This window comes from Delftia sp. WSY_7, from assembly GCF_043104845.1.
Classification (GTDB): domain Bacteria; phylum Pseudomonadota; class Gammaproteobacteria; order Burkholderiales; family Burkholderiaceae_C; genus Comamonas; species Comamonas tsuruhatensis.
The window spans coordinates 1,008,234-1,060,867 of the sequence record NZ_JBICLB010000034.1 but is presented as its reverse complement, the minus strand read 5'-3'; the positions used below and the strand labels follow the sequence as shown (position 1 = coordinate 1,060,867).

Sequence of the window (52,634 nt, the reverse complement as noted above, 5' to 3'; positions counted from 1 at the left end):
CACCGACCTGATCAACCCCTACTCGGCGCTGTCCGGCGCCAAGCCCGTGCTCAAGAGCTCGGAGCATTTCTTCTTCAAGCTGTCAGACCCGCGCTGTGTGGAGTTCCTGACCGAGTGGACCCAGGACGGCCAGCATGTGCAGCCCGAGGTGGCCAACAAGATCAAGGAATGGTTCGGCGTGCGCACCAACCCGGACGGCACGACCAGCGAGGGCCTGGGCGACTGGGACATCTCGCGCGACGCGCCCTACTTCGGCATCGAGATCCCCGATGCGCCGGGCAAGTACTTCTACGTCTGGCTGGACGCGCCCGTGGGCTACCTGGCCTCGCTCAAGAACCTGCTGGACCGCCGTGGCGAGGACTACGAGGCCTACATGGCCGACCCCGCGCTGGAGCAGTACCACTTCATCGGCAAGGACATCATCACCTTCCACACGCTGTTCTGGCCCGCCATGCTGAAGTTCAGCGGCCGCAAGACGCCTACCAAGATCTGCGTGCACGGCTTCATGACCGTGAACAACGGCGAGAAGATGAGCAAGAGCCGCGGCACCGGCCTGGACCCGCTCAAGTACCTGGGCCTGCAGATGAACCCCGAGTGGCTGCGCTACTACCTGGGCGCCAAGCTCAACGGCAAGAATGAAGACATCGACTTCAACCCCGATGACTTCATGGCCCGCGTCAATTCCGACCTGATCGGCAAGTACGTGAACATCGCCTCGCGCGCGGCCGGCTTCATCGCCAAGCGCTTCGACGGCAAGCTGGGCACGGTCAGCGAAGACGGCCAGGCCCTGCTGGCCCAGCTGCGTGGCCAGAGCGACGCCGTCGTCCAGGCCTTCGAGAACCGCGACACGGCCCGCGCCGTGCGCGAAATCATGCAGCTGTGCGACCGCGTCAACGAATACGTGGATGCCAACAAGCCCTGGGAGCTGGCCAAGCAGGAAGGCATGGACGCCCGCCTGCAGGACGTGTGCACCACCTGCATCGAGGCCTTCCGCCTGCTGACCATCTACCTGAAGCCCATCCTGCCGGCCGTGGCCGAACAGGTGGAAGGCTTCCTCAACGTGGCGCCGCTGCAGTTCGCCGACGCACAGAACCTGCTGGGCGCCGGCCATGCCATCGGCCTGTACAAACACCTGATGCAGCGCGTGGACGTCAAGCAGCTGGAGGCCCTGTTCGAGGCCCCCGAGCCCGTGGTCGAGAAGGTCCTGCCCGGCGGCGAGGAGATTGCCGAAACCATCAGCATCGACGACTTCGCCAAGGTGGACCTGCGCATCGCCAAGATCGTGGAATGCAAGCCCGTGGAAGGCTCGACCAAGCTGCTGCAGCTCACGCTGGACGTGGGCGAAGGCAAGACACGCAACGTGTTCTCCGGCATCTCCAGCATGTACCAGCCCGAGCAGCTGCAGGGCAAGCTCACCGTGATGGTGGCCAACCTGGCACCGCGCAAGATGAAGTTCGGCATCTCCGAAGGCATGGTGCTGGCAGCCAGCCACGCCGATGAGAAGGCCAACCCCGGCATCTACGTGCTGGAGCCCTTCCCCGGTGCCACACCCGGCATGCGCATCCACTGAAGCAAGGCATCCATGTCCCGCAAGCCCTCACGGTCCCCGGCCCTGGGGGCTTTTCTTTGCCTGTGCGCCAGCGCCCTGCTGTCCGGCTGCACCGTGGTGGCCGTGACCGCCACGGCGGTCAGCGTCACGGCCTCGGCCGTGGGGCTGGCTGCGGATGCGGCCGTGGGCACGGTCAAGATCGTCGGCAAGGGAGTGGGCAAGGCCGTCGATGCCATGAGCGATGACGGGGCAGCCGCAGACAACAGCGGCATCACGGTCCGCTACCGCACGCCCGATGGGCAGCCCCTGACGCCCTGAGGCTACTGCCCGGCGTAGCGCCCGGGCCGGTGGCTCACGGCCAGGAACACGCCCATGACCACGGCCGCCAGCACCGACCAGGCCACGCGCTCGAAGGGCACGACCCACAGCGCCAGCAGCACCACGCAGCAGTCGATGGCCATCTGCACCTTGCCGGCGCGGATGCCGTAGCGGTCCTGCAGGTAGAGCGAGGCGATGGTGGCGCCGCCCAGGCTGGAACGGTGGCGCGCCAGGAACAGCAGGCCCGAGCCCATGAGCAGGCCGCCCGCAATGGCGGCAAAGGCCGGGTGCAGGTAGTCGATGTGGATGAGGCGCGGCCCCATTTCGGTGATCAGCGACAGCGCGCCCACGCAGATGAAGGTCTTGACCGTGAAGGTGCGGCCCACGCGCGTCCAGGCAAACCAGTAGAACGGGATGTTGATCGCGAAGAAGATGAGGCCGAACGGCCAGCCCGTGGCGTAGTGCAGCACGAAGGCCAGGCCCGCCGTGCTGCCCGTCAAAAGCCCCGCCTGGGCGAACATCATCATGGCGATGCCCACGAACAGGGTTCCGGTGAAGAGGGCCTGGACATCCTCGAAGAGGCCATGGCGCAGCGAAGCGGTGGCCGAAACAGGCGCAGCGGGCGCGGCAGCGGGTAGGGAGGGCGTGGACATTGTCGGGGTGGTGACAGATCTATCGTCGCAAAGGCCCCGGTTCGGGGCCTTCACCGTACCCATGGGTGTCATAGGTACAAACCCGGATTCTAGAGACTGTTGCCCCGGCGCGCTGTGGCGTGCAGGGTACAGCGCGCCGCAGGGGCTTGCAGGGACCTGTTGTCAGGCTCCGCCGTGCAGTTTCTCGCGGCCGGCGCTGCGCAGCACGCGGCCGTCGGGGCCGAAGGTCACGGTGAACTCCATGTCGCGCGTGGGGGGATCGATGTAGTTCCAGTCCCAGTCGGTTTCCTGCTTGAGCTGGTAGGTGGTGACCTTGGCAGGCTTGCCCAGCATGCGGCGCACCTGCTCCTCGTCCATGCCGGGGCGGATTTTCTCGAAGTTGTGCGGCGCCAGCACCTGGCGCAGCGCGCTCATGCGGCCATCGGTGCCGATGGTGATCATGTAGTTGCGGCTGCCGGCGGGCTGGCGGTTGTACTCGAAGGTGCGCGAGCCGTCGGGCTCGGTCCAGATGCGTTCGGGCTCGCCAAAGCGGGCGCGGACGTCGGCCTCGGTGGACAGGCCTTCTTCGAGTTCCTTGATGTTTTGGGGATCGCAGCCGGGCAGCGAGAGCATGCCCATCACGGCCACGGCAACCCCCAGAAGACGGGAGACTAGGTTCATCGGCGGTGTCCCGGTAAAATCACGCGATTCAAGAGGTTATCAGACTATGTCATTCTTTCGCCGCCCCGACTATCGCTCCGACGCCACCAACTTCATCAATGACCTGAAGAAGCAAAAGCCCGAGCTGCCCAGCCAGCAACTGGCCGGCCGCTCTCTGCTGTGGGACAAGGACGTGAACCACGAAGTCTGGGAAGACCTGCGCGCCGGCCGCGTGGACCAGAAGCCCTACGTCTACCAGACGAACTCCTGATTTCGGCTGCAATGACACATCAGCCTGTTTCGCTGTGGCACCGTGCGCATGCAGCTGATGCCTGCGCAGCAAGGCATGGCCGAGGCTGAGTCCGCACTGGCGCCTGCGGGCGCCGGCGCCGCATCCCCCGCTCCTGGCGACGATTCACCGGTCGTGATCGACCAGGTGGCTTTGGCGCGCCTGTACGGCGAGCCGCTGTTCGCCCTGCCGCAGGACCTGTACATCCCGCCCGATGCGCTGGAGGTCTTCCTCGAAGCCTTCGAAGGGCCGCTGGACCTGTTGCTGTACCTGATCCGCAAGCAGAACTTCAACATCCTCGACATTCCCATGCTGGACGTGACGCGCCAGTACATGCGCTATGTCGACGAAATCCGCAGCCGCAACCTCGAGCTGGCGGCCGAGTACCTGCTGATGGCGGCCATGCTCATCGAGATCAAGTCGCGCATGCTGCTGCCGCCCAAGAAGCAGGACGATGGCGAGGAAGCCGAGGACCCGCGCGCCGAACTGGTGCGCCGCCTGCTGGAGTACGAGCAGATCAAGCTGGCCGCCCAACAGCTGGGCCAGGTGCCGCACTACGGGCGCGACTTCCTCCGGGCCCAGGTCCATATCGAGCAGAACCTGCAGCCGCGTTTCCCCGATGTGGACGTGGCCGAGCTGCAATCGGCCTGGCGCGACATTCTCAAGCGCGCCAAGCTCGTGCAAAGCCACAAGATCACGCGCGAGGAACTCTCGGTGCGCGAGTACATGAGCCAGGTGCTCAAGGCACTGCAGGGCCGGCGCTTCGTCGAGTTCGAGACCCTGTTCGAGCCAGAGAAGGGATCGACCGTGCTGGTCGTGACCTTCATCGCCCTGCTGGAGCTGGCCAAGGAAACGCTGATCGAGATCACCCAGGCCGAAGCCTTTGCGCCCATCTACGTGCGCCTGGCCTATACGCCCGTCTAGCGGGCACGGATACAGGCACGCGCACACCGACAGGCCGGCACCACCGGCCTCCATGCACCATGACTTACAGCGTCAAAGAAATCTTCTACACCCTGCAGGGCGAGGGCGGCCAGGCCGGCACGCCGGCCGTGTTCTGCCGCTTTGCAGGCTGCAACCTCTGGACCGGCCGCGAGCAGGACCGCGCCAGCGCCATCTGCCAGTTCTGCGACACCGACTTCGTGGGCACCGACGGCACGCTGGGCGGCAAGTTCGCCACGGCCGACGCCCTGGCAGAACGCATCCTGTCCCAGTGGCCGGCCGGCGACAGCCGGCACCGCATGGTGGTGCTGACCGGGGGGGAGCCCCTGCTGCAGGTGGACGAGCCCCTGATCGCGGCCCTGCATGCGCGCGGCTTTCGCATTTCCGTGGAAAGCAATGGCACCGTGGCCGCGCCCGAGGGCATCGACTGGCTGTGCATCAGCCCCAAGGCGGGCGCCGACTGGGTGCAGCGCAGCGGCCAGGAGCTCAAGCTGGTCTGGCCGCAGCCCGGCTTCGATCTGCAGGCCATCGAGGCCGGCACCCGTTTCGACCACTATTTCCTGCAGCCCATGGACAACGTCCTGCAGGCCGACAACACGGCCGCCTGCATAGCGCAATGCCTGCAGCACCCGGCCTGGCGCCTGAGCCTGCAGACCCACAAGCTCACCGGCATCCGCTGATTTTTGCCATGCAGTTCACCGTTCACCAGCGCTTTTTCTTCGACGCCGCCCACACGCTGGAGCGTGCCATCGAGACCGAGAGCAGCCGCCGCATCCACGGCCACACCTACTACGCCGAAGTCAGCGTCACCGGCCCGCGCAACCCGGACAACGGCATGGTGATCGACCTGGGCTACCTGCGCTCGCGCCTGAAGACCCTGGGCGACGCGCTGGACCACCGCTTCCTCGACGAAATCCCCGGCCTGGGCAAGCCCACGCTGGAAAACCTGTGCCTGTTCATTGCCGATTCCCTGGCCGACCTGCAGCCCGCTCCCAGCCGCATCCGCGTATGGCGCGACAGCATCGGCGATGGCTGCGTGCTGGATCTGGGCTGACCTCAAGCCAGGCCTGCCAGAGAGCCGCCCCCCGAAGAGCAACTCCACGGCCATCATGGGTTTGGCGGTTCGCAGATAGACTTGGTTGCTTTTTTTGCCAGCCCCCGCCACCGTCAAGATCGCGCCCAAGCGCCCCCTCGAGAGACAAAACATGTTCCGCACCCTGCTCAAATCCAAGATCCACCGCGTCAAGACCACGCAATGCGAGCTGCACTATGAAGGCTCCTGCGCGATCGACGAGGACCTGCTGGACGCCGCCAACATCGTCGAGAACGAGCAGGTGCACATCTGGAACATCGACAACGGCGAGCGCTTCGTCACCTATGCCATCAAGGGCCAGCGCGGCAGCGGCATGATCTCGGTCAACGGCTCGGCCGCGCGCCGTGCTGCCGTGGGTGATCTGCTGATCATTGCGTCCTTTGCCCAGGTCCATGAGACCGACGTGGCCGAGCACCGGCCCCAGCTGGTCTTCGTGGACGATGCCAACCGCCAGGTCGAGCTGCGCCACCACGTGCCCACGCAGCAGCTGTGAGCTGCGCTGCGGTGTGACAATCGCGCGATGACTCAATCGCTTGCCGCCCGCAGCCTTGCGGCTGTGTGGCACCCCTGCACCCAGATGAAGCGGCACGAGGCCGCGCCCCCCATCGCCATCGCGCGTGCCCAGGGCCCCTGGCTCCACGACACCGAAGGACGCCGCTACCTGGATGGCGTCAGCTCCTGGTGGGTCAACCTCTTCGGCCACAGCCATCCGCACATCCAGGCCGCGCTCACCGACCAGCTCGCCAGGCTTGACCATGTGATGCTGGCCGGCTTCACGCACGCGCCCGTGGTGGAGCTGTCCGAACGACTGGCCACGCTCACCGGCCTGGGCCATGCCTTCTACGGCAGCGACGGCGCATCGGCCACCGAGATCGCCCTCAAGATGAGCGCGCACTACTGGCGCAACCTGGGCCGCCCCGCCAAGAGCCGCTTTGCCGGCCTGGCCGGCGGCTACCACGGCGAAACCGTGGGCGCGCTGGCCGTGACCGATATTCCCCTCTTCCGCGAGGCCTATGCCCCCCTGGTGCGCCTGGCCGACACCGTGCCCAGCCCCGATGCACGCGGCGCGCAAGGCGGCGAAAGCCCGGTCGATGTGGCACGGCGCGCCGCCGAAGGCCTGCGCCAGTGGCTGGAGCAGCACCACGAGACCACGGCCGCACTCATCGTCGAGCCGCTGGTGCAGTGCGCGGCCGGCATGGCCATGCACGACCCCGAATACCTGCGCCTGGCGCGCGCCCTGTGCGACCGCTACGAGGTGCACCTGGTGGTGGACGAGATCGCCGTGGGCTTCGGCCGCACGGGCAGCATGTTCGCCCACCAGCAGGCCGGCATACGGCCGGATTTCATCTGCCTGTCCAAGGGCCTGACGGGCGGCACGCTGGCCCTGTCGGCCGTGCTGACCACCGAGGCCGTCTACGCCGCCTTCTACGACGATTCCGTGGCGCGCGGCTTCCTGCACTCGCACTCGTACACCGGCAACCCGCTGGCCTGCCGTGCGGCCCTGGCCACGCTGGAGCTGTTCGAGCAGACCGATGCCATCAACGCCAACCTCGCGCTGGCGCAAAGGCTGGACGGCGCCTTCGCCCCTTTGAACCAGCACGCCCGCGTGCGCCACGCACGGCGCCAGGGAATGATCTGGGCCTGGGATGTGCAGACCTCGCTGCCCGACTTCTCGCGCCGCTACAGCGCAGCCGCGCTGGAGCGCGGGCTGCTGCTGCGCCCTATCAGCAACACCCTCTACGCCATGCCTCCCTATTTGCTGGACGAAGAAGCCGTGCTGCACCTGGCGGCCAGCGCGCTGGCGGCCCTTGAAGACACCCTGGCCCAGGAGAACCATTCGTGAACGCCCACCGCACCATTGGCTGCTTTGTCACCGGCACCGACACGGGCGTGGGCAAGACCCTGGCCTCCTGCGGGCTGCTGCATGCGCTGGCCCGCCACCATGCCCGTGTGGTGGGCATGAAGGCCGTGGCCGCAGGCGCCGAGCCCGACGGCCAGGGCGGCTGGGCCAACGAGGACACGCTGGCGCTGCGCGCCGCCTCCACCCTGGCCGTGCCGCCCGAACTCGACAACCCCGTGCTGCTGCCCGATCCCATGTCGCCGCACATCGCCGCGCAGCGCGCGGGCCGCTCCATAGAGATCGCACACATCGTGGACAGCTACCGGCGCCTGGCCGAACAGGCCGACGCCGTGGTGGTGGAAGGCGCGGGCGGCTTTCTCGTGCCGCTGTCCGACCAGATCTCGGGCGCCGACCTGGCCTGCGCGCTGGACCTGCCCGTGGTCATGGTCGTGGGCCTGCGGCTGGGCTGCCTGAACCACGCCGCCCTCACGGCCGAGGCCATCCGCGCGCGCGGACTGCGCCTGGCCGGCTGGATTGCCAGCCGCGTGGACCCCGCCATGCTGGTGCCCGAGGAAAACATGGCCTGGCTGCGCCAGCACCTGGACCGGCAACTGCAGGCGCCGCTGCTGGCCGACATCCCCTTCCAGCAGCACCCCGACCCGCGCGCCACCACCTACACCCTGCCGGAGCAATGGCAATGAGCGGCTCCTGGCTGGACGACATCCCCGCGCGCATCGCCGAGCTCGACGCGGCCCACCTGCGCCGGCGCCGCCGCGCCACGGCGCCGCTGCAGGGCGCCGCCAGCGGCGCCCACATGGAGGTGGACGGTCACCCCATGCTGGCCTTTTGCAGCAACGACTACCTGGGCCTGGCCGGCCACCCCACCCTGGTGCGCGCCGCCTGCGCGGGCGCCCAGGCCTTTGGCGTGGGCTCGGGCGGCTCCCCCCTGGTCAGCGGCCACAGCACGGCCAACGCCGCGCTGGAGGAACAGCTGGCGCACTTCGTGCAACTGCCGCGCGCGCTCTACTTCTATGCGGGCTACGCCACCAATGCCGGCATCGTGCCGGCCCTGGTGGGCGCGGGCGATGCCCTGTTCTCCGATGCGCTCAACCACGCCTGCCTGATCGACGGCGCCCGCCTGTCGCGCGCCCAGGTCCACCGCTATGCCCATGCCGACCTGACCGATCTGGCCGCGCAACTGGCCGCCAGCACGGCCCGCCGCAAGCTGGTCATCAGCGATGCCGTGTTCAGCATGGATGGCAATGTGGCCGACATCCGCGGCCTGCTGGCGCTGTGCGAGCAGTACGACGCGCTGCTGCTGCTTGACGACGCGCATGGCTTCGGCGTGCTCGGCCCACAAGGCCGGGGCAGCCTGGCCGAGGCGGGACTGACGGACGCAAACGCCTCGCCGCGCGTGCTCTACATGGCCACCCTGGGCAAGGCCGCTGGCGTGGCCGGCGCCTTTGTCGCGGGCAGCGACATGCTGGTCGAATGGCTGCTGCAAAAGACGCGCAGCTACATCTTCGCCACGGCCGCGCCGCCCATGCTGGCCAGCGCGCTGCAGGCCAGCGTGGCCCTGATCGAGGCCGAGGACGAGCGCCGCGAGGCCCTGGCCGAACGCATTGCCGAGCTGCGCGCCGGCCTCACGCCGCTGCTGGCGCGCACGGGCTGGCAGCTGCTGCCTTCGCGCACCGCCGTGCAGGCCCTGGTCATAGGCTCCAACGCCACGGCCCTGGCCGTGATGGAAGGCCTGCGCGAGCGCGGCCTGTGGGTGCCCGCCATCCGCCCGCCCACCGTGCCCGAAGGCACGGCGCGGCTGCGCATTGCACTGTCGGCCTCCCACACGCGCATCGACGTGCAGCTGCTGCTGACGGCGCTGGACGAGGTCTCGCGCCTGGCCCCACCCCTACCCTGAATCCCTCTTCACCACCGGAACGGAGACATCCATGCCCCATCTCTACGTCGAATACACCGACAACCTCGCCGGCCTGCCCGGCCAGCAACTGCTGACCGAACTCAATGCCTTCGTCTGCGGCCACCCCAGCATCCTGGACGAGGCCGACGTCAAGGCCCGCCTGCTGCCAGTCAGCCAGTTCGAGATCGGCTCGGCACCCGCCAACCGCGGCTTCGTCCACGTGCAGCTGCGCCTGCTGGCGGGCCGTACCGACACGGCCAAGAAGGAACTGTCCGAAGGCATTGCCGCAGTGCTGCGCCGCCTCACGCCCCAGCCGGCCGGCATGATGGTCCAGCTCAGCGTGGAAATCGCCGACATGGACAAGCCCAGCTACTACAAGGGTCGCCTGTAAGGCAGGCGCCGGGCCTTGTCCGCCGTGAGCACCCGCGCACGCTGCGCGCAATGCCTGCGCCCTGAGCGCACCTGCCTGTGCCCCCTGGTGCAGCCGGTGCCGCATGCGGTGCAGCTGCTGGTGCTCCAGCATCCCGAGGAAGAACTGCAGGCCAAGGGCACGGGCCGGCTGCTGCACCTGTGCCTGCCCGCCAGCCGCCTGGCAGTGGGCGAGGCCTTCGAGCCAGCGCAGTTGCAGGCACTGCTGCACGCGCCCTGGCAGGCCGGCGACGCCCCGCGGCAGGCCGTACTGCTCTATCCGGATACGCCGCACGGCGATCAGCTGGGCCTGGCCAGGCAAGCGCCCTGGCCGCAGCCCGCGCCATGCCCCGAGGACCTGCGCCTGGTGGTGCTGGACGCCACCTGGCGCAAGAGCCGCAAGATGCTCTACCTCAACCCCGGCCTGCAGGCCCTGCCGCGCCTGGCACTGCAGGGCGACCTGCCCGCCTCGCGCTACGGCGCCCTGCGCAAGGCCCATGCGCCGGGCCAGCTGTCCACGCTGGAGGCAGCGGCCTGCGCGCTGCAACGGCTGGCGCCTGCCGGCCCGTCGCTGCAGCCGCTGCGCGATGCGTTCGAGGGGCTGCTGTCCCTGCATGCCCGGCACAGGCCCGAATGAAAAAACGCCTCGGGGAACGAGGCGTTTTTCATGGCGGCAGGCCGTGCTTCAGTTTTCCGGCGTGATCCTGGCGAACTTGACCAGTTCGGCGTACTTGCCCATGTCGGTACGGATGATCTGGGCCAGGTTTTCGTCGCCCGTGGGGGCAATGATGCCCGCCCCTTCCAGGCGCGCGCGCATCGCCGGATCGGCCAGGCCCGCCTTCAAGGCCTTCTGCAGACTGGCCACCACATCGGCAGGCAGGTCCTTGGGACCCGCCAGCCCGAACCAGCCGCTCAGCGCGTAGCCCTTGAGCGCTGCGTTCTCGCCCAGTGCGGGCACGTCCTTCATCATGGCGATGCGGTGGGCCGTGGTCACGCCCAGGGCCTTGATCTTGCCGCTCTGGATGAACGGAGCCGCCACCGAGGGAGAGACGATGGCGAAGTCCAGGTTGCCGCCCGCCAGGTCGCTGGTCATCGCGGCCGAGCCCTTGTAGGGCACATGGACGATGTCCACCCCGGCCATCTTCTTGATCAGCTCGCCCGAGAAATGCGGCGTGGACCCGATGCCCGGGCTGCCGTAGCTGTACTTGCCGGGATGGGCCTTGGCCAGGGCGATGAACTCGTCGAGGGTCCTGGCCGGCATCTTGGTGCCGGCCACCCACAGGTTGGGCAGCACGCCGGTCAGCGCGATGCCGGTCAGGTCCGTGGCCGGGTCGTACTTCTGCGCGGCGTTGACGAACTTCGTGCCCGCCAATTCGTTGCTGGAGCCTGCGAGCAGGGTATAGCCGTCGGCCTTGGCACCGACCACGCGCTGCGCGCCCACCACGCCGGCGGCACCGGGCACGTTGTCGACCACGACGGTCGCATTGAGGTGCTTGGCCAGGATGTCACCCACCACGCGCCCCACCAGGTCGACCGAGCCGCCTGCCGCGTAGCCGACGACGACGCGAATGGGCTTGTTGGGATAGGTGGTCTGGGCGCACAGCGGCCCTGCCGCCAGGACAGCCGCGGCGCTGATCAGCGCGCGGCGGGAAATACGGAATTCATGCATGGATCGATCTCAGGGGAGGCAGGCATCAGTCAACAATCAAAATGATATTGCTCAACAATATTCACCGATTGTCTGACATTGCCTTGTGGAATCCATCCCTGAAAACCATGAGTTCCGCCCGTGGCCCTAGCCTGCAGCTCAGCGCAGAACCGCCGGCAGCCAGCCGCGCAGGCTGTTGACGAAGGCCCAGCCCTGCACGCGCGGCAGATCGTCCAGCCGCACCAGGTGCTCCACCACGCGGCCCTCGTCCAGCGCCACCGCGCGGCCCACGCCGGGCAGCAGGCCGCTGGACAGCGGCGGGGTCACCCAGCGGCCCGCCAGCAGCACGGCGATGTTGCCGCGCGTGCCCTCGGTGATCTCGCCGTCCTCGTTGTGGAGCACGGTGTCGAACACCGAGGCATCGGTGGGCTGCAGGCTGTCGTAGTGCGCGCGGCGCGAGGTCTTGAAACGCACCCAGTCGCCACGCGCCACCGCATTGACGATGGGCCGGTCGGCCAGCGCCAGCCGAACAGGCGTGGCGGAAGGCGGCAGCGGCGCCGCCTGGGTCTGTATCCGCCCCGTGGCCTCCAGCGCCAGGCGCACGCGCCAGTGGCCGCTGGCGTGCGCCTGGCGCAGTTGCTGCAATGCCTGCTCCAGCACGGCATCCGTGCAGGGCCGGCCGAAATGCCGCGCCGCGTCCTGCATGCGCGTCACATGGCGCTGCAGGTGGATGAAACCGCCATCCCGCAGGGCCAGGGTTTCCAGAATGTCGAAATCCAAGTCCGTATCCGCCATGGCTGCACGCCCTTTCACACCTTGTCCAGAAAAGCCCTCTTGTGGCGCCATTCCTGCCATTCGGCAGGCGCCTCGGCGCCCGAGGTGATGCCGCTGCCGATGCCGCAGCACAGTTGCGTGCCACGCGCCACCACCGTGCGTATGGGCACATTGAAGGTGGCGTGCACGCGCCCCGCAGTGGTGCCGGGCCGCACCACGCCCACGGCGCCGCAGTAGACGCCGCGCGGACCCGACTCCAGTTCGTGGATGAGCCGCATGGCCTGGCGCTTGGGCGCGCCCGTGATGGAGCCGCAGGGAAACAGCGCCGCAAACACGTCCGCCAGGCCGGTGCCGGGCCGCGTGCGCGCCTGCACGTCGGACGTCATCTGCCACACGGTGGGCAGGGGTTCGGCATGGAACAGGCGCGGCACCTGGACGCTGAAAGGCTCGGCAATGCGCGAGACATCGTTGCGCAGCAGGTCCACGATCATCACGTTCTCGGCCCGCTCCTTGGGCGAGGACCGCATGGCCTGGACATTCGCCTCGTCCTGTGCAGGCGTGGCGCCACGGGGCGCCGTGCCCTTCATGGGGCGCGTGAGGATGCGCTCGCCATCCCAGTCGAAGAACAGCTCGGGCGAGACGGACAGCACCTGCTCGTCGCCGCTGTCCATGCAGGCCACGTAGCCGCCGGGCTGGGCGCGTCGCAGCGCGGCGAACAGCGATGGGATGTCACCCAGCAGCCGGCCCATGAACTGGGCCGTGTAATTGATCTGATAGCAGTCACCGGCCGCAATCGCCTCGTGGATGCGCGCAATGGCGGCATCGAAATCGGCTCGCTCCAGGCCGGGCTGCCATTGCACCTGAGATTGCACCTGAGATTGCACCTGAGATTGCACCTGAGGGCCGGTCTCGACCGCGTCCGCGTCTTCAGGCCAGGGCCGGGGGCCGTCGAAGACGGCAAACCAGGCCAGCGGCTCGCCTGGCGGCGTGGCATGCAGGGCGCCGGCGTAGGCCGCGTCAAACGCCGCCGCCGCCTCGTAGCGCACCCAGCCCAGGCACCACAGGCCGGCCTGGGCAGCCTGCTGCACGGCGTCAAGCACACCGCGCACCTGCTCGGGCGCATGGGCTGCCAGGCTGCGCAGCGGCGGCCCGAAGCCATGGCGCAGCCGGGCGGCCGAGCCGTCATGGGGGTTGGGAAAATCGATCAGAAACTTCACAAAACGGCCGTCAACGCATGCTGTACTTGCATCAGCAGCTTCGCTATCGATAGCAGCCACTGACACGGGGCCGCCCAGTGTAGAGCGAGGGAAACAAAAAAGCGCCCCGAAGGGCGCCAAACCAAGCGTCCCGAAAGGACGCTTTCCACCAACAGGCCCGGCACCATGCCGGACCCATATCCATTCACATCACTTCTGGGTGACGGTGTGCTGGCCTTCCAGGCGGGCCACGGCCTCGCGGTAGGCAGGGCCGCTGCGCAGTTGCTGGTAGCGGGCCAGGCCGCGCTGGTATTCGGCCGAGTTGTAGCCGATTTCGCGGTCAGCCGAGGGCGAGGGCAGGTAGGTCATGCCTGCCTGGTGCCACATCTCGAGGTCGGCCAGCACTTCGGCGCGGCTCAGGCCTGCGGTGGCGGAGGACGAGGGGGAAACGGCTTCTTGGGCCATTGCAGTGCCGGCGAGGCCCAGGGTCAGGGCGGCCAGTGCAGCGGAGAGGGTACGCATGTCAGATCCTTTCAAAAGGCCGCTCGGCATTCATTTCCTCACGGCATGGACGTACTATGCGGCGCTGCAGCATTCTTCGTCTGTGCGTTTTCTCACGTGTTTTGGCATCCGGCCCGGGCGGCCCGCTGCCTTTTCCCCCGTGCTCCCCTCGACAGAAGGCCGATTCACGCGTTCTAGAAACAGTGTTTTTCGCGGCTTGAAACAGCCGCGGCAGACAAGGCTCAGCGCGCTTCCTCGAGCAGCACGCGCAGGCCTTCGACATGGCAGATGCGCAGGTTGCGGCCTTCGCGCCGCAGCAGGCCCAGGCGCACCAGGCGCGACATCTCGCGCGCCACTTCCTCGCGGCTGGAGCCCAGCATCAGCGCCAGATCGGTCTGCCGGGGTGCGGGCGCCAGCAGGGCCTGCCCCTGGTCGATGCCCGCGCGCTCGGCACGTTCCAGCAACTGGGTATGCAGGCGGCTGCGCACCGACAGCGTTCCCAGATCCACCATGCGGCGCGCCAGCGCCACGGCCAGATCGCTGAGCCGGCCGATGAAGGCGCGCAGGACCTGGGGCTCGTTCATGAGCAGGGCTTCCACATCCTCATGGGCCAGCGAGGCAATCAGGCTGGGGACGCCTGCCTCCACCACCAGGGGCATGGCCGTGCAGCCCGCCTGCTGCTGCGGCAGACCGCCGAAGAACACGCCCTGGGCAATCTCGCCCAGCGTGAGCCCGCGCCCGTTGGGGGCATAGCTGCTGACGCGCAAGCCGCCCTGCACGAGCATGTAGAGACGCTGATCGGTGTACGCGCCCTCCAGCGTCTGGTGCAGCGCCAGATGCTGCCAGCGGCATTGCGCGGCCAGTTCGGCCAGGCGCTCGTCGGACAGGCTTTGCAGCACATGGACCTGGCGCAGGCCCTGCCAGGCCACGGCGGGAAGAAGTGGAGATGTCTGTAAGGAACCGGACATGGTGCAACACCGTTGAAGCGCATCCGCAGGGCCTGTGCGGGCCCTGTCGTCCGTCGCGGGAAGTACAGCATAGCGGGATCGCATAGACTCGTCGCGCGCCGGGAATCGCACTGTCCGGCTCCCCGGATGGCCGCACCGCGCAGCACAGAAAAAAGGGAGGGCTTCATGGAAGCGAGCATCGAATCGGCACGACCACCCGCGCGCCCGCAGGCCACCGTGGCGGCCTGGGCGCAATCCGTGGAACAGGCGATCGCCAGCCAGCAATGGCATGGGGCCTGGCGTGCACTCATAGACGCCGCCCTGCCCGCCGAAACCGCCGTGCAGCAGAGCCTGCTGACTGCGCTGGACGCCTGGGATGGCCTCGCGGCCGATTCCGGCGCAGAGCCCCGCCACGCGCTGGTGCAGCAGGTTTTCGACGCCCTGCATGCCGCCCATGCCCCGGGCCAGGCGCTGCAGGCCGATTCCGCACCTTCCAGCGCGCACCGTGCATACCGTGCGCACTGCATACTGGGACGGCAACTGGTCAAGCGCTACCGGCGCGGCGGCTTTGCGCTGGGGCCGGTGGATGTGGCCGTGGAGCCCGGCACCATCCTCGGACTGGTGGGCGAGAACGGCAACGGCAAGACCACGTTGCTGCGCCTGATGGCCGCCGATCTGGCGCCCGACGCGGGGCAGCTGGACTGGGGCGTTCCCGCCGCCGATGCCTACCTGCTGCGCACCCAGCTCGCCTATATCCCCCAGCGCCCGGCCGTCTGGAGCGGGCGCCTGATGGACCATCTGCAATTCGCCGCGCGCAGCCATGGCGCCGTGGGCACACGCAACATCTGCCTGGTACAGCTGGTCATCGCGCAGCTGGGGCTGCGCGCCTTCCGGGGCCACCAGTGGAAACAGCTGTCCTCGGGCTACAAGATGCGCTTCGAGCTGGCGCGCGCCCTGCTCTGCCGGCCGCGCGTGCTGCTGCTGGACGAGCCTCTGGCCAACCTGGACATCAACGCCCAGCAGACCCTGCTGACCGATCTGCAGTCGCTGGCGCGCTCGCCCTGGCAACCCATGGCCCTGGTGCTGAGTTCACAGCAGCTGTACGAGGTGGAAAAGGTGGCCGACCAGGTGCTGTTCCTGGAGCAAGGCCAGCCGCGCAGCGTTCGGCAGAGCTTTGCCGCCATGCAAGGCTGCGCCATCGAGTTCGAGACCGGCTGGGCCATGGCGCAACTGAACCCCTGGCTGGACCAGCTGCCATCCCATACGCACCAGCTCAGCGGCCAGACCCACATCGTGAGCTTTCACGTGCCGTTCACGGCAGCGCAGTTCCTGGCGCAGGCCGTGCAGGCACAGATGCCCGTGCGCTATTTCCGCGACATCACCGCATCCACCCGCCGCCTGTTCGTGAGGGACTGAGCCATGCCACGTTTTTCCGATATGACGAACCGCTGGGACCAATGGGTGCTGATGCGCTGCCCCCTGCTGTGGCAGCTGCGCCTGCACTGGTATCTGCCGCTGGCGCTGCTGTGGTGCGTGCTGGTGCTGGGCATCTGGATGCAGTGGATGGCCGAGCCGGCGCGCTGGATGGGCTCCCTGCCCGGCGTTGCGTCCACGGCACAGCAAACGCCCGAGCAATTGGCGCTGGACATCGGCTCTATCGTGGCCTGGATCGTGGCGATCGGCCTGGCGCTGTGGTGGTTGCTGCGCGTGCGCATCCACAACCGCTGGCGCGAACACGCCCCCGTGGGCCGCTGGGGCCTGTGGTGGGAGTACCTGTGGGGAGCCTTGTTCCTATCGCTATTGTTCGCGCCTGCGATCGCCTTTTCGCCCATCTATGAAATGCGGATTCAGCGCCAATGGTCGGACACGGATGTCAGTGCACAGATCCAGACTGTCGAGCAAGTCGCCGCCCTGGAGGCGCTTGTCGCGCCACGCCAGGCGGCCATGCTCGTGGAATGGATACGTGTGCTGCGCGAGGAAGAGGTCGATCCGGCGAAGTACCCGGGCATCCAGGCCCTGGTCTGGTTGATGCGCGGAGACCAGGCCGCGATTGCCGCGACGCTGGAGCGCTACGGCCAGCCATTGCAGGCCAGAGGCTATGTGCGCCAGTCTGCCAGCTCCGCCCAGGACCAGGCGGAGCACCTGCTGGCCAGCTACCGCAGCGCGCTGCAATCCCCCCTGGCCCAGGAATGGCGCGCCTACCTGGCAGCGAACCCGCAACCAGAGACTGGCGAGAAGGTATCCAGAGCGCAGAACTCCAACTGCAAACCAGCCCTGGGTCGCAGCAGGCCTTTGGATCTGGAGCCGGATCCGCGCAAATGCTTCGGTACCTATCTGGCCCAGAGCAACCGTGAGTGGCTCATGCTGCTGGAGAGGTTCGACAGCCGGTGGAGCCCGCTGCAGCATGTGCAATGGAAGCACGCGCGCTACGGCCTCGCCCTGCCTGCCTACCAGGAAAGCCATCTGCGGCGCGCTGACAGGTCCCGCGACGACGAATGGCCAAGGATGTCCCAGTTGCTGGCGGCCGCCAGCGTTGGCTTTTTCCTCGCCTTGGCCCTGGTGCTGGTGCGCCTGATGCCTGCCATGCAGCTGGTGGCCTGGGGCGCATGCCTGGTCCTGACCTTGCTTGGCAGCGTGCTGGCCGGGATGCTGGGAATCACCAACCTCTATGTGCTGGGGCTGTTTCCGGCCGCGCTGATATCGGTCGCCTGGCTGCGCATCCGTGTGCTCAAGCGCCCCTGGGCCGGCGCGGTGCTGCTGGCCCTGGGCATGTCGCTGGCCCTGATATGGCTCGCCGCCGCCTGGTCCAAGTGGTCCGCACTGCTGTTGCCCCAACCCGCCGGCAGCGCAGACCCTTGGACGGATACCCAGCACTGGCTGGACCTGCTGATGGGCGCGCCTGCCGTGGCAGCCAGCACGGCCATGCTCGTGGCCCTGCTGTCTCCGCTGTGGCGCCGATGGCGTGGCCTGCCCGAAAGGTGATGGAACAGCAAAGGACAGCTCAGGGACAGGTGCCCCCGGCGCGCATCGCATAGACTCGCGGCAATTCCACCCCCCTCCGAGCGCCCCATGACCCAAGCCCCCGTCACCGCCGGCACGCCCTACGGCACCATCCCTCCCGCCTCGCCGCTGCCCCAGCGCCGCCCCGTGAGCCTTCCGCGCCTGGCGCAGATGCGCGAGGCCGGCGAGAAGATCACCATGGTCACCGCCTACGACGCCACCTTCGCGGCCGTGGCCGATGCGGCCGGCGTGGAGTGCATTTTGGTGGGCGATTCGCTGGGCATGGTCTGCCAGGGCCTGCACAGCACCGTGGGCGTGTCGCTGCAGGACATGTGCTACCACACGGCCAGCGTGGCGCGCGGGCTGCACCGCGTGCAGGGCACGGCCTGGCTGATCGCCGACATGCCCTATGGCAGCTATGCCGAAAGCCGCGAGCAGGCCATGCGCAGCGCCTGCGAGCTGATGCAGGCCGGCGCCCATATGGTCAAGCTCGAAGGCGGCGGCTGGACCGCGCCCACCGTGCAGTTCCTGGTCGAGCGCGGCGTGCCCGTCTGCGCCCACCTGGGCCTGACGCCGCAGACCGTGCATGCGCTGGGCGGCTACCGCGTCCAGGGCAAGAGCGACGAGGGCGCGGCCACGCTGCGCCGCCATGCGCTGGAACTGCAGGATGCAGGCGCCTCCATGCTGGTGCTGGAGATGGTGCCGGCACAGCTGTCGCGCGAACTCACGGCCGAGCTGCCGCACTGCCATACCATCGGCATCGGCGCGGGCAGCGGCACGGCCGGCCAGGTCCTGGTGCTGCACGACATGCTGGGCGTGAACCTGGGCAAGATGGCCCGCTTCGTGCACAACTTCATGGCCGATGCGGGCAGCGTCAAGGGCGCCTTCGAGGCCTATGTGCATGCCGTGAAGAACGGCAGCTTCCCCGACGACAGCAAGCACGCCTGGTAGTCCGGCAGGCTGCACGGTCCGTTTTTCCGCTTCCCGCTTCCCGTTCCCCCGCTTCCCCGCTTCCCCGCTTCCCCGCTTCCCCATGCAAATCGTCCACTCCATCGCCGACCTGCGCGCCATCCTGGCCAGCAAGGGCCGCCCTGCCTTCGTGCCCACCATGGGCAACCTGCACGATGGCCACCTGTCCCTGGTGCGCGCCGCGCGCCAGCACGGCGACATCGTCGTGGCCAGCATCTTCGTGAACCGCCTGCAGTTCCTGCCGCACGAGGATTTCGACAGCTATCCGCGCACCTGGGCGCAGGACTGCGCCAAGTTGGAGAGCGAAGGCTGCGACCTGCTGTTCGCCCCGCGCGAAGCCGATCTCTACCCCGAGCCGCAGACCTTCAAGATCCAGCCCGACGCGCAGCTGGCCGACATCCTCGAAGGCCATTTCCGCCCCGGCTTCTTCACGGGCGTGTGCACCGTGGTGATGAAGCTGTTCTCGGCCGTGTTCTTCGCCAGCGGCGGCGGCACGGCCGTGTTCGGCAAGAAGGACTACCAGCAGCTGCTGGTGATCCGCCGCATGGTCGAGCAGTTCGCCCTGCCCGTGAACATCGTGGCCGGCGACACGGCGCGCGCCGACGACGGCCTGGCGCTGAGTTCGCGCAACGGCTACCTGAGCCCCGATGAACGCCAGCAGGCCATGGCGCTGTCGCAGGCACTCAAGCAACTGGCCGACGCCACGCGCGCAGGCCAGGCGCCGCTGGCCGAACTGGAGGCATGGGCCATGCAGTCCCTGGCCGCACAGGGCTGGGAGCCCGATTACCTGACCGTGCGCCTGCGCCGTGACCTGCAGCCGCCGGCCGAGGGCGCGCAACTGGCCGGTGCACCACTGGTGGCCCTGGGCGCCGCGCGCCTGGGCAAGACGCGCCTGATCGACAACCTGGAATTCTGATCCAGCGCAAAGCCCTGGCGGCCATGGCGGTCCAGGCTGGATGCCATGGCCAGGAAATTCCCCATCCACCCCGCCCATCCCGAGCGCACCTGCTGGGGATGTGACCGCTACTGCGCTCGTGACGAACTGGCCTGCGGCAACGGATCGGACCGCACACAGCACCCGGTGGAGATCTTTGGCGACGACTGGATGGAGTGGGGCCTGCCGCCCGAGCCCGCTGCAGACAAGGCTCCCGGCCTGGACAGCGCGGCGCGCTGATACCGCACCCCGCCCTCTGCCTTCAGCCGACCGCAGCCACCTCGGCGGCGAGCGCGTCCACCAGCCACTGCACCTCGGCCACGGCCGGCCGGTGCAGCGGCAGCAGCGCATGGACCTGGAAGGGAATGGAAAACGCCAGCGGCCGCACCACCAGCTGCGGCCCGGCGCAGGCACGCGCCGTCAGCGGATTGACGATGGCCACCCCCAGGCCATGCTGGACCATGGCGCAGACCGCCACGGCGCTGTGGGTCTCCAGGTGCAGCTGGCGCTGCACGCCGGCCTGCTCGAACACGGCATCGATCTGCTGGCGATAGGGATCGTCGCGCGCCAGGCTGACAAAGCTTTCCCCGGCAAAGTCAGCCACATCCAGCACCGGCCTTGCGGCCAGCGCATGGCCTGCGGGCAGCACGGCCACCTCGTCCATGGCGGGCAGCGCAAGGGCACGCGTGCCCGGAGGCGCCTCGGCCAGCTCGGCCAGGCCCAGGTCGTAGCGCTGGGCGGCCATCCACTCCTGCAGCAGCGGCGCCTCCTGCGTGGCCACGCTGACGGCCACGGGGCCGTGCTCCGCATGCAGGCGCGCCAGCGCTGCAGGCAGCAGCGCATGGCTGAGGGCGGGCAGGCACAGCACGTTGATGCGCGCCTGGTGCGGCCGGCCCAGGGCCAGCGCATGCTCCACCACCCGGTCCAGCCCCTGCCAGCTGCGCTGCACCTCGGCCCACAGCGACAGGGCGCGTGCCGTGGGCCGCAGCCGGCCCTGAGCGCGCTCGAACAGCGCATAGCCCAGCAGGCTTTCCAGGCGCGCCAATTCGCGGCTGACGGTGGGCTGGGAGCTGAACAGCATCTGCGCCGCCGCCGTGGCGCTGCCACTGAGCATGAGCGCGCGAAACACCTCCAGGTGGCGGTGGGAGATGCGGGGTTCGGGGGACGTGTGCGGCAGCGCGGGGTCTTGCATGGCAGGAGCATATCCAAATCAAATAGACACCATAAGAACAAGCATTGGACTGAATGACTGACATCCACCATCATGCGCAGCAGTTCCCCTGAAAGAGACACCATGTCCAATCCCTTCTCGCCCGCCCAGCTCTGGGCTCTGGCCGACCAGCACGGCACGCCGCTGTGGGTCTATGACGTCGCCACCATCCGCGCGCGCATCGCCCAGCTCAAGGCCTTCGACACCATCCGCTTTGCGCAGAAGGCCTGCTCCAACATCCACATCCTGCGGCTGATGCGCGAGCAGGGCGTGAAGGTGGACGCCGTCTCGCGCGGCGAAATCCTGCGCGCGCTGGCCGCCGGCTACGCGGCCGGCCACGGCGACGACCTGCACAGCGACATCGTGTTCACCGCCGACGTGATGGACGAGGCCACGCTGGCCTGCGTGGCCGAGCACAAGGTGCCCGTGAACGCCGGCTCCATCGACATGCTGCACCAGCTGGCCCAGGCCTCGCCCGGCCATCCCGTGTGGCTGCGCATCAACCCCGGCTTCGGCCACGGCCACAGCAACAAGACCAACACGGGCGGCGAGCACAGCAAGCACGGCATCTGGCACAGCGACCTGCTGGCGGCGCTGCAGGCCATCCGCGACGGCGGCCTGAAGCTGGCAGGCCTGCACATGCACATCGGCTCGGGCGTGGACTACGGCCACCTGCAGCAGGTCTGCGGCGCCATGGTCGAGCTGGTGCGCGCCACCCGCCAGGCAGGCCATGACCTGCAGGCCATCTCGGCCGGCGGCGGCCTGTCCATTCCCTACCGCGATGGCGACGCCACCATCGACACCGCCCACTACCACGGCCTGTGGGATGCGGCACGCAAGGACGCCGAGGCCATCGTGGGCCACGCGCTGGGCCTGGAGATCGAGCCGGGCCGCTTCCTGGTGGCCGAGTCGGGCGTGCTGCTGGGCCAGGTACGCGCCACCAAGAACGCGGGCAGCAACCATTTCGTGCTGGTCGATACGGGCTTCAACGAACTGATGCGCCCTTCCATGTACGGCAGCTGGCACGGCATGGAAGTGCTGCGCCGCGACGGCCAGGCCATGCCCCTGCGCGATGCCGTGGTCGCCGGCCCGCTGTGCGAATCGGGCGACGTTTTCACCCAGGGCGACGGCGGCGTGGTGCTGCCGCGCGCGCTGGCAGGCGCAGCGGTCGGCGACCTGCTGGTCATCCATGACACGGGCGCCTATGGCAGCTCCATGTCCAGCAACTACAACACGCGCCCGCTGGCCGCCGAGGTGCTGGTCGATGGCGACAGCGCCCGCCTCATCCGCCGCCGCCAGACGGTGGAGGAACTGCTGGGTCTGGAGCTGGGCCTGTAACTGGGCCTGTAACTGGGCATGTAGCGCGCCAGGCGCCAGGATTTCTGACGCAAAAAAGCCCCGGGGCCTTCCAGCTCCGGGGCTTTTTCATCGCCGGGCCGCCCCAAGATGAAAAGCGGCCCCCTCGGGGGGCAGTGGACCTTGCGCAGCAAGGGGAGCGTGTGGGCCATTTTTCATGGACACCGAAGAATCACTCGCCGCGTGGATCGCGCGCCATCAGGTGCTGCACGGCCTCGGCCGCCTGCAGCCGGCCGTCCAGCAGCTCGACCACGGTTTCGGTGATCGGCATCTCCACATTCAACAGCCGCGCGCGCGCCAGCACGGTGCGTGCGCTGTACACGCCCTCGGCCACATGGCCCAGCGAGGCCACGGCCTGCTCCAGCGTGCGGCCCTGGGCCAGCAGCAGGCCCACCTTGCGATTGCGCGACAGGTCGCCCGTGGCCGTCAGCACCAGATCGCCCAGGCCGGACAGGCCCATGAAGGTCTCCACCCGCGCGCCCAGGGCCAGGCCCAGTCGCGTCATCTCGGCCAGGCCGCGCGTGATCAGCGCGGCGCGGGCGTTCAGGCCCAGCTGCAGGCCGTCGCACAGGCCGGTGGCAATGGCCAGCACGTTCTTCACGGCGCCGCCCACTTCCACGCCCACGATGTCGGCGTTGGCGTAGACGCGCATGGCATCGCCATGGAAGGCCGCGACCAGGGCGTCATTGACCTCGGCATGCCGGCTGGCCGCCACCAGGGCCGTGGGCTGGTGGCGCGCCACCTCGGCCGCAAAGCTGGGGCCGCTGAGCACGCCGCACAGCAGATCGGGCGCCACCTGGGCGCAGACCTCGTGCGCCATCAGTCCATGGGCGGCGGCCGACGCGCCTGCGGGCACGGCCTCGAAGCCCTTGCACAGCCACACCACGGGCGCCCGCACATTGCGCAGGCGGCCCAGCCATTCGCGCAAGGCCGCCATGGGCGTGCCGATCACGATCAGGTCTGCCGCAGCCAGATGGCCGTCGATCTCGCCATGCACCACCTGCAGCGCGGCAGGCAGCGCCACGCCCGGCAGGTAGCGCGCGTTCTCGCCGCTGTCCCGCATGGCCTGCGCCTGGGCAGCGTCGCGCGCCCACAGCGTCACGACACGTCCGTCATCGCGCGAGGCCGCGCTCATTGCCAGCGCCGTGCCCCAGGCGCCTGCACCAATCACCACAATGTTCATATCTGCCCGACGTTGAAGAAGCGACGTTGATGAAAAAAAGAGGCCCTCGGGCCTCTTTTCTTGTACCACAGCGATGCGACGCGCCTGGGCGCAAGTCTCATCGGCCGGGATGGGACCGGCTTACTGCGGCAGCGAGTTGCCGTCCGCCTGGGCGGCTGCCTGCTGCTGCTCGTACATGGCCTGGAAGTTGATCTCGGCCAGGTGCACGGGCGGGAAGCCGGCGCGTGTGACCACGTCGGCCACGTTGCCGCGCAGGTAGGGATAGATGATCTGGGGGCAGGCAATGCCGATCACGCCACCCATCTGGTCTTCGGGCACGTTGCGGATCTCGAAGATGCCGGCCTGCTTGGCCTCGACCAGGAACACGGTCTTGTCCTGGATCTTGGTCTGCACGGTGGCCGTCACGGCCACTTCGTAGATGCCTTCGGCCACGGGAGTCGCCTCGACGCCGAGCTGGATGTCCACGCTGGGCTGCTCCTGCTCCAGCAGGATGGCGGGCGAATTGGGCTGCTCCAGCGACAGGTCCTTGAGGTAGACGCGCTGGATCTGGAAGACGGGAGTGTCCTGTTCGGCCATGGAATCAGTCTTTCTGGGCAAAAAACCCTGGCACGGCGGCCAGGGCATCAAAAAAATCACCAACAAAATGCCCGCTGCCAATAGGTTGCGCAGCGGGCACCTGGGCTTGCATTATGCAGTGCCCGTGTTTCAGCTTTGCAGCATGGGCACCAGGCCACCGTCGGCGTCCAGCGCCATCAGGTCGTCGCAGCCGCCCACATGGTGGTCGCCGATGAAGATCTGGGGCACCGTACGGCGGCCCGTGCTCTGCATCATCACGTCACGCGCGGCAGGGTCGGTATCGATGCGGATCTCTTCGATCTGCTCCACGCCCTTGGACTTGAGGATCTGCTTGGCCCGGATGCAATAGGGGCAGACAGCGGTGGTGTACATCTTCACGGCTTGCATATGCGACTTTCTTCGAGTGGGCGGCTTGCCGGCTGCAGGCGCCGGGGACGCGGCGCAGCGGCTTCCATCGTGATCAACTGGAGGCGCTTCAGGCCTTTTCAACCGGCATGCCGGCATCACGCCAGGCCTTCAGGCCACCGGCCAGGGCCTGGGCCTTTTCGTAGCCCAGCTTCTTCGCAATGCCTTCGGCACGCGAGGCGCGGTTGCCCTTGGTGCAGATCAGCACCAGCGGCAGGGCCTTGTTCTTCACGGTGGCAGGCAGCTTTTCCTCGAACTGGCCCAGCGGCACATTCTTGGCGCCATTGGCATGGGCGGCCGCGTACTCCTCGGGCTCGGAGACATCGATGACCACGGCCTTTTGGCGGTTGATCAGTTGCACGGCCTGCGCCGCCGTCAGCGAGCCGCCGCCTGCGCCGCGCACCAGGGGCAGCAGCAGCATCACGCCGGAAGCCAGCGCGATCAGGATCAAATACCAGTTATCGATGATGAATTTCACGTCATTCCTTGGGTTGGCAAACCTGTCAATTCTAGAATGCTGGCTTTTGCCCCCGCGACAGCCCAGCTTTGTCGCATCGAGAGACTTAGAAAGCCGCCATGTACAAGCTCGTGCTGATCCGCCACGGTGAATCCACCTGGAACCTCGAAAACCGCTTCACCGGCTGGACCGATGTGGACCTGACCGCCACCGGCGTCGAACAGGCCAAGAACGCCGGCCGCCTGCTCAAGGCCGAAGGCTACGACTTCGACCTGGCCTTCACCAGCGTGCTCAAGCGCGCCACGCGCACGCTGTGGCACACGCTGGACGAAATGGACCGCACCTGGCTGCCCGTGCAGCACAGCTGGCGCCTGAACGAGCGCCACTACGGCGGCCTGCAGGGACTGAACAAGGCCGACATGGCCAAGCAATACGGCGACGCCCAGGTGCTGGTCTGGCGCCGCAGCTACGACACGCCCCCGCCGGCCCTGGAGCCCCAGGACCCGCGCAGCGAGCGCAGCGACGTGCGCTACGCCCAGCTGGACCCCAGCCAGGTGCCGCTGACCGAATGCCTGAAGGACACGGTCGCGCGCGTTCTGCCGTTCTGGAACGAGTCCATCGCGCCCGCCATCCTGTCCGGCAAGCGCGTCGTGGTTGCCGCGCATGGCAACTCCATCCGCGCGCTGATCAAGTACCTGGACGGCATCTCGGATGACGCCATCGTCGGCGTCAACGTGCCCAACGGCATTCCGCTGGTCTATGAGCTGGATGCCGATCTCAAGCCCATTCGCCACTACTACCTGGGCGATGCCGAGGCTGCCGCCAAGGCGGCTGCCGCCGTGGCCGCACAGGGCAAGGCTTGAGCCTGACCCGCCTGAGGTGAGCGCCTGCTACGGAAATTGCGCTTGCTGCGCCGTTTTTAGGGAACCACGCGGGCGCTTGCCTTTCCAAGCGGGTGTATATTGACGCGGTTAAAGGGGTGATATGGGCCAGAAAATCAAAATTGCCGGCTGGGTTTCCGTAGGCGTAATCGCCGGAGCACTGACCACGGTTTCCTTGCAGACCGTGGCCCGCGGTGCCATGACCCCGCTGCCGCTGGAGGAAATCCAGCAGCTGTCCGCCGTCTTCGGCCTGATCAAGACCGACTATGTCGAGTCGGTCGATGACAAGAAGCTGATCACCGATGCCATCTCCGGCATGGTGTCCAGCCTCGATCCGCATTCGCAGTACTTCGACAAGAAGTCCTACAAGGAATTCCGCGAGGGCACCTCGGGCCGCTTCGTCGGCGTAGGCATCGAGATCACGCAGGAAGACGGCCTGATCAAGGTCGTCTCGCCCATCGAAGGCTCCCCCGCCTTCCGCGCGGGCCTGAAGACAGGCGACCTGATCACCAAGATCGACGACACGGCCGTCAAGGGCCTGTCGCTCAACGACGCCGTCAAGCGCATGCGCGGCGAGCCCAACACCAAGGTGCAGTTGACCATCCTGCGCAAGGATGAAAGCCGCAGCTTCCCCGTGACCATCACGCGCGAGGAAATCAAGACGCAATCCGTCAAGGGCAAGGTCATCGAGCCCGGCTACGGCTGGATCCGTCTGAGCCAGTTCCAGGAACGCACGGTGGACGACTTCGTGCGCAAGGTCGAAGAGCTGTACAAGCAGGAACCCAACATGAAGGGCCTGGTTCTGGACCTGCGCAACGACCCGGGCGGCCTGCTGGACGCGGCCGTCGCCATCTCGGCAGCCTTCCTGCCGCCCGATGTGACCGTGGTGTCCACCAACGGCCAGCTGGCCGAGAGCAAGGAAACCTACAAGGCCTCTCCCAGCTTCTATGCCCGCCGCGGCATGGGAGACCCGCTGCAGCGCCTGCCCGCCTCGCTCAAGAAGCTGCCGCTGGTGGTTCTGGTCAACGAAGGCTCGGCATCGGCCAGCGAAATCGTGGCCGGCGCCCTGCAGGACCACAAGCGTGCGGTCATCATGGGCAGCCAGACCTTCGGCAAGGGCTCGGTGCAGACCGTTCGCCCGCTGGGTCCCGACACGGGCCTGAAGCTGACCACGGCCCGCTACTACACGCCCAGCGGCAAATCCATCCAGGCCAAGGGCATCGTTCCTGACGTGATGGTGGACGAGACCCCTGAAGGCGATCTGTTCGCTGCCCTGCGCATGCGCGAGGCCGACCTGGAAAAGCACCTGTCCAGCGGACAGGGCGCCGAAGTCAAGGACGAAGTACGCGAGAAGGCCCGCGAGGAAGCCCGCAAGCGCCTGGAGGAAGAGGCCAAGAAGCCCCTGGCCGAGCGTCGCCTGCCCGAGTTCGGCACCGAAAAGGACTTCCAGCTGCAGCAGGCGCTCAACCGCCTCAAGGGCCAGCCCGTCATGGTCAGCAAGACCCTGACCGAGCGCGAGCCCGAAAAGAAGGAAAACTGAAGAGCGCGGACCGGGTCCGCGCTCTCACCAAGCCGGGCCCGCGCCCGGCTTTTTCACGTCTGGAGACGCGAATGAACGACGATCAACTTCTGCGCTACTCGCGCCACATCCTGCTGGACGAGATCGGCATCGAAGGCCAGGAGCGCATCCTGGCAGCGCATGTGCTCATCATCGGCGCAGGCGGCCTGGGCGCGCCTGCCTCGCTGTACCTGGGCTCGGCCGGCATCGGCCGCATCACCCTGGTGGACGACGATGCCGTGGACATGACCAACCTGCAGCGCCAGATTGCCCACACCACCGATCGCGTGGGCCAGCCCAAGGTGCAATCCATACGCACGGCCGTGCATGCCATCAACCCCGGCATCCGCATCGATTGCCGCCAGCAGCGCGCAGACGATGCCCTGCTCGACGACCTCGTGCCCCAAGCCACGGTGGTGCTGGACTGCACGGACAACTACCGCACGCGACACATGATCAACGCGGCCTGCGTGCGGCACAAGGTGCCCCTGGTGGCGGGGGCGGCCATCCGCCTGGATGGCCAGCTCATGGTGATGGACCCACGCGACGAGAACTGCGCCTGCTATGCCTGCGTGTTCCCGCCGGAGGCGCAGTTCGAGGAAGTGCAGTGCTCGACCATGGGCGTCTTCGCCCCCGTGGTCGGCGTCATGGGCACGCTGCAGGCGGCCGAAGCCCTCAAGCTGATCGCGGGTTTTGGCACGCCTGCAACAAACCGCCTGACCATGTTCGACAGCCGCAGCCTCGATTGGAGTAGCATGCAAACCACCCGTGTGCCGGACTGTCCCGTTTGCGGCAACAAGGCGTAGGAATCGGCTGACTTCCAGGCCGATCCCCCACTGGCACAATCGCCCGCTGTCGCGCAGGACAATGAAGGCCGGGTTCCGCCGGACTCCGATTGCCATCCGCGTCCCTATTGGATACAGCCGTGAAATTGCGCACCTATCTTGTTGAAGACAACCCTACGATCCGCGAGAACCTGATCGCCACGCTCGAGGAACTCGCCGATGTCGAGGCCGTGGGCATCGCCGAGACGGAAAGCGCGGGGACGGACTGGCTTCAGCAGAACCCCGACGCATGGGATCTGGCCATCGTCGATCTGTTCCTGCGCCAGGGCAGCGGCCTGGGTGTGCTCACCGCCTGCCGCGAGCGCCAGCCGCACCAGAAGATCGTGGTGCTCAGCAACTACGCCACCCCTGACATCCGCAGCCGCTGCGCCCAGCTCGGTGTGGATGCGGTCTTCGACAAGTCCAATGAGATAGATGCACTCATGGACTATTGCATGAATATCGACGCCGCATCGCTCAATCAACTCAAAACAGCCTGAACCCAAAACACGGCATTTTTACTCTCCATCAAAGAAAAAGGCTGCACGACTTGATAATCGTGCAGCCCGTATTTTCTATTGACTGGAAATCAGTCGATCAGCCGGTTTTTCAGCGCGTAATACGTGAGATCGCTGTTGGATGACAATCCCATTTTCTCCATAAGCCGCGTGCGATAGGTACTGACCGTCTTCACGCTCAGCGAGAGCGATTTCGCAATATCACCTGCCGTTTCGCCGCGCGCGAGTTTGAGGAAGACCTGGAACTCACGCTCGGACAGTTGCTCATGGGCCGGGGCATCGTCCTTGCGGTTGAGCTGCTGGGCCAGCAGGTCGGCCACGGCCGGCGTCAGGTAGCGGCGGCCCAGGGCCACGGTGCGGATCGCTTCGGCAATCTCCTGGGGATCGCATTCCTTGTTCAGGTAGCCACTGGCGCCCTGGCGGATCAGGTTGATCGCGTAGTGCTCCTCGGGATATCCGCTCAGGATCAGGATGCCCATGTCCGGGGCCTTGGCCCGCAGCATGGCCAGCGCATCGATGCCGCTTTGCCCGGGCATGGACAGGTCCATCAGCAGCACGTCGATCTCGTGGGCTCGGACCAGGTCGATGGCCTCACGGCCATTGGCGGCCTCACCGACTACACGCAGGTCCACATGTTCCGAGAGAAACTGACGCAGACCCGAGCGCACAATTGCATGGTCGTCCACAATGCCGATTCTGATCATGAATACCTCTTTTTCGGGGGACCAGCAGGAACGCCGGTCGTGCAAACAATATATGGTAACGGCCGGGGCAGGAACTGCTCCGGCTGCCGATAACACGAATTATGCAGAATATCGGCGAAGATCTTGTAGGTGAGAGGATGCTTATGCGTTGGATAAATTTCCGAAGAATTGCGATCAGCCTGGCATTTGCCATCGTTGCGGCCGTGCTGCTTGTCAGCATTAACGAGGCCAGCTACAAGCGCTCGACCAAGGCGCTGGAGGCCATGACCCAGACCCAGGCGACCCGCTCGGAAATCAGCCAACTGCTGCGGTTGATGCTCGATGCCGAGACCGGCCTGCGCGGCTACCTGCTTACGGGGGAGGAGCGCTACCTGGAGCCCTACAGCAAGGCGATCACGGCCATCAACTACAACATGGACGAGTTGCGCCAGATCTTCATCTACGACCCCCAGGAACTGGCCATCTTCACGCCGCTGGCCCGCCAGGTCGAGCGCAAGATGAGCGAGATGGAGTTGAGCCTGCGCCTGTACCGCCAGGGCAACGAGGAAGCCTGGCGCTTCGTCATGTTCACGGACGTGGGCATGGAGAACATGGACGCCATCCGGGACTACACCGGCAAGCTGCTGTCAGGCATAGACGAGCGCTCGGCCAAGAACCTGCAGGATATCGAGCACACGCTGTCGCTGTCGCGCATAGGCATTGCCACGGTGACCGCGCTGGGCGTGCTGGGCTTTTTCATGTACCTGCGCCAGGCCCACGCGCTGCAGCAGGCCCATCAGCGCGAGCAGGAAATCCAGCGTGACGAGCGCAACCGCCTTGAAGCCCTGGTGCGCGAACGCACGGCCACGCTGACGGAGCTGGCCAACCACTTGCAGCAGGTGCGCGAGGATGAGCGCGGCCACCTGGCGCGCGAGCTGCACGATGAACTGGGCTCGCTGCTGACGGCGGCCAAGCTCGATGTGGCCCGGCTCAAATCCAAGATCGACCTCAGCGCCCCCGACGTGGGAGAGCGCGTCAGCCATCTGGTGGAGACGCTCAACAGCGGCATTGCCCTCAAGCGCCGCATCATCGAGGACCTGCGTCCTTCGTCACTGTCCAACCTGGGCCTGACCACGGCGCTGGAAATCCTGGCACGCGAATTCGGCGAACGCAGCGGCATCGAGGTCACAGCGAACCTGGAGCAGGTGGAGCTGCCGGAGTCGACCCAGCTCACGGTCTACCGCATCGTGCAGGAGTCGCTGACCAATATCGGCAAATACGCCAAGGCCAGCCACGTACTGGTCTCCGTGCACAACTACCCGACCTATGTGACAGTGCAGATCCAGGACGATGGCGAGGGCTTCGAGACCTCGGCCATGCGCCCCAACTCCCACGGGCTGGCCGGCATGCGCCATCGCGTGGAGGCGGCAGGCGGGCGGCTGACAGTCTCCTCCGAACTGGGCAAGGGCACGGCCATCTCCGCCGTCATCCCGCTGAGCCCGGCATCCGCCTGACCACGACGCCTCGCCTGCACGCACAACCCCTGCCCGGCACCGCCCTGGCAGGGGTTTTTCTTGATGGGCACTGCGGGCCGGCGCTTTTCCTACACCCACCCCCTGCCTAACCCTGACGCCATGCCACGCCGGGCACCGTCAATCCGGCCTCGGGCGGCTCGGTACAGTCAATCGCATGGGAACAGCACTCGGCTCCTGACAGCCAGATGCCGTTTCTTGGCAACGAACAACCAAGGAGTTCTACATGCTGCACTACGCCATCGTGTTTTTCGTGATCGCTCTCGTCGCCGCCATCTTCGGCTTTGGCGGAATTGCGGCAGGTGCTGTAGGCATCGCCAAGATCCTGTTCTATATTTTCGTGATCATGGCTGTAGTCACCTTTGTGATGAGCCTGATCAAGAAGTAGCGGCGGCGCCGCCTTCAGCCACCTGCCAGCCCAAGCCCGCCTCCGGCGGGCAGCCAGCCCGGCAGCCCGACCGCCTTTCCCATTCATGCAAGTTTTGAGGAGATAGAACCAATGAGCCAAGCCGAGAAAGCCGTGAACAAAGCCGCCGATACCGCCAAGGACGTTGCCCAGGACGTAGCAGACACTGCCAAGGAAGCCGTCAACACCACGCGCCGCACTGCAGCAAATGCTCTGGACAAGGCCGAGGAAGGCGTGAAGTCCATCGAGCGTGAACTGAATCCCGTCATCGACGACCTCGCGGCACGTGCCCAGGAACTGGCCACGCGCGGAATCAACTTCTGCGCCGACAGCTCCGACCGCGCCCGCCGCCAGCTGCAATCTGCCACGGAAGCCACCACGCGCTACGTCATCGAGCAGCCTGGCCGCTCCATGCTGCTGGCAGCAGCCACGGGCGCAGCCCTGGCCACCGCGTTCTTCATGAGTTCCCGCTCGCGCAAGTGAGCTGCAGCCCAGCCCCCCGAGTTCCCTCGACTACCGTTTCCCTCAATTTCTTGTCCAAGAAAGAACTGACCATGCAAAAGTACACCCGTGCCATCGCTTTCGCTCTCGTCGCCGGCGCCACCGTGCTCGGCACCACCGCCTGCTCCGTGGCCCGCGACCAGCAGACCGTGGGTTCGTATGTGGATGACGCCGGCATCACCACTGCCGTGAAGGCCAAGATGGCAGAGGACAAGAGCGTCTCGGCCACCTCCATCAGTGTCGAGACCCTGAACGGCACGGTGCAACTGTCGGGCTTTGCCAAGTCGGAGTCGGAAAAGGCCCGCGCTGCCGAGATCGCACGCACCACCAAGAACGTGCGCGAAGTGCGCAACAGCATCGTGGTTCGCCCCTGATGCAGGCCCCCATGGGGCCATCGAAAGGCCGGTGTGATCCGGCCTTTTTTCATTGCAGGGCCACCCCGGTGAAAACCACCATTGGGGGAATCTGACCTTGCAGCGCCAGGGCGACATGGGAATCATTTTTCATGACGCCAGGGCATACGGCGTAAAGTGACCGACATGCGAGTTTTCAACTGCGATGCCTGCGGCCACCCGGTTTTCTTCGACAGCGTTCAATGCGTGCACTGCGGTGCCACCCTGGCCTTCCTGCCAGAGCGACTGCATGTGGCTTGCCTGCGACCGGTTTCCGGCGCGCGGGACAGCGCGCTGTGGGAGAGCCTGTCCTCCCTGGGCGCAGGCAAGCCGCCAGGCCGCCTCTACAAGATGTGCAGCCACCGGGGACCTGTGGGCCAGTGCAACTTCGCCCTGCCCGCCGACGACCCCCACGCGCTGTGCGAATCCTGCCGCCAGACACGCTGGCTGCCCGATCTGTCAGACCCGGCCAATGCCTTGCGCTGGACCAAGATCGAGGCGGCCAAGCGCCAGCTGTTCTATACGCTGGCCCGCCTGGGCCTGGGCCCCAGGCCTGGAGAGGACGGGCCGCGCTTCGAGCTGCTGGCCGACCTGCCCGGGCAGGCGCCGGTGATGACCGGCCATGCCAACGGCACCATCACGCTGAACGTGGTGGAGGCCGACGATGCCGAGCGTGCCCGGCGCCGCCAGGCGCTGCATGAGCCCTACCGGACGCTGGTGGGCCATCTGCGCCATGAGTCCGGCCACTTCTTCTGGGACAGGCTGGTGGTGGGCGCGGGCCGTATCGAGGAATTCCGCCGCCTGTTCGGCGACGAGCGCCAGGACTATGCCCAGGCCCTGCAGAACTACTACGCACGCAGCCCGCTGGATGGGCAGTGGCGCGACAACTTCGTCAGCGCCTATGCCACCTCCCACCCGTGGGAAGACTGGGCCGAAAGCTGGGCCCACTACCTGCACATGGTGGATCTGCTGGAGACTGCGGCCAGCTATGGCACCTGCATCACCTTGCCAGGAGGCGCAGGCACGGCGGCGGGCATGGGAACGCCGGCCGCGCTGTGCGTGCAGGACCCGTTCGCGGTCCCTGCCCGGCCGGACTTCGGCACCATGCTGGACCAGTGGGTGCCGCTGACGCTGCTGACCAACAGCCTCAACCGCAGCCTGGGCCACGGGGATGCCTATCCGTTCGCTCTTTCAATGGGCGCGCGGCGCAAGCTGGAATTCGTGCATGCGGCCGTGAATGCAAGTGCCGCCACGCAGAGCGCCTGATATCGTGAACTCGTCATGGGGGCGGGCCAAGGCGCCTGGCCGGCCTCCCTCTCTCAAGGAGCGCGATTGGCCTGCACCTTCTCAAGCAGTCGCGTGCGCACGTTGGGCGAGACGAACTTGTCGATCTCGCCATCCAGCGTGGCGATCTCGCGCACGAAGGTGCTGCTGATGAACTGGTAGCGGTCGCTGGGCGTGAGGAAGACGGTCTCCACCTCGGGCATCAGCGTGCGGTTCATGCCGGCAAGCTGAAACTCGTAGTCGAAGTCGGTGACCGCACGCAGGCCGCGCACCATGGCCTTGCCGCCGCGCTCGACCACGAAGTCGCGCAGCAGGCCATGAAAGCTCTCGACCTGGACATGGGGATAGATGGACACGGCCTCGCGCACCATCTCCATGCGTTCCTCGAGATTGAACATGGTCTTCTTGTGGTGGCCGGCCGCCACGGCCACGATGACGTGGCTGAACAGCTGGGTCGCACGGCGCACCACGTCTTCGTGGCCCAGCGTGATCGGATCGAAGGTTCCGGGGTAGACGGCAATCACGTCGTGGCTCATGGCGTTCACTTTCCTTGGCTGCGCGTGCCCTGGTCCGGCACGGATGGCGCATTATGCATTGCACTGCAGCATGGCCCGTCGGCTGCGCGACAGCCGCATTCCTGCGCTGGAACACGGCTGCGGCGCCAGCCTACTCGTCCTGCGCGGCCTTGCGCAGCAGATGGGCGTGGACGGCACCCGCCTTGAGATGGCGGAACAGCTGCAGGCCACCGGCCTCGGCCAGTTGCTCCTCGGTCCAGGCCTGGGGCGCCTCCAGATAGACATAGCCCTGGGCGGAGACGGCCAGCGCAGCGGCCTTCAGCGCAGGCTCGAACAGCTCGGCATGGTCGAACGGCGGATCGATCAGCACCAGGTCCAGCGTGCCCGGCGCCACCTGGCGCAGGCAGCCGATGCCATCGCCGCGCAGCACGCGCACGGACTGGGCGTCCAGGCGCTCGCGCAGGCGCTGCAGCTGCAGCACCAGGGCGGCGTCCTGCTCGTTCATCAGCACGCTGGTCGCGCCGCGCGATGCGGCCTCGAAGCCCAGCGCACCCGTGCCCGCGAAGGCGTCCAGGCAGTGCCAGCCCGTCAGGTCCTGGCCCAGCCAGTTGAACAGGGTCTCGCGCACGCGGTCCGGCGTGGGGCGCAGGCCCGGGCGCTGCGCCACGGGCAGACGCGTGCGGCGCCACTGGCCGCCGATGATGCGGACCTCGCCCGCACCCGAGGGTGCCGGCTTGCCCGCCTTTGCCTTTGCGGCCGGTGCTGCGGCAGGCGCCTTGGGCGCCGCGGCCTCGGCCGTGGCCTTTTCCAGCCAGCGCTTTCCGGCAGGGGTATGCAGTTTGATGCTGTTGCGGCTCATTGCTTGCCTCCCACAACGACGGTCACCATGCGATCGGGCTGCAGCATGCGCTGCATGGCCTCGCGCACATCACGCACGGTCAGCGCCTGCACGCGCTCGGTCCAGTGCTCCAGATAGTCCAGCGGCAGGCCGTTCCACGCGATGTTGGCCACATTGCCCAGCAGCTTGCGGTTGCTGTCGATGCGCAGCGCAAAGCCGCCGATCAGATTGTCCTTGGCAGCCTTGAGCTCCTTCTCGGTCGGGCCGTCGGCGACAAAGCGGCGCAGCGTGTCCTGCGACACCTTCAGGGCCTCGGCCGCCTGGTCGGGGCGTGTCTGCAGGGCGATCGTGAAGGCCCCCGCGTCCAGGCCTGGCGAGAAGTCGCTGTAGACGCTGTAGCTCAGGCCGCGCTTTTCGCGCACTTCCTCGGTCAGCCGCGAGGTGAAGCCTCCGCCGCCCAGGATGTGGTTGCCCACGAGCACGGCCATGAAGTCCGGGCTGTTGCGTGCAATGCCGGGCTGGGCGATCAGCACCTGCGCCTGGGCCGAGGCGAAGGGGATGTTCTCGTTGACCGGCGCCTTGAGCGCCTGCACCTTGGGCACGTCGGGCAGGGGCGCGCAGGCACTGGCGTCCTGGCCCTGCGCCGCCTGCAGCGGAGCCAGCAGTTGCTGCACCAGCTGGTCGGCCTGTTCGCGGCTGACCGCACCGACGATGCTGACCTTGGCGCGGCAGGCCGCGATCAGGCGGCGGTGGAAGGACTGCATGTCGGACAGGTCGATGTGCGCGAGGCTCTCGCCCGTGGCGCGCGCACCGTAGGGATGGGTGCCGAACACGCCCTGGCTCAGGGCCTTGCCGGCCACCGTTCCGGGGCGCGTGTCCGATTCCTTGATGGCCGCAGTCCAGCGCTCGCGCTCGCGCAGCCACACGTCCTGCGGCCAGCTGGGGCTGGCGATCTGGCGCGCGGCCAGGGCCACGGCGCGCTGCAGCAGCGCGGGCTCGGTCAGGGAGCGCAGCCCGTAGCTGAAGCTGTCGCGGCCCGCCTGGGCGCCAAAGCTGGCCCCCAGATCGGCCCAGGCCTGGCCCAGGCCGTTTTCATCGAGAGCAGGCGCGCTGCCCTGGGCCGTGACGCCCTTGGACGCCATCAGCGCCACGGCGCTGGCCAGGCCGACCTGATTGGCGGGATCGCGCCGGCTGCCGGCGTCGAAATCCATCTGCACATCGACCATGGGAATGCCCGGGCTGTCCACCAGCCAGACCTGCGCCCCGCTGGGCTGGGTCCAGTGCTGGATGGGCAGCAAGGCCCATGCGGACGTGGCGCCAAAGCCCAGGCCCACGCTTGCCAGCACGGAGCTGGCCACCATCTTTTTCATGTTCTTCATCTTCACTCCAGCGTACTTCGGGGGGCATCAATGCAGGGGTCCGCCAATGCCGGCACCCGCGTCGGTGCGGCGGGGCTTGCCGCCTTCAGGCAGGGGCTGCGGCACCAGGGTGCCCACCGTGAGCTGGTCATCGCCAAAGTACTTGGCCGCCACGCGCTTGACGTCATCGGGCGTGATGGTGCGAAGCTGGGCCAGCAACTGGTCTTCCGCATCCAGCGGCATGCCCTGTATCCAGTAATTGCCCAGGCTCTGGGCCTGGCCCATGACCGAGTCGCGCTCATAGACATTGGAGGCCATCCATTGCGTCTTCACGCGCTCCAGTTCGGCAGGCTCGACGCCGTCCCTGGCGACCTTGGCCACTTCGGCGCGCAGCGCGGCCTCGACCTCGGCCGCAGTCTTGCCCGTGGCGGGCACGCCCGTCAGCATGAACAGGCCGGGGCCGCGGCTCATGAGCGACATGGAGCTGCCCGCACCGTCGGCCACGCGGCCTTCGCCCTGGACCAGGGCCCGCTCCAGGCGGGCGCCGTCATAGCCGTCGAGCACGGCCGAGAGCACCAGCAGCGCCAGCGCATCGCGGTCATCGGCCTGCAGATCGCTGACGCGCGTCAGCGAGGGAGCACGGAAGGCCAGGGCCACCAGGGCCTGCTCGGCCGGCTGCTTGACCTCGATGCGGCGGATGCCGATCTGCGCAGGCTCGGTGCGCGGCTTGCGCACCGGCACGGCGCGTGCGGGAATGCTGCCGTAGTACTTCTCTGCCCAGGCGCGGACCTTGGCAACGTCCACATCACCGGCAATGACGACGGTGGCATTGCCGGGCACATACCAGCGGCTGTGGAAATCGCGCACGTCGCCGGGCGTCAGGGCGTCCAGATCGCTCATCCAGCCGATCACGGGCCGGTGGTAGGGCGAGGCCATGAAGGTCGCCGCCATCAGTTGCTCCATGAGCACGGCGCGCGGCTGGTCCTCGGTGCGCATGCGGCGCTCTTCCTTGATGACCTCGATCTCCTTCTTGAACTCGCTGTCGGGCCAGTGGTTGTTGGCGAAGCGGTCGGATTCGAGCTTCATCACTTCCTCCAGCCGGCTGGACGGGATCTGCTGGTAGTAGCCCGTGTAGTCGCGGCTGGTGAAGGCGTTCTCCTGGCCGCCCAGGGCCGCCACCCGGCGCGAGAACTCGCCGGGCGCCACCTTGCGCGAGCCCTTGAACATCATGTGCTCGAGCGCATGGGCCACGCCCGAGGTGCCGTCGACCTCGTCGATGGCGCCCACGCGCACCCAGACCATGTGCACGGCCGTGGGCGCGCGCCGGTCGGGCTGCACGATGAGCTGCATGCCGTTCTTCAGGGTGAATTGCTGCGCTGCTGTGGCGGACCGCTGGCCGCCTGCGGCCTGGCTGGCCACCGTCTGCAGCAGTGACGAAGGGGAGGAAGAGGATGCATCCGGGGCTGCCAAAGCAGCCCCGGTGCCCATGCAGGCCATTAAGCCCAGGAGGGTGAGTGCATGTTTCATAGAATGCTGTGATTCTAAGAACCTGCCGATGTTCAGTTTTTTCAAGAAAAAGCCCACCCCCTCCTCCGCCGAGATTTCCCCGGCGGACAGCAGCGCCGCGCCTGAAGAGGCCGGCATTCCCGCAACCCCGCCGCAGGACCGCGCCCCAGACCTGCCCCCTGGCACGCCTGCCCCACCGGCCGCAGCCGACACCGGCAGTGCCTGGTGGCGCAAGCCCTTCGGCGGCGGCAAGGGCGATGCCGCCCCGCCTGCCGCACCCGCTGCACCCACTGCTGCTGCTTCCACGCTCGCGCCTGCCGACTTCATTGCCGCACCCGAGCCAACGGCCAAGCCCGAAGCCGAAGGCGCCAGCCGCCAGAACTGGATGCAGCGCCTCAAGGCCGGACTGCGCAAGACCGGCAGCAGCATCGCCACGGTCTTCACCGGCACGCAGATCAACGATGCGCTGTACGAAGAGCTGGAAGACGCCCTGCTGATGGCCGACACCGGCGTCAAGGCCACCGAGCACCTGCTCGCCGACCTGCGCCGCCGCGTCAAGGAAGCCAAGGCCACCGACCCCGCCGCCGTCAAGGCGTTGCTGGCCGATGCACTGGCCGACCTGCTGCGCCCGCTGGAAAAGCCGCTGATCATCGGCGAGCACCAGCCTACCGTGGTCATGGTCGCTGGCGTCAACGGCGCAGGCAAGACCACCTCCATCGGCAAGCTGACCAAGCATCTGGCCGACGAAGGCCAGAGCGTGCTGCTGGCTGCCGCCGACACCTTCCGCGCCGCCGCGCGCGAGCAGCTCGGCGTCTGGGCCAACCGCAACACGGTGGAGATCGTCAGCCAGGAAGGCGGTGATCCTGCAGCCGTGAGCTTTGATGCCGTCACCGCCGGCCGCGCCCGCAAGAAGGATGTGGTGCTGGTGGACACGGCGGGCCGCCTGCCCACCCAGCTGCACCTGATGGAAGAGCTGCGCAAGATCCGCCGCGTGGTCACCAAGGCCGATGCCACGGCACCGCACGAGGTGCTGCTGGTCATCGACGGCAACACCGGCCAGAACGCGCTGGCACAGGTGCGCGCCTTTGACGATGCACTGCAGCTCACGGGCCTGATCGTCACCAAGCTCGACGGCACGGCCAAGGGCGGCGTGCTGGCCGCCATTGCCCAGGAACGGCCGATCCCCGTGTACTTCATCGGCGTGGGCGAAAAGGTCGAGGACCTGGAGACCTTCAACGCCAGGGAATTCGCGCAGGCGCTGCTGTCCTGAGGCCACCCGGCACACCACCACCCAAAGGAGCGCGCTGCGCTCCTTTTTTCATGGGCATGCGAGCGCAGCGAATGCCCAGGCATGCAGGCAAGGGTTTTCCCTTGATTCGAATCAAGCCGCAGGTTTTATGCTTTGCATTGATTTATAAGAAGAACGTTGTTTTATACAAGAAACAATCGATAGCCCTCAGGCATTTCTTTTGCTTGTACCTGCCTTGCCTTGTTCCCCGGAGTTCCCCATGAAAGCCCCCACCTTGCTCGGCGCTGCCGCCCTGCTGGCAGCAGCCGCATGCCAGAGCGCCCTGGCCCAGGATGCCGCCGCCCAGCAGCAGCTGGCTGCCAAGCCTTTCACCATCGTCGCGCCCTTTCCGCCCGGCGGCCCGGTCGATGCGCTGGCCCGCCTGCTGTCCACGGGATTGGCCGAGCGCTACAGGCAGACTTCGGTGGTGGAGAACAAGCCCGGGGCCAACGGCAATATCGGCATCGACATGGTCAAGCGTGCCGCGGCGGACGGCCATACGCTGCTGGTCGTGCCCCAGGGCAACCTGACCATCAATCCCACGCTGCTGGCCAGGCCCGGCTACAGCGTGGAGACGGACTTCGCGCCCGTGGCTTCGCTGGCCAAGGCGGCCAATGTGATCGCCGTGCACCCCGGCGTGCCCGCCAAAACGGTGCAGGAGCTGGTGGCCCTGTCCAAGACCAGGCCGGCCACCATCAGCTATGCCTCGCCCGGCGTGGGCTCCAGCCTGCATCTGGCCGGTGAACTGTTCAAGCAGCAGACCGGCGCCGACATCCTGCACGTGGCCTACAAGGGCACGGCGCCCGGCCTCAACGATGTGCTGGGCGGCACGGTGCCGATGATCGTGGGCAATGTGCCCGCGCTGCTGCCGCATGTGCAGTCGGGCAAGCTGCGTGCGCTGGCCGTGACCGACCCGGCCCGCAGCAAGTACCTGCCTGATGTGCCCACGCTGGCCCAGGCGGGCGTGCCGGGCATTGCCATCTCGTCCTGGTACGGCGTGATGGCGCCAAAGAAGACGCCGCCGGCCGTGCTCAGGCAGCTGGAGAAGGATATCCAGGAGCTCTTCAGCACGCCGGCCGTGGTCAGGCAGCTGGACCTGCAGGGGATCGAGCCCTGGGTGGTCACGGGCAGCGCCTTCGGCGAGCTGATCCGCAAGGAGACAGCAACCTGGGTGCCCGTGATCAAGGCCGCCAACGTCACGCCGCAGTGATGCGGGGCGCGGCGGCCCTTTCTGCAGTGTCCGCCACGTCCCGGGTCGAGACCTGGGAGCGCAGCCACTGCGCATAGTCGGCCATGCAGCGCTCGGTGCGCATGGTGATCTGCGGCACGCTGTAGCTGTGCCCGGCGCGCAGCAGCCGGGCCAGGCGCTCCAGCACGTCGGGCAGGGTCTTGCAGACCAGCCGCCACTCGGGCGTGGCGTGCAGCTCGCCGTCCCACACGTAGTGCGAGGTGATGGCCTCCACCTGCACGCAGGCCGCGGCCTGCTGCTGCACCAGGCTGCGCGCCAGATGGGCGGCCTCCTCGGCGCTGGGGACGGTGGTGGCCACCACGCACAGCGTGGACCAGGGCGAGGCGGGGTTCTTGGCGGAAGTCATGGAGGCGTAGTCTACGGTTGCGTGCTGCAGGCCGGTACTGGCCCTTGCGGCGTCAGGCCATCAGCCCCTTTTGCCGCGCCTGCAGCCGCGCCAGGCCCAGCAGCGCATCGGTGAACGGGGTGTCCACGCCGCACAGCTGGCCCATTTCGCGCACCGCGCCCACCAGGGCGTCGAGCTCCACGGGCTTGCCGGCTTCCACGTCCTGCAGCATGGAGGTCTTGAAGGCGCCCAGCTTGAGCGTGACCGCATGGCGGTCTTCGGGCGATTCGTTGATGGGCAGGCCGATGCGCGCGCCGATCTCCTTGGCCTCCAGCATCACGCGCGTGATCAGGCCGCGCACCAGGTCGTCGCCCAGGATGCGGTCCGAAGTGGCACCCGTCAGCGCGCTGACGGGGTTGACGGTCATGTTGCCCCAGAGCTTGTACCAGGCGTCGCGCTGGATGTTGTCGGAGACCTTGGCCTCGATGCCGCCACGCTGCAGCAGTTGGGCCAGTGCCGCCAGGCGCGGCGTGGGCGGCTGGCCGGGCCCTGTGGCCAGAGGCTCGCCCAGGATCAGGCTGTTGCCGAAGTGCCGGCGCACCACGCCGGGCGCATCGTTGGAGCAGCTGGCATGGACCACGGAGCCCAGCACCTGACCCAGCGGGATGGCTTGCGCAATGCGGCCTTCAGGGTCCACGGCTTTCAGCTGCTTGCCGCGCACGCTGGCATCGACACCGCCGTGCAGAAACCACCAGGGCACGCCGTTCATGGCCGTGAGCACCACGGTCTGCGGGCCGATCAGCGGGGCGATGCGCTCGGCCACATCGGGCATGCCCGGCGCCTTGACGGAGATGATGACCAGGTCCTGCACGCCCAGGGCGGCCGGGTCCTGTTCGGCACGCAGCGCGAAGTGCTCGCGCTGCTCGCCGTGCACCAGGGTCAGGCCCTGGGTGCGCAGGGCCTGCAGCGCGGCGCCGCGCGCCACGGCGCTGAGCTGGCAGCCGGCGCGGGCCAGGGCCGCGCCCATCCAGCCGCCGATGGCACCGGCGCCGAAGATGCAGGCCTTGTCGAATGAAATGCTTGTCTGTTCCATGGTCATGCGCGGGAAGCTCCGGGTTCAAAGATCGAGATAGCTGCTGTCGCGCCGGTTCACGCGGCGCACCAGATGGTCGAACACATCGCGGGCACCGCCGTGGCTGGCGTTGAAGGTCAGCGAGTCCTCGTTGCAGCGCTGGGCCATGGCGTCGGAGACCATGCGCGGCGCGCCCATGGACAGGGTGGCCATCTGCACGTCGCAGGCGCGCTGCAGCGTCCACAGCACCACGAAGGCCTGGGGCAGGTCGCTGCCCCAGCTGAGCAGGCCATGGTTGCGCAGGATCACTGCCTTGCGGTGGCCGATGCTGGCCAGCAGGCGCGGCCCTTCGTCGGCATGGATGGTGATGCCCTCGAAGTCATGGTAGGCCACCATGCCGTGCAGCTGGGCGCTGTAGAAGTTGCTTTGCGACAGGCCCTGCTCCAGGCAGGCCACGCCCATGCCCGAGGTGGTGTGCGTGTGCATCACGCAGTGCGCGCCCGGCAGTCCGTCGTGGATGGCCGCATGCACCACGAAGCCGGCCGGATTCACCGGATGCCGCGAGCCGTCCAGCACCTCGCCGCGCACATTGATGCGTACCAGGTTGCTGGCCGTGACCTCTTCGTAGTGCAGGCCGAAGGGGTTGATCAGGAACTGCTTTTCCCCGCCCGTCACGCTGTCGGGCAGGCGCACCGTGATGTGGTTGTAGATCAGTTCGTCCCAGCCCAGCATGGCAAAGACGCGGTAGCAGGCGGCCAGTTCGATGCGGGCGGCCCGCTCATCAGGGTGCATGGAGCAATTCATGGTGTGGGTTCTGAGGTGGGTCGTGGGGAAATCAGGCATCCAGCCCCTGGTCCAGAGCCTGGGAGGCACGGCCCAGCTTGTCCAGGATGCGGTCCAGCATGGCGCGCTCATCGGCCGTCAGGGCATTGAGCAGGGCCGCCTGGTAGGGGCGTGCGCGGGACAGCACCTCGTCGAAGAGCGCCTGCCCTGCTTCGCTCAGCTGCAGCAGGTGGCGCCGCGCGTGCTGCGGGTCGGCGCGGCGCAGCACCCAGCCCCGATCGATCAGCGGCTGCAGCGCGCGGCTGATCTGGGCCTTGTCCATCAGGCTCAGGCGCGACAGCGCGCTGGCATGCAGCTCGCCATGGCGCTGGATCTGGCCCATGAGCCGCCACTCGGTCAGCCCCACGGGCGATGCCGGCGCGATGTAGTGGCGCGTCACCTGGGTCTGCAGCGCATTGGACAGCGCGCCCAGGCGGAAGGTGATGAAATCCTCCAGCGCCAGCGTCTGGGGGCAGACCTGCGTGTCCGGTGCAGGGCCGGTGGCGGCATCGGCGGCAGGGATCGTGGATGTGCGTGGGCGGGGCATTGGGCGGAGGGAATCGGGCGGCGATTGCGATGGCCGCATGATCCAACAATGTTGACATATCAACATTGGTGGCAACCCTGAGAGCCCTGGCGGCCTGCAGGCCGCCAGCGGGCGCAGGGTGAAACCCGTGCGCCCGCGCCGCGCTCAACGCTTGAGCAGTTCGTTGGAAGGCAGGGTCTCGTCCAGCAGCTTGCGGGCCGTCTCCACGCCCGCCACGGGCAGCAGCGCCGGGTCCAGCAGGCCCACCTGCACCAGCACGCTGGCCTGGTCCCAGTAGATGTGCTCGTGGTAGAGCTTGTCGCCCCGGAACTTGACCACGGCCAGCAGCGGGATCTCCACGCGCCGCCCCGTGGGCCGCACGCCGGGCAGCATCCACGGGATCTCGGTGGTGTGCGTGAAGCAGAACAGCATCTCGTCCACCACCTGCGAGGCCCCCACCGTGCGTGAAATCGGGGTCAGCGACGTGTCGGGCGGATTGCTGTTGACGAAGTGGTTCGTATAGAAGGCGTGCAGGTTGCTGAAGCCCACGCCGCCGGTCATGGTGGGGATGTGGTTCACATAGGGCTCGGCCACCATGGTGGCCATGGTGTCGTCCACGTTGCGCGTGGCGAACTCGTACTCGCAGTGCTTGTCCCACAGCGCGGCCAGGTCGAAATGCGGGCCGATGGCGGACTTGAGCGTGGCAATGCTGCGTTCGTGCGCCATCAGGGCCGAGGCGCGGTGGAAATGGTCGCCGCCCTTGCGCGCAAAGGCATGGTCCACGCCCGAATAGACATGCACGGCCACGCCGGGACGCCCGCCCAGCGCCTGGACGATGCGCTGGCGCGCCTCGGGCGGGCAGAAGGCGTCGAGCTCGGCCACATGCAGGGTGAGCGGGCAGCGGATGCGCTCGGCCTCGTCCAGCGCCGCCTCGATGCCCACGCCGTAGTAGCCGACCACCGCATCGGCATCGGTGCGGCAGGCGGCCAGGTAGGCCAGCTTGCCGCCCAGGCAAAAGCCCAGCACGCCGGCCTTGCCGTCCGTGACCTCGGGGCGCTGGCGCAAGGCGTTCAGGCAGGCCTGGATATCCTGCACGCCCAGGGCCTCGTCGAATCCCTTGTAGAAGCCGAAGGCGCGCTCCCAGTCCGCCGGCGTGTAGCCCAGCTCCACATCGGGCTGCTGGCGCCAGAACAGGTCGGGCACCAGCACCACGTAGCCTTCTTCGGCGTAGTAGTCGGCCACCTCGCGCATGGTGGCGTTGACGCCGAAGATCTCCTGCGCCAGCACCAGGCCGGGGCCGCTGCCCGAGGCCGGCACGGCCAGGTAGGCGTTGAAGCTGCCGCTGCCGTCCAGCGCGTTGATGCGCACATGGCGGCTGGCCGGGGGTTCTTTCTGCTGCATGGGTCTGTCTCCGTTTCAAAGGGTGGGGAAAGCTGCGGTGCCGCTTTTTTCATGGCCCGTCATACGCATTCGGGGTGCCGCACCGTCACCTGATAGTAGCCCGCGTGAAAGGCCAGGGGCTCGCCGTCGAAGCGTTCGCAGCGCTCGACCTGGCCGATGAAGATGAGGTGGTCGCCGCCATCGTATTGCCGGACGTTGCGGCAGACGAAGCGGGCCAGCACGCCATCGATCAGGGGCACGCCGGCCGGGCCTTCCGCGCAGTCCAGGCCGACGAACTTGTCTTGCTGCGGCGTGGAAAAGCGCCGCGACAGAAGGTGCTGGCCCGCAGCCAGCACGTGGATGGCGAAGTGGCTGGCGCCCTGGAAATCGCAGACGCTGGGCGCCTGGCGCGCCAGGCTCCACAGCACCAGCGGCGGGTCCAGCGAGACCGAGGAGAACGAGTTGGCCGTCATGCCCACGCGCCGCCCGTCCGGCGCGCGCGTGGTGATGACGGTCACGCCCGTGGTGAACTGGCCGAAGGCCTTGCGCAGCTCGCGCGGATCGAAGGAGCAGGCCGTGGCGGGGGCCGGGGTTTCGCATGTGCTCATGGCGGCCTCTGCGGCTAGGCGGGGACGGCTGCCATGGCGGCGATGGCCGCGCAGCTGTCGATGTAGTGGTCTGCCTCGCCCGCGTCCGCGAACCAGGGGAAGAAGGTGCGCGGGTCGTCGAAGCCGTTGGCAAAGGCGCTGGCCAGCGGTGCCAGCGTGCCCGCGCTGGCCAGCAGCTTGAGCACATGGGGCGGCGGTGGCGCCAGCAGCATGTTGGTCCACTGCGTGACCCATTGCGCATAGCCGAACCAGTAGCGGTCGAAGGTCTGCTGCATCCAGGCGGCGTCGAAGGCGCCATTTCCGTCACGATTTCCGTCGCCATGGCCGTCGCCATTGCCGCGCGCCAGGATGCTGCGCAGATAGGTGTCGGCGCACTTGGCCGCGTTGTTGGAGCCCTGGCCCGTGATGGGGTCGTTGAGCACCACCACGTCGCCCATGCCCAGCACCTTGCGCCCCGACGGCAGCGTGGCCACGGGCTTGCGCACCGTGGGGGCGAAGCGGCCCGCGAGGATGCCGTTGTCATCGGTCAGCGCAATGTCGCGGCAGCGCTCGGCCTCCCAGGGCACGAAGGTGTCGAGGATCCAGCGGCTGCGCTCCAGGTGCTGCTCCGGTGTCTTCACATCGCCCCAGCAGTCCATGGGGCCGCCGGGCACGCCCTCGAACACCATGATCTCGCAGGGGCCCGTGGTCGTCAGCGCCGGGAACACGAAATACTCGCCCACGCCCGGCAGCAGGTTGAAGGACACGGCGGAGAACGGATCGCGCGGCTTCATGCCCGTCACATAGGTCAGTGCCAGCGCGCGCTGGGGCTGGTCGAAGCGCGAGCGATGGGCATCGCGCTCGAACAGCCTCGATATCTCGCCCTTGCCGCTGGCGACCAGGGTCAGGTCATGGCTGCGCGTGCATTCCTCCAGTTCGGCGATGCCCGCGTCCTTGAGCACCAGCTCGCCGCCCTGGCGGCGGAAGTCGTCCATCCATGCGGGGATCTTCAGGCGCTGGTCCACGGACTGCGCGCCCGCGTTCAACCGCGCGGCCCAGTCGATGGCCTTGTCGGCCGATTTCCCGCCGTGCTGCGCCGGATGCGGCACGCACAGGCCGATGCCCTCGACCACCGGGCATTCGCGCGACCAGTGGTCCAGGCCCAGGCCGCGCTCTATCTGCAGCGCGCTGTCGAACATGCACTGGCTGGACATGACCCGGCCCTGGGCGATGTCCTGCGCCGTGCGGTTGCTCAGTATCGTGACCTGATGGCCCGCGGCCAGCAGGCCCAGGCCCAGTTGCAGGCCCGACTGGCCGGCTCCGACGATGGCGATTTTCTTCATGGCTGTCTCCTTGCGGCTCCGTGTCCGTACTGCGTGCTAGTCCATCAATTGGGGAATGGCGGCCACGGCCCGCTCGGGCCCCATGGCGCCGTAGCCGCCGTCCACCGCGTAGTCGGCGCCGGTCACGAAGCTGGCATGGTCCGAGCACAGGAACAGCACCACCTGCGCCACCTCGTACGGATCGCCCACGCGGCCCAGCAGGTGAAAGGGCGCGGCCACGCGGTCGGTCTTGGCGCGGTCGCCGCCACTGAGCCGGTCCATCACCGCCGACCAGGTCCAGCCCGGGCAGACGCTGTTGACGCGGATGCCATCGGCCGCCAGGTCCATGGCCATGCTGCGCGTGAGCTGCTTCATGGCCGCCTTGCTGGCCGGGTAGAGCCAGCGACCCGTCTGCGCCGCTTCCGAAGAGATGCTGGTGAAATTCACCACGGCCCCGCCACCGGCGGCCACCATGTGCGGGTGCACGGCCTGCAGCATGGCCACGGCGCTGGCCACGTTCACGTTGAACGAGGCCAGCCAGTCCGCGCGCGGCGACTGCAGGCCTTCGTCTACATACGAGCAGGCCAGGTTGACCAGGATGTGCACGCCGCCGTGCCGGCTGCATGCCTGCTGCACGCAGGCGGCGACCTGCGCGTCGTCGGTGATGTCGGTGCGCACGAAAAGCGCGCCCTCACCCAGCGCATCGGCCAGCACCTGGCCGTTGTCGGCATCAATGTCGGCAATGACCACCTTCACGCCGGCCGCGTGCAGCGCACGCACCACGCCGGCGCCTATCAGGGTGGAGCCGCCGGTGACGATGGCGCTTTTGCCTTCGAGTCCATTGAACATGACGCTTGTTCTCCCGTGTGGATGCCAGGCCGGGCTGGCCTGTGCAGCACACGTTACGGGGGGCCGGGCCGCGCAGGCATCCGGCAAGCGCAGGCACTGTCCCTGGCGCGCAGAAATTGGCTCCCGGGGAATGGTCCGAATTGTGGGAGCGGGTGGTTTTTGCTACGTTCTGCGCAGCCTATGGAACACGCCATGCACACACCGCTGCCGCTGCAGCGCTACCGGCTTTTCGAGAGCCACGACATGGACGAGGCCCGCGAAAGCGTGGCGCGCGTCTTCTGTCCGCATGGCCTGGGCATGCTGCGCCCGCGCGCCGAGCTGGATGCCTGCCACCACAGCGCGCCGCTTTCCCGCAACGTCAGCCTGAACTATGTGCAATACGGCCCCGGCGTGCACATCGAGCCCGGCTACCTGCGGGACTTCTTCCTGCTGCAGATTCCCCTGCGCGGCAGTGCCGAGATCCGCTGCGGCGCGCAGCAGGTGGATGCCACGCCGCGCCTGGCCTCCCTGCCCTCGCCGACCGAGCCGCTGTCCATGCGCTGGGCCGACGACAGCCCGCACCTGATCGTGCGCATGGCCCGCCCGGCCCTGGTGGCGCGGCTGGAGGCGCTGCTGCAGGCGCCCGCAGGCCGGCCCCTGGTGTTCGATCTGGGCGTGCCGCTGGACCAGCCGGCGCTGGCACCGCTGGTGCATTTCATCGACTGCCTGCGGCACACGCTGGATGCGGGCAACGCCCTGCAGGCCACGCAGGCGCTGGCCCGGCATGCGGAGGAATACCTGCTGACCAGCCTGCTGATGTCGGCCACGCACAGCCACAGCCGCGCACTGGCCGGGGACAGCCGGCGCAGCCTGCTGCCGCGCGGCGTGCGCAAGGCCCAGGAGTACATGCAGGCCCATGCCGACCAGCCCCTGTCGCTGGCCGATGTCTGCCGCGAGGCCGGCTGCAGCGCGCGCACGCTGCAGGCCGCCTTCCGCCAGCACGCGGGCATGGGGCCCATGGATTTCCTGCGCCAGCTGCGGCTGGACCGCGTGCGCGCCGAACTCCAGGCAGCCAAGGGCCCGGGCGCCGCAGCCGGCTCAGGCGTGCGCGATGTGGCGCAGAAATACGGCTTCCTGCACCTGGGCCACTTCGCGGCCCAGTACCGCAGCCGCTTCGGCGAGCTCCCGTCCGAGACGGCGAGCCGCCGCGTGCAGGTCTGAGAGCCTGCCGTTGCCGGTTCAGCCCCGGCCCACGAAGGGCATCTTGGTGGCCATCACCGTGTGGAACAGCACATTGGCCTCCAGCGGCAGGCTGGCCATGTAGAGCACGGACTGGCCCACCACATCCGCGTCGATCAGCGGCTCCACCGCGATCTCGCCATTGGCCTGGGGCACGCCCTTGGCCATGCGCGATGCCAGCTCGGTCATGGCATTGCCGATGTCGATCTGGCCCACGGCGATGTCGTAGGCACGGCCGTCCAGCGCAGCGGTCTTGGTCAGGCCCATGACGGCATGCTTGGTGGCCGTGTAGGCACTGGAATTGGGGCGCGGCGCATGCGCGGAGATGGAGCCGTTGTTGATGATGCGGCCGCCGCGCGGCGACTGGTCGCGCATGGTGCGAAACGCCTGCTGCAGGCAATAGAACATGCCGTTGAGGTTGACATCAACCACCTCGCGCCACTGCTCGGGCGTCCAGTCCAGGAAGGAGCCGGGCGGATTGCCCCGGCCCGCGTTGTTGAACAGCAGGTCCACGCGCCCGAAGCGCTGCACCGTGCGCGCGAACAGCTGCTCCACGGCAGCCGGGTCGCTGACATCGGTGGCAATGCCCAGCATGCGCTCGCCTGCGCCGTACTTTGCCTGGGCCTCGGCGCAGGTCTCATCCAGCGGCGCCTGGCGGCGGCCCGCCACCACCACCTGGTAGCCCGCGCCCGCCAGGGCCAGCGCCACGGCCTTGCCCACGCCGGTTCCTCCGCCCGTGACCACGGCCGTCTTTGCGTTCTTCATCTCCATTGCTTGTCCATCCTGTAGTGCATGTGTTGCAGCCGCCGCCCGCGCACCGGTGGCGGGCGGCGCCGCTGCATTGTCGGCGACGCGCCGGGCCTGCGGACTGTGCCGCAGGCGACACCATCGCCACACTGCGGACGAAGCTCAGGCAAAGCGCCAGGCAATGGAGCCCAGCGGCCCGTAGTCCACATGGAAGCTGTCACCGGCCTGGGCCGTGACGGGCCGCGTGAACGAGCCGGCCAGCACCACCTGGCCTGCGTCCAGCTGCTCATCCCATTGCGCGAGCCGGTTGGCCAGCCAGGCCACGCCCGTGGCCGGATGGTTGAGCACGGCGGCCGCCACGCCGGACTCCTCGATCACGCCGTTGCGCTGCAGCAGCGCCGACACCCAGCGCAGGTCCACCGCGTCGGGGCGCACGGGCCGCCCGCCCATGACGATGCCGGCATTGGCCGCGTTGTCGGCGATGGTGTCGCGCACCGTGCGCATGGCCTGGGTATCGCGGTCCTTTTGCTCGATGCGGGCGTCGATGATTTCAACAGCGGGCACCACCCAGTCGGTGGCGGCCAGCACATCGCACAGGGTGACGCCCGGCCCCTTGAGCGTGCGGCCCAGCACGAAGGCCAGCTCCACCTCCACGCGCGGAGCGATGAAGCGCGCAAAGGGAATGTCGCCGCCGGGCTCGAAGAACATGTCGTCCAGCAGGGTGCCGTAGTCGGGCTCGGTGATCTGCACGGCCTGCTGCATGGCACGCGAGGTCAGGCCGATCTTGTGGCCCCTGACCGTGCGGCCCTCGGCGCGCTTGAGCCGCATCCAGGCGCGCGAGATGGCGTAGCCGTCCTGCACCGTCATGTCCGGATGGCGGCGGGAAAAGTGCCGGACCTGCACCCGGCTTTTTTCGCTGGCGTGCAGCTCGGCCGCCAGGCTGTCTATGGTGTGTTGCGCAAGCATGGGCGGCCCTTCAGCGCGCGGCGGGGCCATCGTCGGCCCAGGCCAGGTAGCCGTCGGACACGCCCTGGCGCTGCATGGCATCCCACTGCGCCACCGAAGGCGTGGGCATCTGGAAGGCATCGCCCACGCGGCCATACCAGCCGGGGTTCTGCAGCCGCGCGATCAGCTCCATGGGCGCGGGGTCGAAGTACATGCGCTCGCCATCGACCACGGCCGCATCCATGACATGGGCGGCCAGCACGTCGGCCAGCACCAGGCTGCGCACGCCGTCGATATCGATGATCTGGCGCACGCGGCACTCGAAGGACGCAGGGCTGTCCACGATGCGCGGCGCCTTCACCCGCCGTGCATCGCCCAGGACCAGACCGGCCTGGGCCGACTCGTCCACCTGCGCGCCGAACTCTATGGCCGTCACCGCCATGCGGCGCGCCAGCGGCTCGGACACCAGGTTCACCACGAACTCGCCCGTGGCCGCGATGTTGCGCGCCGTGTCCTTGAGCACGCCCTGGCGCGAGCCGATGCACACGCACAGCAGCGGCGGATCGCCCGACATGGCGTTGAAGAAGGAAAACGGCGCGACGTTGACCGTGCCGTCCCCGTCCACCGAGCTGATCCAGGCGATGGGACGGGGCAGAACCAGGGAGTGCAGGATGTTGCTGCGCTGCTCGCTGTTGAGCGATTGCATTTCAAAGTACATGGGAATCCGGAGGGGAAGGGAAAAAGGGAGGGCGTCGCGTCACTCGTTGCCGGCGCGCGCCGCGTCCTGCTCGGCCTGGGCGATGCCCGGGGCGCGCGCATTGGACTGGTGCAGTTCCACCAGGTTGCCGGCCGGGTCGCGCAGGAACAGCTGCTTGAGGCTGGGCGATGCCACGTTGTCCAGCGTGAAGTAATCGACGCCGCGCGCCTGCAGCTCCTGCTCGGCGCCGAGGATGTCGTCCACGGCCAGCGCGATGTGGTTGGACACGGGGTCCTTGCCCGGGCCCTGCGCATAGCGCGACGGCCCCTCGCTGCCGAGGATGTGCAACTGGCTGCCGTTGGGCAGGTTGATCCAGGAGCCGTAGATGCCGGGGATCTTCCAGCGCGCGGCGTCCTGGGGCAGGTTCAGCACTTCGCGGTAGAAGTCGAGCATGGCGTCGGCCTGGGCGTGGTTGACGCCGAATCCGACATGGTGGAGTTCCAGAACTTTGATGGGCATGGGATGTCCTTGCAGATTTGTGTGCCGCCAAATAATACGTTTAACGTACTATACACAAAGCGTAATATATGAAAGCCGTAAAATCAACCGCCCTTTCTTCTCCCGGCTTCAACCCGCCTTCACCCGCTTCCATCCACTCCCATGAGTCCGCGCAAGACCGCTGCCGCACCGGCCCCCGATTCCACCCCCCTCGCCAACGCCCCCGAAGCGCTGCGCCCGCACCTGGCCCTGATGGCCGAGACCGCGCAGCCCGGCACCGACACGCCGGCCGCCGGCCTGGGCCTGCTGCTGCTGTGGCTGGCCGACGATGTGGAGCAGCGCGCCAACGCATCGCTGCAGGCGTTCGGCCTGTCCGAGAGCAAGCTCGACGTGCTGATGATCTTCGGCCTGGCCGAGCGCGGGCTGCTGGGCGACACGGTGGTCACGCCCTCCTATATCGCCAGCTACGTCGGCGTGACGCGCTCGTCGGTGACGGGCCTGCTGGACTGGCTGGAAAAGCGCTCGCTGCTGGCGCGCAGCCTCAGCCAGGAAGACCGCCGCAGCTTCGACCTGGCGCTCACCGACCAGGGCCGCGAGGTGCTGGCCCGCGCGCTGCCGGCCTTCTGGCGCATGTGCGAGTCGCTGGTCGACTACCTGGACGAGGGCGAGCGTGCCAGCCTGCAGTCCATCCTCTTCAAGGCCTGGACGAGGATGAAGGCCCAGCACAGCGCCTGAACGCCTGCCGCCTTGTCAGACCGCAAGACCCCGCAGGCAGCTCGCCCGCTCAAGCCCCCAGATGTTTGACAGCAGCTGCCGGGCACGTCCCGCGCCGGCGACGGGAGCGGCAAGCTCCATGAACTTGTCCTCCAGCTCCCCATCCGACAACGGCAGTTCGGGATCGCCCTTGCGATCGGGCTGCAACCAGACATGGCGGCGTCCATCCCTGGCAACGATTTCCAGGCGCGCCGATCTCTTTCCCGGGAAGGCCCTATCGATTTGCGGGTCCACCGAGACCTGGACGCGCTCGAGCATCGCGCGCACGGCGGGATCGGCCAGGCGCTCGGGGGTGTAAGCGGACATTCGCACGCTGCCATGGACCAAGGCCGTCGCCACCACGAACCGGAGACTGAAGCGCGCTTCGTTTTCGGTCACGGGATCGGTGTAGCAGGCGATATCCAGGGCCGGGCCATAGGTGGCCACGGCCACGCTGCAGATGTCGTCCGCCCGCAGGGCATGCTGGCTGCGCAGAGCCAGCGCGGCGTCGATGGCCGCAAAGGTATGGCCGCAGCCGACATGGTTCTTGAAGGTGAGCCGGGTGATGTGGAAGTCCCTGCCCAGCGTGTCCCCGATGCCTGACCAGTCCGGTCCGTCGCTGACAGCGCGGCCCAGGCCCGACTCCCCCTCCAGCACATCCAGCGATCCCGTCACCCCCCTGTGCGCGAGTTGCGCAGCCAGCAGGCCGGCCTCCGCTGCGCGCCCGGCATGCAGGGGCTTGGACATCGAATCCATGC

Annotated in this window: 61 protein-coding genes (2 of these 61 cut by a window edge); 31 read left to right on the top strand and 30 right to left on the bottom strand. The window is 67.7% G+C overall.

The genetic code is table 11. The annotated features are described in order from the left end of the window. Together metG and ACF8ME_RS19610 are read left to right on the top strand one after the other, a co-directional pair. Positions 1–1,570, top strand: the 3' portion of a protein-coding gene (gene metG, locus ACF8ME_RS19615) for a methionine--tRNA ligase (RefSeq protein WP_392417886.1). Its footprint begins 497 nt before the window's first position; only the last 1,570 of its 2,067 coding nucleotides appear in the window; its start codon lies off the left edge, out of view; its stop codon occupies positions 1,568–1,570. 12 nt (positions 1,571–1,582) lie between these two features. Continuing rightward, positions 1,583–1,867, top strand: a complete 285-nt coding sequence (locus ACF8ME_RS19610; protein WP_013803903.1) for a hypothetical protein — start codon at positions 1,583–1,585, stop codon at positions 1,865–1,867. Between the two features lie 2 nt (positions 1,868–1,869). Here the strand turns inward: ACF8ME_RS19610 and ACF8ME_RS19605 are convergent, their stop codons facing one another. Beyond that, positions 1,870–2,520 carry a YitT family protein gene (locus ACF8ME_RS19605; RefSeq protein ID WP_392417884.1) on the bottom strand — a complete coding sequence of 217 codons (651 nt, stop codon included), beginning with the start codon at positions 2,518–2,520 and terminating at the stop codon, positions 1,870–1,872. A 162-nt stretch (positions 2,521–2,682) separates the two neighbouring features. Beyond that, positions 2,683–3,180, bottom strand: coding sequence for an outer membrane protein assembly factor BamE (bamE, locus tag ACF8ME_RS19600; RefSeq protein WP_209672181.1), 498 nt, complete (start codon positions 3,178–3,180; stop codon positions 2,683–2,685). A 46-nt stretch (positions 3,181–3,226) separates the two neighbouring features. Here bamE and ACF8ME_RS19595 point away from each other — a divergent pair, with 46 nt between their 5' ends. From ACF8ME_RS19595 to ACF8ME_RS19550, 10 genes are all read left to right on the top strand, one after another. Continuing rightward, positions 3,227–3,430: a DUF3460 family protein gene (locus ACF8ME_RS19595; protein WP_012203764.1), complete on the top strand. Its 204-nt coding sequence runs from the start codon at positions 3,227–3,229 to the stop codon at positions 3,428–3,430. Between the two features lie 75 nt (positions 3,431–3,505). Further along, positions 3,506–4,372, top strand: coding sequence for a segregation and condensation protein A (locus tag ACF8ME_RS19590; protein ID WP_392417930.1), 867 nt, complete (start codon positions 3,506–3,508; stop codon positions 4,370–4,372). A gap of 59 nt (positions 4,373–4,431) precedes the next feature. Then, entirely contained in the window at positions 4,432–5,070 is a 639-nt protein-coding gene (queE, locus tag ACF8ME_RS19585; RefSeq protein ID WP_016449045.1) for a 7-carboxy-7-deazaguanine synthase, read from the top strand. Positions 5,071–5,078: 8 nt separating this feature from the next. Next, positions 5,079–5,444 carry a 6-carboxytetrahydropterin synthase gene (locus ACF8ME_RS19580; RefSeq protein WP_016449046.1) on the top strand — a complete coding sequence of 122 codons (366 nt, stop codon included), beginning with the start codon at positions 5,079–5,081 and terminating at the stop codon, positions 5,442–5,444. A gap of 151 nt (positions 5,445–5,595) precedes the next feature. Next, positions 5,596–5,976: an aspartate 1-decarboxylase gene (panD, locus tag ACF8ME_RS19575; protein WP_016449047.1), complete on the top strand. Its 381-nt coding sequence runs from the start codon at positions 5,596–5,598 to the stop codon at positions 5,974–5,976. Positions 5,977–6,003: 27 nt separating this feature from the next. After that, positions 6,004–7,326: an adenosylmethionine--8-amino-7-oxononanoate transaminase gene (gene bioA / locus ACF8ME_RS19570; protein WP_392417882.1), complete on the top strand. Its 1,323-nt coding sequence runs from the start codon at positions 6,004–6,006 to the stop codon at positions 7,324–7,326. Then, positions 7,323–8,024, top strand: a complete 702-nt coding sequence (bioD, locus tag ACF8ME_RS19565) for a dethiobiotin synthase (protein ID WP_312840690.1) — start codon at positions 7,323–7,325, stop codon at positions 8,022–8,024. The genes bioA and bioD overlap by 4 nt, the downstream gene beginning before the upstream one ends. Continuing rightward, entirely contained in the window at positions 8,021–9,238 is a 1,218-nt protein-coding gene (gene bioF, locus ACF8ME_RS19560; protein WP_392417881.1) for an 8-amino-7-oxononanoate synthase, read from the top strand. Before bioD ends, bioF begins: the two co-directional genes overlap by 4 nt. Before the next feature lie 31 nt (positions 9,239–9,269). After that, positions 9,270–9,629, top strand: a complete 360-nt coding sequence (locus tag ACF8ME_RS19555; protein ID WP_012203756.1) for a 5-carboxymethyl-2-hydroxymuconate Delta-isomerase — start codon at positions 9,270–9,272, stop codon at positions 9,627–9,629. 15 nt (positions 9,630–9,644) lie between these two features. Continuing rightward, the gene (locus ACF8ME_RS19550; protein ID WP_154835390.1) at positions 9,645–10,283 is read left to right on the top strand and encodes a tRNA-uridine aminocarboxypropyltransferase; all 639 of its coding nucleotides are present in this window, start codon (positions 9,645–9,647) and stop codon (positions 10,281–10,283) included. 48 nt (positions 10,284–10,331) lie between these two features. Here the strand turns inward: ACF8ME_RS19550 and ACF8ME_RS19545 are convergent, their stop codons facing one another. From ACF8ME_RS19545 to ACF8ME_RS19525, 5 genes are all read right to left on the bottom strand, one after another. Then, complete coding sequence (locus tag ACF8ME_RS19545) at positions 10,332–11,315, bottom strand: tripartite tricarboxylate transporter substrate binding protein (protein WP_312840691.1); 984 nt, start codon at positions 11,313–11,315, stop codon at positions 10,332–10,334. Positions 11,316–11,453: 138 nt separating this feature from the next. Then, positions 11,454–12,074, bottom strand: coding sequence for an aminotransferase class IV (locus ACF8ME_RS19540; RefSeq protein WP_392417879.1), 621 nt, complete (start codon positions 12,072–12,074; stop codon positions 11,454–11,456). A gap of 29 nt (positions 12,075–12,103) precedes the next feature. After that, complete coding sequence (pabB, locus tag ACF8ME_RS19535; RefSeq protein ID WP_392417877.1) at positions 12,104–13,285, bottom strand: aminodeoxychorismate synthase component I; 1,182 nt, start codon at positions 13,283–13,285, stop codon at positions 12,104–12,106. Between the two features lie 189 nt (positions 13,286–13,474). Continuing rightward, positions 13,475–13,786, bottom strand: a complete 312-nt coding sequence (locus ACF8ME_RS19530) for a DUF4148 domain-containing protein (RefSeq protein ID WP_016449055.1) — start codon at positions 13,784–13,786, stop codon at positions 13,475–13,477. A gap of 221 nt (positions 13,787–14,007) precedes the next feature. Further along, a complete protein-coding gene (locus tag ACF8ME_RS19525; RefSeq protein WP_046239504.1) occupies positions 14,008–14,733 on the bottom strand; it encodes a Crp/Fnr family transcriptional regulator in 726 nt (241 codons plus the stop codon). A gap of 165 nt (positions 14,734–14,898) precedes the next feature. Between ACF8ME_RS19525 and ACF8ME_RS19520 the strand changes: the two genes are divergently transcribed. The 5 genes from ACF8ME_RS19520 (at position 14,899) to ACF8ME_RS19500 (ending at position 19,855) form a co-directional block, all read left to right on the top strand. Beyond that, entirely contained in the window at positions 14,899–16,128 is a 1,230-nt protein-coding gene (locus ACF8ME_RS19520) for an ATP-binding cassette domain-containing protein (RefSeq protein ID WP_392417875.1), read from the top strand. 3 nt (positions 16,129–16,131) lie between these two features. Next, positions 16,132–17,694 carry a hypothetical protein gene (locus ACF8ME_RS19515; RefSeq protein ID WP_392417873.1) on the top strand — a complete coding sequence of 521 codons (1,563 nt, stop codon included), beginning with the start codon at positions 16,132–16,134 and terminating at the stop codon, positions 17,692–17,694. An 87-nt stretch (positions 17,695–17,781) separates the two neighbouring features. Next, positions 17,782–18,663 carry a 3-methyl-2-oxobutanoate hydroxymethyltransferase gene (gene panB, locus ACF8ME_RS19510; RefSeq protein WP_012203749.1) on the top strand — a complete coding sequence of 294 codons (882 nt, stop codon included), beginning with the start codon at positions 17,782–17,784 and terminating at the stop codon, positions 18,661–18,663. Positions 18,664–18,745: 82 nt separating this feature from the next. Continuing rightward, positions 18,746–19,597, top strand: coding sequence for a pantoate--beta-alanine ligase (panC, locus tag ACF8ME_RS19505; protein ID WP_016449059.1), 852 nt, complete (start codon positions 18,746–18,748; stop codon positions 19,595–19,597). A 45-nt stretch (positions 19,598–19,642) separates the two neighbouring features. Next, positions 19,643–19,855, top strand: a complete 213-nt coding sequence (locus ACF8ME_RS19500; RefSeq protein ID WP_047326026.1) for a DUF3079 domain-containing protein — start codon at positions 19,643–19,645, stop codon at positions 19,853–19,855. A 22-nt stretch (positions 19,856–19,877) separates the two neighbouring features. Here ACF8ME_RS19500 and ACF8ME_RS19495 read toward each other — a convergent pair whose 3' ends face one another. Beyond that, positions 19,878–20,807: a LysR family transcriptional regulator gene (locus tag ACF8ME_RS19495; RefSeq protein ID WP_047326027.1), complete on the bottom strand. Its 930-nt coding sequence runs from the start codon at positions 20,805–20,807 to the stop codon at positions 19,878–19,880. 102 nt (positions 20,808–20,909) lie between these two features. Here ACF8ME_RS19495 and lysA point away from each other — a divergent pair, with 102 nt between their 5' ends. After that, entirely contained in the window at positions 20,910–22,163 is a 1,254-nt protein-coding gene (lysA, locus tag ACF8ME_RS19490) for a diaminopimelate decarboxylase (protein WP_392417870.1), read from the top strand. A gap of 190 nt (positions 22,164–22,353) precedes the next feature. Here lysA and ACF8ME_RS19485 read toward each other — a convergent pair whose 3' ends face one another. The 4 genes from ACF8ME_RS19485 to ACF8ME_RS19470 form a co-directional block, all read right to left on the bottom strand. After that, positions 22,354–23,364: an NAD(P)H-dependent glycerol-3-phosphate dehydrogenase gene (locus ACF8ME_RS19485; protein ID WP_017404234.1), complete on the bottom strand. Its 1,011-nt coding sequence runs from the start codon at positions 23,362–23,364 to the stop codon at positions 22,354–22,356. Between the two features lie 120 nt (positions 23,365–23,484). Continuing rightward, a complete protein-coding gene (gene secB / locus ACF8ME_RS19480; RefSeq protein ID WP_013803924.1) occupies positions 23,485–23,940 on the bottom strand; it encodes a protein-export chaperone SecB in 456 nt (151 codons plus the stop codon). A 129-nt stretch (positions 23,941–24,069) separates the two neighbouring features. After that, positions 24,070–24,327 carry a glutaredoxin 3 gene (grxC, locus tag ACF8ME_RS19475; RefSeq protein ID WP_016449064.1) on the bottom strand — a complete coding sequence of 86 codons (258 nt, stop codon included), beginning with the start codon at positions 24,325–24,327 and terminating at the stop codon, positions 24,070–24,072. 88 nt (positions 24,328–24,415) lie between these two features. Further along, entirely contained in the window at positions 24,416–24,823 is a 408-nt protein-coding gene (locus ACF8ME_RS19470) for a rhodanese-like domain-containing protein (protein ID WP_016449065.1), read from the bottom strand. 98 nt (positions 24,824–24,921) lie between these two features. On the opposite strand from ACF8ME_RS19470, the gene gpmA reads away from it, so the two are divergent. The 4 genes from gpmA to ACF8ME_RS19450 all read left to right on the top strand — a co-directional run bounded on the left by gpmA (position 24,922) and on the right by ACF8ME_RS19450 (position 28,565). After that, positions 24,922–25,665, top strand: coding sequence for a 2,3-diphosphoglycerate-dependent phosphoglycerate mutase (gene gpmA, locus ACF8ME_RS19465; RefSeq protein ID WP_016449066.1), 744 nt, complete (start codon positions 24,922–24,924; stop codon positions 25,663–25,665). Positions 25,666–25,786: 121 nt separating this feature from the next. Beyond that, positions 25,787–27,223, top strand: a complete 1,437-nt coding sequence (locus tag ACF8ME_RS19460; RefSeq protein WP_016449067.1) for a S41 family peptidase — start codon at positions 25,787–25,789, stop codon at positions 27,221–27,223. A 71-nt stretch (positions 27,224–27,294) separates the two neighbouring features. Beyond that, the gene (locus ACF8ME_RS19455) at positions 27,295–28,047 is read left to right on the top strand and encodes a HesA/MoeB/ThiF family protein (protein WP_043791138.1); all 753 of its coding nucleotides are present in this window, start codon (positions 27,295–27,297) and stop codon (positions 28,045–28,047) included. Between the two features lie 119 nt (positions 28,048–28,166). Next, entirely contained in the window at positions 28,167–28,565 is a 399-nt protein-coding gene (locus tag ACF8ME_RS19450) for a response regulator (RefSeq protein WP_013803928.1), read from the top strand. A gap of 89 nt (positions 28,566–28,654) precedes the next feature. Here the strand turns inward: ACF8ME_RS19450 and ACF8ME_RS19445 are convergent, their stop codons facing one another. Then, entirely contained in the window at positions 28,655–29,287 is a 633-nt protein-coding gene (locus ACF8ME_RS19445) for a response regulator transcription factor (RefSeq protein WP_012203736.1), read from the bottom strand. A gap of 143 nt (positions 29,288–29,430) precedes the next feature. Here ACF8ME_RS19445 and ACF8ME_RS19440 point away from each other — a divergent pair, with 143 nt between their 5' ends. The 5 genes from ACF8ME_RS19440 to ACF8ME_RS19420 all read left to right on the top strand — a co-directional run bounded on the left by ACF8ME_RS19440 (position 29,431) and on the right by ACF8ME_RS19420 (position 33,363). Beyond that, positions 29,431–30,780, top strand: a complete 1,350-nt coding sequence (locus tag ACF8ME_RS19440) for a CHASE3 domain-containing protein (protein WP_016449069.1) — start codon at positions 29,431–29,433, stop codon at positions 30,778–30,780. A 244-nt stretch (positions 30,781–31,024) separates the two neighbouring features. Further along, a complete protein-coding gene (locus tag ACF8ME_RS19435) occupies positions 31,025–31,186 on the top strand; it encodes a DUF1328 domain-containing protein (RefSeq protein ID WP_013803930.1) in 162 nt (53 codons plus the stop codon). A 111-nt stretch (positions 31,187–31,297) separates the two neighbouring features. Then, on the top strand, positions 31,298–31,687 hold the full coding sequence (locus tag ACF8ME_RS19430; protein WP_016449070.1) for a hypothetical protein: 390 nt from the start codon (positions 31,298–31,300) through the stop codon (positions 31,685–31,687). Positions 31,688–31,758: 71 nt separating this feature from the next. Continuing rightward, entirely contained in the window at positions 31,759–32,079 is a 321-nt protein-coding gene (locus tag ACF8ME_RS19425) for a BON domain-containing protein (protein WP_012203732.1), read from the top strand. A 165-nt stretch (positions 32,080–32,244) separates the two neighbouring features. Then, a complete protein-coding gene (locus ACF8ME_RS19420) occupies positions 32,245–33,363 on the top strand; it encodes a putative zinc-binding metallopeptidase (protein ID WP_016449071.1) in 1,119 nt (372 codons plus the stop codon). 53 nt (positions 33,364–33,416) lie between these two features. On the opposite strand, the gene coaD is transcribed toward ACF8ME_RS19420, so the two are convergent. From coaD to ACF8ME_RS19400, 4 genes are all read right to left on the bottom strand, one after another. Then, a complete protein-coding gene (coaD, locus tag ACF8ME_RS19415; protein WP_016449072.1) occupies positions 33,417–33,917 on the bottom strand; it encodes a pantetheine-phosphate adenylyltransferase in 501 nt (166 codons plus the stop codon). Between the two features lie 130 nt (positions 33,918–34,047). After that, on the bottom strand, positions 34,048–34,755 hold the full coding sequence (gene rsmD, locus ACF8ME_RS19410) for a 16S rRNA (guanine(966)-N(2))-methyltransferase RsmD (RefSeq protein WP_016449073.1): 708 nt from the start codon (positions 34,753–34,755) through the stop codon (positions 34,048–34,050). After that, positions 34,752–36,113, bottom strand: coding sequence for a pitrilysin family protein (locus ACF8ME_RS19405; RefSeq protein ID WP_310043010.1), 1,362 nt, complete (start codon positions 36,111–36,113; stop codon positions 34,752–34,754). Before ACF8ME_RS19405 ends, rsmD begins: the two co-directional genes overlap by 4 nt. 27 nt (positions 36,114–36,140) lie before the next feature. Next, the gene (locus ACF8ME_RS19400) at positions 36,141–37,619 is read right to left on the bottom strand and encodes a pitrilysin family protein (RefSeq protein ID WP_016449075.1); all 1,479 of its coding nucleotides are present in this window, start codon (positions 37,617–37,619) and stop codon (positions 36,141–36,143) included. 28 nt (positions 37,620–37,647) lie between these two features. Between ACF8ME_RS19400 and ftsY the strand changes: the two genes are divergently transcribed. Both ftsY and ACF8ME_RS19390 read left to right on the top strand, forming a co-directional pair. Next, positions 37,648–38,868, top strand: coding sequence for a signal recognition particle-docking protein FtsY (ftsY, locus tag ACF8ME_RS19395; RefSeq protein ID WP_392417867.1), 1,221 nt, complete (start codon positions 37,648–37,650; stop codon positions 38,866–38,868). Positions 38,869–39,106: 238 nt separating this feature from the next. Next, positions 39,107–40,096: a Bug family tripartite tricarboxylate transporter substrate binding protein gene (locus ACF8ME_RS19390; protein WP_392417865.1), complete on the top strand. Its 990-nt coding sequence runs from the start codon at positions 39,107–39,109 to the stop codon at positions 40,094–40,096. Here the strand turns inward: ACF8ME_RS19390 and cutA are convergent. The 8 genes from cutA to ACF8ME_RS19350 all read right to left on the bottom strand — a co-directional run bounded on the left by cutA (position 40,083) and on the right by ACF8ME_RS19350 (position 47,018). Next, complete coding sequence (gene cutA / locus ACF8ME_RS19385) at positions 40,083–40,481, bottom strand: divalent-cation tolerance protein CutA (RefSeq protein ID WP_392405865.1); 399 nt, start codon at positions 40,479–40,481, stop codon at positions 40,083–40,085. The two genes, ACF8ME_RS19390 and cutA, sit on opposite strands and share 14 nt — an antisense overlap. A 52-nt stretch (positions 40,482–40,533) precedes the next feature. Continuing rightward, positions 40,534–41,559 (bottom strand): 2-dehydropantoate 2-reductase, encoded by a 1,026-nt coding sequence (locus tag ACF8ME_RS19380; protein ID WP_017404218.1) that lies wholly within the window; start codon positions 41,557–41,559, stop codon positions 40,534–40,536. An 18-nt stretch (positions 41,560–41,577) separates the two neighbouring features. After that, the gene (locus ACF8ME_RS19375) at positions 41,578–42,336 is read right to left on the bottom strand and encodes a class II aldolase/adducin family protein (protein WP_026062083.1); all 759 of its coding nucleotides are present in this window, start codon (positions 42,334–42,336) and stop codon (positions 41,578–41,580) included. Between the two features lie 31 nt (positions 42,337–42,367). Beyond that, positions 42,368–42,901, bottom strand: coding sequence for a MarR family winged helix-turn-helix transcriptional regulator (locus ACF8ME_RS19370; protein ID WP_199960145.1), 534 nt, complete (start codon positions 42,899–42,901; stop codon positions 42,368–42,370). Between the two features lie 144 nt (positions 42,902–43,045). Next, positions 43,046–44,281, bottom strand: coding sequence for a dienelactone hydrolase family protein (locus ACF8ME_RS19365; RefSeq protein ID WP_392417862.1), 1,236 nt, complete (start codon positions 44,279–44,281; stop codon positions 43,046–43,048). A 59-nt stretch (positions 44,282–44,340) separates the two neighbouring features. Beyond that, the gene (locus tag ACF8ME_RS19360; protein WP_074923062.1) at positions 44,341–44,868 is read right to left on the bottom strand and encodes a flavin reductase family protein; all 528 of its coding nucleotides are present in this window, start codon (positions 44,866–44,868) and stop codon (positions 44,341–44,343) included. 14 nt (positions 44,869–44,882) lie between these two features. Next, entirely contained in the window at positions 44,883–46,190 is a 1,308-nt protein-coding gene (locus ACF8ME_RS19355) for a styrene monooxygenase/indole monooxygenase family protein (protein ID WP_392417860.1), read from the bottom strand. A gap of 36 nt (positions 46,191–46,226) precedes the next feature. Next, on the bottom strand, positions 46,227–47,018 hold the full coding sequence (locus tag ACF8ME_RS19350) for an SDR family oxidoreductase (protein ID WP_280048040.1): 792 nt from the start codon (positions 47,016–47,018) through the stop codon (positions 46,227–46,229). 192 nt (positions 47,019–47,210) lie between these two features. On the opposite strand from ACF8ME_RS19350, the gene ACF8ME_RS19345 reads away from it, so the two are divergent. After that, positions 47,211–48,218: an AraC family transcriptional regulator gene (locus ACF8ME_RS19345; protein ID WP_392417858.1), complete on the top strand. Its 1,008-nt coding sequence runs from the start codon at positions 47,211–47,213 to the stop codon at positions 48,216–48,218. Positions 48,219–48,236: 18 nt separating this feature from the next. Here the strand turns inward: ACF8ME_RS19345 and ACF8ME_RS19340 are convergent, their stop codons facing one another. From ACF8ME_RS19340 to ACF8ME_RS19325, 4 genes are all read right to left on the bottom strand, one after another. After that, entirely contained in the window at positions 48,237–49,007 is a 771-nt protein-coding gene (locus tag ACF8ME_RS19340; protein ID WP_013803947.1) for an SDR family oxidoreductase, read from the bottom strand. A 138-nt stretch (positions 49,008–49,145) separates the two neighbouring features. After that, entirely contained in the window at positions 49,146–49,949 is an 804-nt protein-coding gene (gene hpaH, locus ACF8ME_RS19335; protein WP_026062081.1) for a 2-oxo-hept-4-ene-1,7-dioate hydratase, read from the bottom strand. Between the two features lie 10 nt (positions 49,950–49,959). Further along, entirely contained in the window at positions 49,960–50,646 is a 687-nt protein-coding gene (locus ACF8ME_RS19330; protein ID WP_392417856.1) for a flavin reductase family protein, read from the bottom strand. Between the two features lie 39 nt (positions 50,647–50,685). Continuing rightward, positions 50,686–51,144: a VOC family protein gene (locus ACF8ME_RS19325; RefSeq protein ID WP_012203712.1), complete on the bottom strand. Its 459-nt coding sequence runs from the start codon at positions 51,142–51,144 to the stop codon at positions 50,686–50,688. 141 nt (positions 51,145–51,285) lie between these two features. Between ACF8ME_RS19325 and ACF8ME_RS19320 the strand changes: the two genes are divergently transcribed. Beyond that, positions 51,286–51,858: a MarR family transcriptional regulator gene (locus ACF8ME_RS19320; protein WP_313284142.1), complete on the top strand. Its 573-nt coding sequence runs from the start codon at positions 51,286–51,288 to the stop codon at positions 51,856–51,858. A 15-nt stretch (positions 51,859–51,873) separates the two neighbouring features. Here the strand turns inward: ACF8ME_RS19320 and ACF8ME_RS19315 are convergent, their stop codons facing one another. Beyond that, on the bottom strand, positions 51,874–52,634 hold the 3' portion of the coding sequence (locus ACF8ME_RS19315; RefSeq protein WP_047326045.1) for an MmgE/PrpD family protein. It continues 577 nt past the right edge of the window; the window shows 761 of its 1,338 coding nt (coding positions 578–1,338); its start codon lies off the right edge, out of view — the gene reads right to left on this strand; it ends in the stop codon at positions 51,874–51,876.

What these genes read in the sequence shown, in the direction of transcription:
- ACF8ME_RS19610 (WP_013803903.1), top strand. Translation starts at nt 1,583, where the DNA reads ATGTCCCGCAAGCCCTCACGGTCCCCGGCCCTGGGGGCTTTTCTTTGC.
- ACF8ME_RS19605 (WP_392417884.1), bottom strand. Translation starts at nt 2,520, where the DNA reads ATGTCCACGCCCTCCCTACCCGCTGCCGCGCCCGCTGCGCCTGTTTCG.
- bamE (WP_209672181.1), bottom strand. Translation starts at nt 3,180, where the DNA reads ATGAACCTAGTCTCCCGTCTTCTGGGGGTTGCCGTGGCCGTGATGGGC.
- ACF8ME_RS19595 (WP_012203764.1), top strand. Translation starts at nt 3,227, where the DNA reads ATGTCATTCTTTCGCCGCCCCGACTATCGCTCCGACGCCACCAACTTC.
- ACF8ME_RS19590 (WP_392417930.1), top strand. Translation starts at nt 3,506, where the DNA reads ATGGCCGAGGCTGAGTCCGCACTGGCGCCTGCGGGCGCCGGCGCCGCA.
- queE (WP_016449045.1), top strand. Translation starts at nt 4,432, where the DNA reads ATGACTTACAGCGTCAAAGAAATCTTCTACACCCTGCAGGGCGAGGGC.
- ACF8ME_RS19580 (WP_016449046.1), top strand. Translation starts at nt 5,079, where the DNA reads ATGCAGTTCACCGTTCACCAGCGCTTTTTCTTCGACGCCGCCCACACG.
- panD (WP_016449047.1), top strand. Translation starts at nt 5,596, where the DNA reads ATGTTCCGCACCCTGCTCAAATCCAAGATCCACCGCGTCAAGACCACG.
- bioA (WP_392417882.1), top strand. Translation starts at nt 6,004, where the DNA reads ATGACTCAATCGCTTGCCGCCCGCAGCCTTGCGGCTGTGTGGCACCCC.
- bioF (WP_392417881.1), top strand. Translation starts at nt 8,021, where the DNA reads ATGAGCGGCTCCTGGCTGGACGACATCCCCGCGCGCATCGCCGAGCTC.
- ACF8ME_RS19555 (WP_012203756.1), top strand. Translation starts at nt 9,270, where the DNA reads ATGCCCCATCTCTACGTCGAATACACCGACAACCTCGCCGGCCTGCCC.
- ACF8ME_RS19545 (WP_312840691.1), bottom strand. Translation starts at nt 11,315, where the DNA reads ATGCATGAATTCCGTATTTCCCGCCGCGCGCTGATCAGCGCCGCGGCT.
- ACF8ME_RS19530 (WP_016449055.1), bottom strand. Translation starts at nt 13,786, where the DNA reads ATGCGTACCCTCTCCGCTGCACTGGCCGCCCTGACCCTGGGCCTCGCC.
- ACF8ME_RS19525 (WP_046239504.1), bottom strand. Translation starts at nt 14,733, where the DNA reads ATGTCCGGTTCCTTACAGACATCTCCACTTCTTCCCGCCGTGGCCTGG.
- ACF8ME_RS19520 (WP_392417875.1), top strand. Translation starts at nt 14,899, where the DNA reads ATGGAAGCGAGCATCGAATCGGCACGACCACCCGCGCGCCCGCAGGCC.
- ACF8ME_RS19515 (WP_392417873.1), top strand. Translation starts at nt 16,132, where the DNA reads ATGCCACGTTTTTCCGATATGACGAACCGCTGGGACCAATGGGTGCTG.
- panB (WP_012203749.1), top strand. Translation starts at nt 17,782, where the DNA reads ATGACCCAAGCCCCCGTCACCGCCGGCACGCCCTACGGCACCATCCCT.
- panC (WP_016449059.1), top strand. Translation starts at nt 18,746, where the DNA reads ATGCAAATCGTCCACTCCATCGCCGACCTGCGCGCCATCCTGGCCAGC.
- ACF8ME_RS19500 (WP_047326026.1), top strand. Translation starts at nt 19,643, where the DNA reads ATGGCCAGGAAATTCCCCATCCACCCCGCCCATCCCGAGCGCACCTGC.
- ACF8ME_RS19495 (WP_047326027.1), bottom strand. Translation starts at nt 20,807, where the DNA reads ATGCAAGACCCCGCGCTGCCGCACACGTCCCCCGAACCCCGCATCTCC.
- lysA (WP_392417870.1), top strand. Translation starts at nt 20,910, where the DNA reads ATGTCCAATCCCTTCTCGCCCGCCCAGCTCTGGGCTCTGGCCGACCAG.
- ACF8ME_RS19485 (WP_017404234.1), bottom strand. Translation starts at nt 23,364, where the DNA reads ATGAACATTGTGGTGATTGGTGCAGGCGCCTGGGGCACGGCGCTGGCA.
- secB (WP_013803924.1), bottom strand. Translation starts at nt 23,940, where the DNA reads ATGGCCGAACAGGACACTCCCGTCTTCCAGATCCAGCGCGTCTACCTC.
- grxC (WP_016449064.1), bottom strand. Translation starts at nt 24,327, where the DNA reads ATGCAAGCCGTGAAGATGTACACCACCGCTGTCTGCCCCTATTGCATC.
- gpmA (WP_016449066.1), top strand. Translation starts at nt 24,922, where the DNA reads ATGTACAAGCTCGTGCTGATCCGCCACGGTGAATCCACCTGGAACCTC.
- ACF8ME_RS19460 (WP_016449067.1), top strand. Translation starts at nt 25,787, where the DNA reads ATGGGCCAGAAAATCAAAATTGCCGGCTGGGTTTCCGTAGGCGTAATC.
- ACF8ME_RS19455 (WP_043791138.1), top strand. Translation starts at nt 27,295, where the DNA reads ATGAACGACGATCAACTTCTGCGCTACTCGCGCCACATCCTGCTGGAC.
- ACF8ME_RS19445 (WP_012203736.1), bottom strand. Translation starts at nt 29,287, where the DNA reads ATGATCAGAATCGGCATTGTGGACGACCATGCAATTGTGCGCTCGGGT.
- ACF8ME_RS19440 (WP_016449069.1), top strand. Translation starts at nt 29,431, where the DNA reads ATGCGTTGGATAAATTTCCGAAGAATTGCGATCAGCCTGGCATTTGCC.
- ACF8ME_RS19435 (WP_013803930.1), top strand. Translation starts at nt 31,025, where the DNA reads ATGCTGCACTACGCCATCGTGTTTTTCGTGATCGCTCTCGTCGCCGCC.
- ACF8ME_RS19430 (WP_016449070.1), top strand. Translation starts at nt 31,298, where the DNA reads ATGAGCCAAGCCGAGAAAGCCGTGAACAAAGCCGCCGATACCGCCAAG.
- ACF8ME_RS19425 (WP_012203732.1), top strand. Translation starts at nt 31,759, where the DNA reads ATGCAAAAGTACACCCGTGCCATCGCTTTCGCTCTCGTCGCCGGCGCC.
- ACF8ME_RS19420 (WP_016449071.1), top strand. Translation starts at nt 32,245, where the DNA reads ATGCGAGTTTTCAACTGCGATGCCTGCGGCCACCCGGTTTTCTTCGAC.
- coaD (WP_016449072.1), bottom strand. Translation starts at nt 33,917, where the DNA reads ATGAGCCACGACGTGATTGCCGTCTACCCCGGAACCTTCGATCCGATC.
- rsmD (WP_016449073.1), bottom strand. Translation starts at nt 34,755, where the DNA reads ATGAGCCGCAACAGCATCAAACTGCATACCCCTGCCGGAAAGCGCTGG.
- ACF8ME_RS19405 (WP_310043010.1), bottom strand. Translation starts at nt 36,113, where the DNA reads ATGAAGAACATGAAAAAGATGGTGGCCAGCTCCGTGCTGGCAAGCGTG.
- ACF8ME_RS19400 (WP_016449075.1), bottom strand. Translation starts at nt 37,619, where the DNA reads ATGAAACATGCACTCACCCTCCTGGGCTTAATGGCCTGCATGGGCACC.
- ftsY (WP_392417867.1), top strand. Translation starts at nt 37,648, where the DNA reads ATGTTCAGTTTTTTCAAGAAAAAGCCCACCCCCTCCTCCGCCGAGATT.
- ACF8ME_RS19390 (WP_392417865.1), top strand. Translation starts at nt 39,107, where the DNA reads ATGAAAGCCCCCACCTTGCTCGGCGCTGCCGCCCTGCTGGCAGCAGCC.
- cutA (WP_392405865.1), bottom strand. Translation starts at nt 40,481, where the DNA reads ATGACTTCCGCCAAGAACCCCGCCTCGCCCTGGTCCACGCTGTGCGTG.
- ACF8ME_RS19380 (WP_017404218.1), bottom strand. Translation starts at nt 41,559, where the DNA reads ATGACCATGGAACAGACAAGCATTTCATTCGACAAGGCCTGCATCTTC.
- ACF8ME_RS19375 (WP_026062083.1), bottom strand. Translation starts at nt 42,336, where the DNA reads ATGAATTGCTCCATGCACCCTGATGAGCGGGCCGCCCGCATCGAACTG.
- ACF8ME_RS19370 (WP_199960145.1), bottom strand. Translation starts at nt 42,901, where the DNA reads ATGCCCCGCCCACGCACATCCACGATCCCTGCCGCCGATGCCGCCACC.
- ACF8ME_RS19365 (WP_392417862.1), bottom strand. Translation starts at nt 44,281, where the DNA reads ATGCAGCAGAAAGAACCCCCGGCCAGCCGCCATGTGCGCATCAACGCG.
- ACF8ME_RS19360 (WP_074923062.1), bottom strand. Translation starts at nt 44,868, where the DNA reads ATGAGCACATGCGAAACCCCGGCCCCCGCCACGGCCTGCTCCTTCGAT.
- ACF8ME_RS19355 (WP_392417860.1), bottom strand. Translation starts at nt 46,190, where the DNA reads ATGAAGAAAATCGCCATCGTCGGAGCCGGCCAGTCGGGCCTGCAACTG.
- ACF8ME_RS19350 (WP_280048040.1), bottom strand. Translation starts at nt 47,018, where the DNA reads ATGTTCAATGGACTCGAAGGCAAAAGCGCCATCGTCACCGGCGGCTCC.
- ACF8ME_RS19345 (WP_392417858.1), top strand. Translation starts at nt 47,211, where the DNA reads ATGCACACACCGCTGCCGCTGCAGCGCTACCGGCTTTTCGAGAGCCAC.
- ACF8ME_RS19340 (WP_013803947.1), bottom strand. Translation starts at nt 49,007, where the DNA reads ATGGAGATGAAGAACGCAAAGACGGCCGTGGTCACGGGCGGAGGAACC.
- hpaH (WP_026062081.1), bottom strand. Translation starts at nt 49,949, where the DNA reads ATGCTTGCGCAACACACCATAGACAGCCTGGCGGCCGAGCTGCACGCC.
- ACF8ME_RS19330 (WP_392417856.1), bottom strand. Translation starts at nt 50,646, where the DNA reads ATGTACTTTGAAATGCAATCGCTCAACAGCGAGCAGCGCAGCAACATC.
- ACF8ME_RS19325 (WP_012203712.1), bottom strand. Translation starts at nt 51,144, where the DNA reads ATGCCCATCAAAGTTCTGGAACTCCACCATGTCGGATTCGGCGTCAAC.
- ACF8ME_RS19320 (WP_313284142.1), top strand. Translation starts at nt 51,286, where the DNA reads ATGAGTCCGCGCAAGACCGCTGCCGCACCGGCCCCCGATTCCACCCCC.